This window comes from Christensenella hongkongensis (genome assembly GCF_000981035.1).
GTDB classification, from domain to species: Bacteria; Bacillota; Clostridia; order Christensenellales; family Christensenellaceae; genus Christensenella; species Christensenella hongkongensis.
The window spans coordinates 57672-115342 of sequence record NZ_LAYJ01000101.1; the positions used below are offsets into that span (position 1 = coordinate 57672).

The following is a 57671-nucleotide window of genomic DNA, read 5'->3' on the forward strand; positions in this document are numbered from 1 at the left end:
ATCGCGACCACCTTTCCGTTTGCTTGCCATGCTTTTACAATACGTATTTTATCCTCCGGGCTTACACGCGCGTATACGGAATATTCCTGCACATGGGCAATCAGGTACTCCTGAGACATCTCGTCCAGGTCCTCGCCGGTGATCGCCTTGTCGTTTTCTCCCAAAATGCCGATTTCCCGCGCAATCGCAGAAGCTGTCACCACATGGTCGCCGGTGATCATAACGGTGCGGATACCGGCCTTTTTCGCTTCTTCCACTGCAATTTTGCTTTCTTCGCGGGGCGGATCGATCATGCCGATGAGTCCCGCGAATTTCAGGTTACACTCGAGCTCTGCCGCGCTCATATCCTCCGGGAGCTTATCATAATATTTATAGGCTGCCGCCATAACGCGAAGCGCTTTTCTGGCAAATTCGTCATGCACAGCCTGCGCGGAATCGCAGTCTGTGAAGCTGTCTACGGGGATTGTGTCAAAAGCGCCCTTTGTAATGACTACATACCTGCCGTCCGGCATTTTGTTTACGGTTGTCATCAGCTTGCGCTCCGAATCAAACGGAAGCTCATATACGCGCGGATATTTTTCCTCAAGATCGTCGGTTGTGATACCTTTATCCTGCAACAGGCGGATGATGGAGGACTCGGTAGGATCACCGATTATTTTTTCGCCGTCCTCGGTCTGCTCGATTACCGCGTTATTTGCAAGGCTGAACAACCGCAAAAGCTTCATTTCCTCGTCTGAAAACTCGTCTTGTGCATCTACGGGAACGCCATCTGCCATCCAAAGCTTTTTAACGGTCATTTGATTTTGCGTGAGCGTGCCTGTTTTATCCGAGCAAATAACAGAAGCGCTGCCCAGCGTCTCCACAGCGGGAATCCTGCGGATAATTGCGTGCTTTTTGACCATTTGCTGGACGCCGAATGCAAGGGTAATTGTAACGATTACAGGAAGGGTTTCGGGTACGGCTGCCACTGCAAGTGATACTCCCGTAAGCAGCATTTCCATAATGGAATCGCCGTGCAGCAAAATTCCTGTCAGGAATACGAATATGCCTGCTGCGATTGCAATGAGGCTCATATTTTTTCCAAGCTTGTTGAGCCTTAGCTGAAGAGGCGTGCGCTGCTGCTTGGTATCGTTTAGCAGGGCGGCAATCTTGCCCATTTCAGTTTGCATTCCGGTTGCAACCACAACAGCCGTAGCGCGCCCGTTTGTCACAAGGCAACCGGAAAAGACCATATTGGTACGGTCGCCAATCTGCGCGTTATCCTTTACCTGTGCGTTTTCATCCTTCTCAACAGGCGTGCTTTCTCCTGTCAGTACGGATTCATCCGTTTTCAGTCCGCTGCTTTCAATGATACGCGCGTCGGCGGATATCATATCGCCGGCTTCCAGTACAATAATGTCGCCGGGCACAAGGCCCCGAGCATCAATGGGCTGCTTTACACCGCCGCGAATCACGATACAGGTTTGCGTGTTCATGCTTTTGAGGGCTTCAAGCGAACGTTCCGCGCTTGATTCCTGCCTGATCCCAATGACAATATTGATGATGATGATCGCAATAATAACGATCGGTTCCGCAAAATCGCCGCTTGCCTCCGTGAAGGCAAGAAACATGGATACGCCGGCGGCAATCAAAAGGATAAGCGTGGTTACGTCGCGCATCTGCCGCCAGATTTTCGACCATATGGATTCTTTTTTCTTTTCTTCGAACTCGTTTGGGCCAAAGGCCGTAAGCTGCGCGCTGGCCTGGCTTTCGGTGAGCCCGTCCTGCGCGTTGGTATGAAATTCGTTTATTATTTCCCGGATAGGTGGTTTTGTCCAATTCGCCATAATCGTTTCCTTTTCTGTAATAATGATGTTTTATAGCAATTTGTCAAAAGGTTGGTTACAAGCTTTTGGAATAAATTGCAAATACAAGCGATTTATCGTAAGGCCTGTATAACCTGCATTCAGTGAAATCGCTGTAAATATTGTAAACATCCCTTAACCAAAGGAAACAGAGAAGCGGGCAAATGGGGCGATAGTTTATTTTTATTTTAGAAACAGGCAAAACCGTGCAATGACAGGAGGTCAGAACCACTTTTGCTTTTTAAAGAAAACAATACAGAAAACGGCGACAAAAACACTGAAAAGGATGACAAGCGGATAGGCGATCAGCGAATTGTATTCAGGCATCCGAAGGTTCATGCCGTACCAGCCGACGATCAGTGTCAGCGGCATGAAAATCATCGTGACGATGGTGAGTATTTTCATAATGTTGTTCATGCGGATATCGACCTCCGCCTGGTAAGCCTCCCTGATTTCAGACACATACTCGCGCAAACCCTTGACCTTGTCGTAAAGCCGGTCTGTTTTACCGTGAAGGATTGTTACGTAATGGACGCTTCGGCTTCCAAGGGCGTGCTTTTGGTTCATACCGACGTATTCGAGGATATCCAAAAGCTGCTCGTAATAATTCATGATGCCCATCAGGTGCTTGCGCTGCCCGATGATTTCCTTGGTAAAGTTTTCCTGCTTATCGGTCAGTACGCGGTCCTCGAGGCCGGAAATACGAAGCTCGATTCCGTCGAGCTCCGAAAGGTCGTCCTTGAGTATAAATTCAAAAAATGCACAAATCAGCTTGCCGATGGTGATGTCATTTTGATTTGTTTTGATAAAATCCTCGATCAGGCGTTCGACATTTCCTGTTTTTTCGCATACAAAGCAAAGATTGTTTTTTTGAAGGAAGATGGTCACATAGGGACTGTTTTTGAGCTGATGCGAAAAATGAAAAAAAGGAACGCATAACAGGTCAAAGTCCTCATAGCTTTCATAGCGCATGGACGTATTTTCGAAAATGCGCGTAAGTGTGCCGGCAGAAATATATTTCGATAAAACGCCCGGCGCTTCTTCAAGGCTCAGCACCGATACCACGGAACCGGCGTCTTCGGGATCGATTGTTTCCACAGGCTTCATTTCGCCTTTTTTCAACTGATACAGCATCGCGATTTCCCTCGTTTCGCGTATCATTATAGCACCACGTAAAATGAAATGCAAAATCATACGCCGCTATGCTATAATAAAAGAAAAAACCACCGGTTAGGAGTAACACAGGATGTCGAAATTATGGGGCGGAAGATTTGAAGGGAATACGGACGAGTTTGCAGAGGGGTTTCAGTCCTCGATCAGCTTTGACAGCCGTATGTATCGTGAAGATATATTGGGGAGCATCGCGCATGCGCATATGCTTGGCGAACAGCGGATTATTCCCAAAGAAGACGCAGAAAAGATCGTCGAGGGGCTGAAATCGATCCTTACGGATATCGAGGAGGGAAATGTGGAATTTTCCGTGCATGACGAGGATATCCATATGAATATTGAGCGCCTTCTCACAGAGCGTATTGGCGATACGGGCAAACGCCTGCATACGGGAAGGAGCAGGAATGACCAGGTCGCGACCGATTTTCGCCTGTATATGAAACAGGCGGGGCAGGAGACGATCGAAAACATCACTGCGCTGTGCACAGTACTCATAGACATCGCGGAGGAGAATACGGACACCATTATGACGGCCTATACGCATCTTCAAAAAGCGCAGCCTACGACGCTTGCACACTATATGATGGCGTATTTTGAAATGTTTTACAGGGATATCGAGAGGATGAAGGATTGCATCAGGCATACCGACGTACTGCCGCTTGGCGCGGGCGCGCTGTGCGCCACAACCTACCCAATCGACAGGGAAATGGTTGCAAAAGAGCTTGGTATGTCGGGTATTACGCGTAATAGCCTTGATTCCGTATCGGACAGGGATTTTGCCCTGGAATATCTTTCAGCAGCTTCAATCTGCATGATGCACCTTTCGCGGCTGTGCGAGGAAATCATCCTTTTTTCCACCAACGAATTTGGAACGCTGAGGCTTTCTGATGCGTATTCCACAGGCTCGAGCATTATGCCGCAAAAGAAGAATCCTGATATGGCGGAGCTGATCCGCGGGAAAACAGGGCGCGTATATGGCGATCTCCAGGCCTTGCTTGTGGTAATGAAAGGGCTTCCGCTTGCTTATAATAAAGATATGCAGGAGGACAAGGAGTGTACCTTTGACGCGGTGGATACGCTCAACGCATGCCTGCGTGTGATGGGTGGCATGCTCAAAACGGCGGAATGGAAAAAGGACAAGCTTCTGAAAAGCGCAGGCCTTGGCTTCACAAACGCCACGGACGCAGCGGATTATTTTGTAAAGCAGGGAATCCCGTTCCGCGACGCGCACGCGATCATTGGGCATCTGGTGCTTTACTGTGAGCAGAACGGCAAGGCGCTTGACGAGATGACGCTCGATGAAATCAGGAAGTTTGCACCGGATGCGAAAGAAGATATTTTTGATGCAATCCGTCTTGAAACGTGCGTCAATACACGCAACGTACCGGGCGGTCCGGCGCCGGATATGGTAGAAAACCACATCAGGCAGGCAAAGCTGCTGCTTGGGGAGCTGTAAGCGCTAAGGGGATTAAGGGGATATTGAAAATGAAATTATGCTGGAAAAGGCTTGCGGCGTTTACATTGACGCTTTTGTTGTGCGCTGCAGTGGCGGCAGGCTGTTCCCGGGATGCAAAGGAGGCGGAGGCCACAGCGTCGCCGTCTGAATCCGCATCCGCCACTCCATCCAAAATGCCGGAGCCTACGGCGTCTGTCACGCCCACCGCAACGCCTCCTGCGGAGCTGCATGAGGGAATGCAGGGTGTAGAGGTGGCGGCGCTGCAGCAGCGTTTGATAGAGCTTGGATATCTTACGGGAGAAGCGACAGATTATTTTGGATCGGAGACAAAATCCGCCCTTGCGGCGTTCCAGAATCAAAATGGGTTGCAGGGAGACGGAATTGCGGGAGAAAAAACACTTGTACTTCTGAATTCGGACAAGGCGAAAAAGTGCGATCCTTTTTCGCTGCTTGCACCCACGGTGAATATGAGCTTTGAAGAGCTTGTGATGAGCGACGACGGCACGAGGGACGAATACCCGAAGGGTTACCCGGCGCTTGGTACTTACAAGATCGTCGTAGACCTCGAGCATCAGGTCACAATGGTGTACACAAAGGACGATAATGGCGACTATACAGTCCCGGTGCGTTACATGCTGTGTTCTACGGGCAAGGACGACTGCACGCCGAAGGGAACGTTCCGGATGGATAAATACCATGTGCGATTCAGCCAGTTTGTGCGAGATAAAACCTATGGCCAATACTGGACGCAGATCGAAGGGGCGATTTACTTCCATACGATATTATATTCTGAATTTGACACGTCCACTTATATTGAAGAGGTGTGGGATAAACTTGGAACGGCGGATTCGCATGGGTGTATCCGGTTGACGGTTCCGGATGCAAAATGGATGTGGTTCCATATTGCGCCGGGCACGACCTGTATAATACGCGATGGAGACAGCGACGACGAGCAGACGGCTGCCATCAGGGAGCAGCTTGTTCTTGCTCCCACGCCGCAGGAACGCCTGGACACTGAGCCTTCGGCGATCCCGAATACGGATAACTGGCGGATAGGCGATGTGCCGTGCGACGTGCCGTTTGAACAGGGCTCGCAGAATTAAACGCTATTTAACGGCTGTAAAGAAAAAACGGGGAAAACGGTAAATGATTTTACCGTTTTTTTGTTTGGGGTAAGCCGCTTCGTATTGTGCGAGGATGTCCGCTTCAAATGAAGGGATATCCTTTGCATCGAGCTGGCCGAGGTAAGGCCGCAGGCCCGTGCCGCGATACCAGTCCAAAAGATCAAGGGCAGAATCCATCATATAGTAGTATACGACCTGCCACATCGTAAAGTCGGACGATATGCCGGAAAGCAGCTCCTGATATTCTTCAGGACGCAAAGTATAAAAAACACGGGGATGCGGAAAATAAGAATTCCATTTTTCGCTGCGCACCGTTTTTTCAATGATTTGCTGCACCGGTTCGTTGAGGTTCATAGGCATCTGCACGGCCAGCGTCCCGCCCGGCACGAGAAGCTTGAGCAACGCGGGGATGAGAGTAGGGTGGTCTGGAATCCACTGGATACAGGCATTGGAAAAAACCAGATCAAAATTGTGGGGCAGGGCGTCAAGCCCGTCAGGCGCAAGGCATACCTGCCAGTTAAGCTGCGGATATTCGCTGCGCGCGCAATCGATCATGTTTTCGGAGCCGTCCACACCGAGGATATCGGCCCTGGGATAGACCTCTGCCAAAACAGCCGTGCTGTTTCCGGGCCCGCATCCAAGGTCAAGGATACGGTTGATCCCATTGCGCGGAAGCCTTGCCGCAAGATCGTAGGACGGCTGCGTCCGTTCGGTTTTATATTTTAAGTATAACGCGGAATCCCAGTCAGACATCTTTGCCTCCAAATCGGTCTTTTTATTTATCATACCACAGCTTTGGGATGTTGCTTTATTTTTTTGAAAAAGACGAGCACGCAGGCAATTCCAACCAGGAAGGTGAGGGCTTCCGTAAACGGCCCGGAAAGCCATACGCCGTTTAGTCCAAGCGCCTGCGGCAATAAAAGCACGAGCGGGACAATCAGGATAAAACCGCGCAGCGCAGAAATCACGAATGACGGTTTGGGGCGGGCAATCGAAGCAAAAAATGAGGTTGTCACAATGTTAATGCCCGCAAAGAGGAAGCCGAGGAAATAAAGGCGCAATCCGCCCTGCGTCAGCTCGGAAAGCTCGGCGTTTCCCTCGCTGTTAAAGATAGAGGCAATTTGCTCCGGGATGAGCAATGCGATCAGATAGAAGGCAATGCCGAGGGCAAGGGCAAGGAAAGCTCCCATCAAAAAGGTTTTCCTGACATTTTGAATGTTGCCTGCACCGTAATTCACGCTGATCACAGGCTGAACGCCCTGCCCGACGCCTGTAAAGATAGCGATACACACAAGCGAAAGGTTTGCGACGATCCCGTACGCCGCAACCCCCAGGTCGCCGGCGATGCGCATGATCACCATATTAAAAACAAAGATAATGATACCGGAAGAAAATTCCATAATAAAAGAGGGAAGCCCGGTAAAAACGGAGGAGCGCAGCTCATGCCCGTTCAGCTTCGTTTTTTCCAGCTGAAAGCTGTTTTTGCGGCGGATAAAGTGAGTAGACAGGATCGCCATACTGAGCACCGGAGCGATACCCGTTGCAAGCGCCGCGCCAAATAGCCCGAGCTGCATCGGAAAGACAAAGATATAATCGAACACGATATTAAACAGGCAGCCCGCCAGCATGCCTATCATCGCAAGACGTGGATTCTTGTCGTTACGCACAAAAGCAACAAGCAGGTTGTTTAAAATAAAAGCGCAGGAAAAGCTCATCAGTATTTTCAGGTAGGTGGCTGTCATTTCAATGATGTGTTCGCCTTTCGCGCCGAGCATGACGGCGATGGGACGATTAAAAATAAGCCCTACGCACATCAGGATTGTTCCGCACACAAGGCAAAGTATAAAAGCCTGTGTAAAAATGCGGTTCCCGGATTTACGGTCTCCCTTGCCGGTGGCAATGGAAAAAAGCGTCGCCGCGCCAATGCCGATCATCAGTCCTGCGCCGTTTACGAGACTGTAAGTGGGGATTGCAAGGTTCAATGCCACAAGGCCGTCAGGCCCCACGCCGTTCGCCACAAAAAAGGTATCGGCAAGGACATACAAAGAAAGACCGAACATACTTAGCACGTTCAGCGACACATAACGGAAAAAGGTCCGGTAGATGCTTTTTGAAGCAAGGGTTTCCATAGTATCCTCCTATGACGCAGCTGCTTTTGGCAGCTGGATTTCAAGTATAAAACCGGATGCGATTGCAAAAAAAAAGGTCTGTGCGTATCCACAGGCCTGACAATACGAGATAAATTCTGCATCCATGCTTTGCATCGGCCCGGCGGCCCCGCAAAGCTGCTTTTTCAATTCGCTTGCATTATAGCAAATGGGGAAGTGATTGTCAAGCAAAGCGAAAAACCGGATGCCAGCATCCGGTTTTCCAAAAGGTATGGTATGTATTAAGAATGGGGGGAGTGTTAACTAGTTTGATTTGTGGCAGTCATGCGAACAAGAATCGCATCCGCCGCAGCATCCGCCCTTTTTATGCCGGCGGACTATCGCAAATATCGAAAGCGCGAGCAGCGCTCCCACAATGGCAATTACTAAAATCGTACCGGGTGTCATAAAAAACGCCTCTTTCCTGTTTGATTTTCTCACAATTTGTGCCGCCGTCCAACGGTTTTATGGAGGTCGCCCATTGGCGGCGGCAAAGCTTGTGAATGGATGCGTACCGATCTGTATTTCCGGTTGTCAGGCCCGGGAAACAAAACATTTTTTGAATGATGCACGACAGTTACCGGCCCGGCACTTATAGGCTTTCACTGTTGCCTCTCATCAAAGGAGTACGCTTTCGATTAGCATTCGCTAACCTGCTGCTAAACCAACATGTGTTTGCAAGGAAGTTTCCTTCTGTAAGATGGAAAGCTCACACGATGTAAGTTAGCAATAACTAACTACAAGCTTATTCTATCATTCCACATGCACTGTGTCAAGGGTTTTGTTAAAACTTATTGAGAAGATTTTTCAGGTATGTTACAATGTAACGAAAAGTATGAGGAATTTCATTCTATTCTCATTTTAACGACAGCCTGGCTGGTTATATATATAAAATAAAAGGAATTTAGAAACGGGAGAATTTTACCATGCGTGAATCTGGAGAAAATTATCTGGAAACAATTTTGATGCTGCAAAAGAGACTGGGAAGCGTGCGTTCCATTGACATTGCAAACGAGCTGGAATATTCCAAGCCCAGCATCAGCAGGGCAATGGGTATATTAAAAGACGATGGATATATTGCGATTGATAAGGGCGGCTATATCGAGCTTACGGACAAAGGCCACGAAAAAGCGGAGGAAGTATATGAACGCCATGTGCTGATTCAGAAGTTCCTGATGGAAACGCTGCAGGTTGAGGCGGACGTTGCAGAGCAGGACGCCTGCCGGATCGAGCATATCATCAGCCAGCACACGTTCGACCGCATCAAGGCTTACGTAGAGGATGAACGGTAAGCCCCTGTATTAATTGAGGCCTGCCTTGTGCGAAAAAGGCACTTTCAGTGCAAATAAAACCGCTGTGCGTTCAGAGCGCAGCGGTTTTTCTGTACAGAATAACGTAAGAACGGTTTCCTGAAAGATACCGATACGGAAATGGGCAGCCCGGCTAAGGCTGCCCATTTCAATATTAAGTATAAGGTGAGAATTTTACCGTAATGGTTAAATCAATAGTTGGCTTCCACAGCAGAAAGCGTACGGCCTTTTTTCGCAGGATCGTAGCCTTTGCGCGCCATCAGCCATACGATTAAGGCTATGAGCACTATGGCTATGACCGCACCCACTCCAAATGGTGCTCCGAGAACAAGTACGTTTCCAAGCTGGAAAATGATGAAGGCGACTACATATGCAAGCAATGTCTGATAGCCGATTGCCGCCCATGTCCATTTCGCGCTGCCCATTTCACGTTTGATTGCGCCGATTGCTGCAAAGCAGGGTGCGCACAGCAGGTTAAACGCCATGAAGGAGAATGCGCTGACCACCGTGAAGGAAGCTGCAACGCTCGAGAGCAGCGCCACGCTTTCCTCTGTTGCGTCTGCGATACCATGTAAAACGCCCATCGTTGCAACAACATTCTCCTTGGCTACAAGCCCGGTGATGGTTGCGACGGAGGACTGCCAGTCCCCAAAGCCAAGCGGTGCGAATACCGGGGCGATAAAGCTGCCGATTGCCGCAAGCATACTGTCTTCAATGTCCACCATCTGGAACTGTGCGTTGAAGTTGCTCAGCAGCCAGATCACAACTGTGGAGGCAAAGATGATCGTACCGGCTTTGATGATAAAGGATTTTCCACGTTCCCACATATGGATCAGTACGCCCTTTACGCCGGGCACACGGTATTGCGGAAGCTCCATAACAAACGGGGCAGGTTCGCCTGCGAAGGGTTTCATCTTCTTTAGGATAATACCGGAAATGATGATCATGCCGATTCCAAGGAAGTACGCGCAGGGCGCAAGCCACCAGGAGTTCTCCGGGAACATCGCACCCGCGATCAGCGCGATGATCGGCAGCTTTGCGCCGCAGGGCACAAAGGTGGTCGTCATGATTGTCATACGCCGGTCGGGTTCATTCTCAATCGTACGGCTTGCCATGATGCCAGGAACGCCGCAGCCGGATGCAACCATCATAGGAATGAAGGATTTTCCGGAAAGCCCGAATTTGCGGAAGATACGGTCCATGATGAACGCAACACGCGCCATATAACCGCAATCCTCAAGCAGCGCCAGCAGTACAAACAGGATGAGCATCTGTGGTACGAAGCCGATAATCGCTCCCACACCGCCTATAATTCCGTCAACCACAAGGCTTTGCGTCCAGTCCGCAGCTCCGATTGCCGCGAGGCCGTCGGAGGCCCAGCCGGAGATATATTCGCCGAACAGCACGTCGTTGGTCCAGTCTGTTACGATTGTTCCAAGCCAACTGACGGAGATGAAGTACACCAGAAACATAACGCCGATGAAGATCGGAATCGCTGCCGCACGGTTTGTTACCACACGGTCAATCTTATCTGAGATTGTCATTTGCTGGCTGCGTTTTTTTACTGTTTTGTGCATCAGGTGCTGGATGAAAGTATAACGTTCGTTGGTGATAATGCTTTCGCTGTCGTCGTCATACTGGTTTTCACACTGCCGCGTGAGCGCCTCGATTTTTTCCCTGGTGTCTGCTTTGAATTTGAATTGCTCCCACACCTTCTCGTCGCGCTCAAACAGCTTGATCGCGTACCAGCGAAGGTTCGCTGGCTCTACGACGCCGCTAATGAGGGCTTCGATTCCTTCGAGGGTTTGCTCCACATCGCCGGAAAATTTGTGGACGATAGGCTGGACCTTAACCGTTTGGGTAACGTTGCTTGCCGTCCTGATCACTTCGTCAAGGCCGGTGCCTTTGAGGGCCGAGGTCTCGATAATCGGGCATCCCAGCTCTTCGCTTAACTTCTTAACGTCGATTTTGTCGCCGCTCTTTTTCACAACGTCCATCATATTGAGCGCTATTACAACCGGGATTCCGGTTTCCAGAAGCTGCGTTGTGAGGTAAAGGTTCCGTTCGATATTGGTGCCGTCTACGATATCGATAATGACGTCCGGGTGCTCTTTGAGTAAATAATTGCGCGCTACCACTTCTTCAAGCGTATACGGAGATAATGAATAAATACCCGGAAGGTCGGTCACGGTGATGTCCTTGATACTTTTTAATTTACCCTCTTTTTTTTCAACCGTTACGCCCGGCCAGTTGCCCACATATTGAGATGCGCCGGTCAGGTCGTTGAACATGGTTGTTTTGCCGCAGTTTGGGTTTCCTGCGAGTGCAAATTTCATTGACATGATATCCTCCTTCGTACAAAAATCGTTAGCTTGAGCTAACCAATTTGCTGAAAAAATGCAGAGAAAAACTCTGCCAAATAAAGTAAAGAGCGCGTTATAGCAATTTGTCAAAAGGTTGGTTACAAGCTTTTGGTATAAATTGCAAATCCAGGCGGTTTACCGTGCGTCCTGCACAACCTGCATTCAGTTAAACCGCTGTAAAATTCCGCTCAGCCCACTTGTATGATTTCCGCATCCGCCTTGCGGATCGAAAGCTCATAACCTCTTACGGTCACCTCGACAGGATCGCCCAGGGGCGCAACCTTGCGCACATAGACCGGCGTTCCCTTTGTGATGCCCATATCCATAATCCTGCGCTTCACAGGCCCTGAACCGCAAAGCTTGGTGACGGTAACCGTCTCGCCACATTTTACGCCGCGGAGCGTTTTACCGCCGGATACATCGTGTTGATTCTTCATGTAATCTTCTCCTTTCCGTTTGATCTCACTAAATTTATAATGCAGGCGCAAAAGGGCCGCATTGTCCAAAAAATCAGGAGTCTGCAACCATGATGCGGTTTGCCATGCTCTTGCTGATTGCGATACGTGAATCCTTGACGTTGACAATCATATTGCCACCCATTTCAGTAATCACAGTTACGTTTTCACCTTCCACAAAGCCAAGGCTTCCCAGAAAGTGACGAACGTCGTCCTTCCCGTTGATCTTGCAGATAAAAGCTTTTCTGCCTGCCGGCGCCATCGTAAGAGGCATAATAGAGATCACTCCTTCCAAAATTAGCGATTGCTAACATAAAAACCAAAGATTGGGGTTAGCTCTTACTAACCCTCTTCTAAAATAAAGTTTACCATTGCTAACCAAAATAGTCAATCAGAAACCAAAAATTTTTTGAAACATTTTTCAAAAAAGCGGCTGAAATAAAAAACGGCACGGATCATCCGTGCCGTTCGTGTGACAGTAATCAGATTTTATCCTTCAGTGCAAGGGCGCGCACCTTCAGCGGCAGGCCGAACAGGTTGATAAATCCTTCGGCGTCCTTGTGGTTGTAAACTTCATCTTCGCCAAAGGTTGCGAATTCTTCGCTGTACAGCGAGTAAGGCGACTTCAGGCCAACGTGTTTACAGTTGCCCTTATAAAGCTTCATGCGAACGGTGCCCGTAACGGTCTTCTGTGTTTCCGCAACGAATGCGCTGAGCGCCTCGCGCAGCGGGCAGAACCATTTTCCATCATAGACGAGCTCCGCAAATTTTGTGGCAACGCCTTCCTTATAGTGCATGGTATCTTTATCGAGCGTCAGCGTTTCAAGCGCCGCATGCGCCGTGTAAAGGATGCGTCCGCCCGGATTTTCGTAAACGCCGCGGCTCTTCATACCCACAAGACGGTTTTCTACGAGGTCGTCAATGCCCACGCCGTTTTCAGCGCCAAGCTCGTTTAGCTTTGTAACAAGCTCAACAGGGGAATACTTCTGTCCGTCGATCGATACGGGGATTCCCTGCTCAAATTCAATCGTAAAATAGCACGGCTTGTCCGGAGCCTCTTCCGGCGTTTTGCAGATCATATACAGGTCGTCCTTCGGCTCGTTCCACGGATCCTCAAGATCCGCGCCCTCGTGGGAAAGGTGCCATATGTTGGCGTCCATGCTGTAGTTGTGCTCCTTATCCACCGGCACGGGGATGTTCCTTGCCTGTGCATATTCAATTTCTTCCTCACGGGATTTGATATCCCAGATACGCCACGGGGCAATGATATCGAGCTCGGGAGCAAGCGCTTTCACAGTCAGCTCAAAACGAACCTGGTCGTTTCCTTTTCCGGTAGCGCCGTGGCAGATCGCATCCGCGCCGACTTCCTTTGCAATCTCCACAAGGCGTTTCGCGATGATCGGGCGCGCAAACGACGTACCCAGAAGGTATTTGCCCTCGTACATCGCATCTGCCTGCATCGTCGGATATACATAATCGGTAATGAATTCTTCTGTCAAATCCTCGATATACGCGTCGGACGCGCCGGTACCCAATGCTTTTTCGTAAAGGCCGTCAAGCTCTTTGCCCTGGCCTACGTCTCCGCATACCGCGATTACGTCCTTTACGCCGTAGGTTTCCTTCAGCCACGGAATGATGATCGATGTATCAAGACCGCCCGAATATGCCAGAACTACTTTGTTGTACTGTTTTTTAGTTTCCATTTTTAAACCCCTTTTTCGCGCCGGGGGCGCGTAATATTCATTTGATGTTTATAATTATACATAAAAATGAATAATTATGCAATAGTAAATTTGAAAATAATAAAACTATTTTAACGAAGCCGCAAATTGCACAAAAATAGAAAATCAGGTATACTGGGGTTAGCAATCAAATCAGGAAACAGGAGAAAAGTATTTGATCGTTTTGGGAATTGATCCGGGGCTTGCCACCGTCGGCTACGGCGTGGTAAGCTGCGATGAAAAAACAAGGCTGCAGCTCATCGATTATGGCACCATACTGACGGAAGCGAGGGAACAATTTCCCATTCGCCTCAAGCAGATATCGCATGGCATCACGCAGCTTATTGAGATGTATTCGCCGGATTGCGTGGCCTTTGAAGAGCTGTTTTTCAATAAAAATGTAAAGACGGCGATCAATGTGGCGCAGGCAAGGGGGGCGGCGCTTGTTGCAGCTTCCGAAAAAACAGAGGAACTTTATGAATATACGCCCCTGCAAATCAAACAGGCTGTGGTAGGCTATGGACGTGCGGACAAAAACCAGGTGCAGATCATGGTTAAGACGCTCCTGTCCTTAAAAGAGATACCAAAGCCGGACGATGCGGCAGACGCGGTCGCTGTGGCAATCTGTCATGCGCACAGCGCCCATACGGCGGGAATACTCAATACAAAGATCAAATAAGGAGAAACGAATGTACGCATATATCTCGGGCGAGGTGGCTCAAAAGGCGGCGAATTACGCGGTGATTGATGTAAACGGCGTGGGGTACCGGATTTTTACGGATACGTTTTCGCTTAATATGCTCAAAACAGGAGAGAAAGGCAAGCTGTATACCTATTTAAAGGTTGCCGAGGACGATATGACACTTTACGGCTTTGCTACGGTAGAGCAGAAGGCAATGTTTGAAAAGCTTCTTTCAATCAGCGGGGTTGGCCCCAAGGCTGCGGCTTCTGTGCTTTCCACCATGCGTGTCAACGATATCGCCGCGGCGGTGATTTCCAGTGACGACAAGGCGTTCACCGGCGTACCGGGTATCGGCAAAAAAACAGCGCAGCGCCTTGTGCTGGAGCTGAAGGAAAAGGTGGACTTTGAAGACGCGATAGGGGATGGCGGCGTCGATATGAGCGTAATCACGCAGGATGCGGGGCAGGAAGCGGTCGCCGCACTGGTGGGCCTTGGTTACAACAGGCAGGAAGCTGTCCAGGCAATTTCAGCGGTAAAAAGTTTGGGAGACAGCGCGGAAGAGCTCGTTTCCCTGGCGTTAAAAAGAATGGGAAGATAAAAGGAGTATCATAAAATGAAACGGATATTGATCGTAATCATGACGGCGCTGCTCATAACGGTTTTTGCCGCGTGCGCCAAACAGGAAACGCCTTCGGCGCAAACGGAGTCGCCGCAGGCTTCGCAGGGGGCACAGATCGCAAACCCATGGGAGGATGCAAAGGACGCGGCAGAGGTCAAAGAAATGACCGGGCTTGAAATGGGTTCTTTGCCGGAAGGAGCGACAGACGTTACTTATTCTGTGCTCGAAAGCCAGAAGCTCGCGCAGGCTGTGTTCACATGGAAGGGCGATACCTATACGCTTCGTATGGTGAAGGGCTCGCCTGAAGAGGATCTCTCGGGCATGTTTGTTGAATTTGATGAGACGCAGGAACTGAGGTTTGAGGATTACCCGTATACCATCCGCTATAATGAAGGAGCGGAAGGTGTGGCCGAGTGGCATGACGAGCTTACGGATGTGGAATATTCCGTTACAATGCAGACAGGCGCCACAAAGGATAAGCTTTCCGATGTTTCGGTGGCTCTTATCCCCGCAGGTTGATTGGAAGCAAATGTCAAAGCCCTGGGAAATCTGCTGATTTTCCCGGGGCTTTCCATATTTCGCCGAAAAACAACGTATTTCTTTCGGCAGGAGGATAGTGTATAATAGGAAGCAATCAGGAATTTGACAGGAGAAGGCAATGGAAGAAGAATCTCGAATCGTTTCGGGAATGAAAATGAACGAAGATATGACTGCGGATGCGTCCCTGCGCCCGCAGTCCCTTGGCGAATATATCGGGCAGGAAAAGGTCAAGGAGAAGATGGCGATCTTTATTGAGGCGGCAAAGCTGCGGGGTGAAGCGCTCGACCATGTTTTGCTCTATGGCCCGCCCGGCCTTGGAAAAACGACGCTCGCGCATATTATCGCCCAGGAGCTGAACGTCAATATCCGTATCACTTCCGGCCCGGCGATCGAGCGTCCGGGAGACCTTGCAGCGCTGCTGACAAACCTTTCGGATAAGGACGTTTTATTTATCGATGAAATACACCGCCTCAATACGAGCGTAGAGGAGGTGCTTTATCCTGCCATGGAAGATTATGCGCTGGATATTATTCTCGGCAAAGGGCCGTCCGCGCGCTCGATGCGTATCGATCTGCCAAGGTTCACGCTCGTTGGGGCCACGACGCGCGCCGGGATGCTGACTTCACCGCTGAGGGACCGTTTCGGCGTGATCAACCGCCTGCAAATGTATGACGCGGATCAGTTGAAAACGATTGTTAAGCGCTCCGCAAAGATACTCGATATCCACGTGGATGAAGAGGGGGCGGCAGAGATCGCGCGCCGCTCGCGTGGGACTCCGCGTATCGCCAACAGGCTTTTGCGCCGCGTAAGGGATTTTGCCGATGTGCGCGCGGAGGGGATCATTACGAGGGAAGCTGCGGATGAAGGCCTAAAGCTGCTCGAGGTGGACGGGCTTGGGCTCGATCATTCAGACCGGCTGGTGCTCGATGCGATCATTACAAAGTTTGGAGGCGGGCCGGTAGGGCTTGATACGCTGGCGGCGACGACAGGCGAGGAATCCGGCACAATCGAGGACGTTATTGAACCATTTTTGCTGCAGCTTGGGTTCCTGCAACGCACGCCGAGAGGACGCTGCGCGACAGAGCACGCATACCGGCACATGGGGATTCCACTCCCGCAAAAGACTGATAATAAGGGGCAAACCAGACTGTTCTAGTCTGTATAATACACGATGAAAACATCAGATTTTGACTATGAATTACCTGAAGAGCTGATCGCGCAGACTCCGGTCAGTCCAAGGGATCATTCCCGCCTGCTTGTTTACGACAGGCAGACAAAAGAAACATTTGACAGGCACTTTTACGACGTAACGGATTACCTGAAAAAGGGCGATGTACTTGTTGTAAACGAAACAAAGGTCATTCCGGCCCGTTTGTATGGCAAAAAGCGAGGCACGGAAACGGACTTTGAATTTTTGCTGCTCAAAAGGCTGCAGCTCGACATATGGGAAGTGATTATGCGTCCGGGGAAAAAATTAAAACCGGGCGGTTTTGTTGATTTTGGCGACGACCTGTGCGCCGAGCTTTTGTGTAAAAAAGAAGACGGCGTATGCGAGGTACGGTTTCATTACGACGGCGTTTTTGAGGAGCTTTTGGACCGGTACGGAAATATGCCGCTGCCACCCTATATCACAGAAAAACTGGAGGAAAAGGAACGGTACCAGACGGTTTACGCAAAAGAGGACGGCAGCGCCGCAGCGCCAACGGCCGGCCTGCATTTTACGCCTGAGCTGATGCGGAAAATCGAAGAGATGGGAGTTACCATCGTAAAAATTCTCCTGCATGTAGGGCTTGGAACATTCCGCCCGATGAAGGAAGATACGGTAGAAGAGCACATTATGCACTCCGAGTATTACAGCGTGAGCGAGCAGGCCGCGCGCATGATCAACGATGCGAAAAAAGAGGGCAGGCGCGTGATCGCTGTGGGCACAACAAGCGTGCGCACGCTTGAAAGCGCAGCGTGCGGCGGACGTGTGCAGGCGGGAAGCGCGGATACGGATATTTTTATTTATCCGGGCTATGACTACCAGATCGTTGACGCGCTCATTACGAATTTCCATTTGCCTAAATCCACGCTGATCATGCTTGTGAGCGCTTTTTGCGGCAGGGAGGAAACGCTTCGTATTTATCGCAGGGCAGTGGAAGAGCGGTACCGTTTTTTCAGCTTTGGCGACGCAATGCTGATCATATAAAAGGGATATGTGGATATGAAGATAAAGGCTGTATGCGCGGCGTTTTTCAGCGCGACGGGAACGACGAAAAAAATCGTATGGGAAATTGCAAAGGAAATTGCGGTTGAGCTGAAAATAAGCCTGCGGGAATTTGACTTTACCCTTCCTCAGGCACGTAGAAATCCGCCGGTTTTTTCAGAAAACGAAATCGTGGTATTTGGCACGCCCGTATACGCAGGGCGTGTGCCCAATGTTTTGCTCCCATACCTTGCTGCGATAGAGGGAAACGGCGCGGTTGCCGTGCCTGTCGTTGTTTATGGGAACCGTGATTTTGACGACGCGCTGATCGAACTGCGGGATATCCTGCTAAAAGGCGGCCTTAAGCCCATTGCCGCAGCCGCTTTCGTGGGGGAGCATTCTTTTTCGGATCGTCTTGCAAAAGGCAGGCCGGACGCGGAAGACCTGCGTTTTGCTCGTGGGTTTGCAGAGCAGGCTGTGCAGAAATTACGTCACGGCCGGCAGGCAGAGGAGCTTTTTGTCAAAGGCGTGCCGCAGCCATACAGGGGTTATTACCAGCCGCGGGACAGGAAAGGAAGCCCTGTCGATATCAGGAAGGTGAAACCATTGACGGGCAAGGAGTGCGACGCGTGCGGGTTGTGTGTTAAGCTTTGCCCGATGGGCTCGATCAGCAGTGGGGATGTGAGCGGCTTTACCGGTATTTGTATCAAGTGCGGGGCGTGTATCAAAGGCTGTCCGCGGCACGCAAAGTATTACGATGACGAAGGATATCTTTACCACCGCCATGAACTGGAAGAAGGGCTGAAAAGGCGGGCGCAGCCGGAACTGTTTTTATAGGGGAAAATTATGCCGATTATTGACGCAAATGATATCAGCGATTTATTGCAACGCACCTTAAACAGTGTGGATGAAAGGATTGTGGGGCACGGAAAACGCGTATCTTTTATTGTGTCGCGTATGCTTGAGGCGCAGGGCGTATACACGCAAAAGGAAAAGCAGGAAATATGTTTTTTGGCATTGCTGCATGATGTGGGGGCATATAAAACAGAAGAGATCGATCAAATGCTGCGGTTTGAAACGGAAAATATCTGGGAACATTCCATTTATGGATATTTATTCCTTTTGTACCTTTCGCCGCTTACGAAATTTGCCCAGGCAGTGTTGTTTCATCATTTAAGCTACGACAAACTCAGGGAGACCAAAACGGACTGTAAAGATATCGCTCAGATATTGCATTTGGCAGACAGGGTGGATATTTTTAACGAGCATGAGCCAAAGAGAAAAGAACTTTTAAAGGAACACCTGGAACGTTCAAGCGGGAGCAGGTTTTCTCCGGAAGTACTCAGTTTATTTTGGAAAGCGGATGAAAAATACCATATTTGGGATGGCCTGGAAGACGATATCGATTTCCACAGCATGATCGGTGAAGTGGCGTTTTCACAAAAAACGATCAGGATGTATCTTAATATGATCGTGTTTACGATAGACTTCCGCAGCCACCACACGGTTACGCATACGGTAACAACAACACAGATCGCCTTTCGTACGGCGCAGCTGATGGGGGTTGACCAGGACACCTTAAGGAAGATTTATTATGGCGCGATGCTGCACGATCTTGGGAAAGTTGGCGTTCCGGTCGAGATACTCGAATTTCCCGGAAAACTGAGCGCACAGGCGATGCGTGTTATGCGTACCCATGTGGATATCACTGGGGCGATTCTTGCGGACAGCTTTGATCCGGTGATTACACAGATCGCGCTGCGCCACCACGAGAAGCTGGACGGCTCTGGGTACCAGCGCGGACTTATGGCGAGGGACCTGACAATACCGGAACGGATTGTCGCGGTATCGGATATTGTAAGCGCTCTTTACGGTACGCGCAGCTATAAGGAATCCTTTCCAAAAGAAAAGACGCTTCACATAATCCAAAAGCAAAGCGGCGAAGGCCTGATCGATAAGACCGTTGTCGCAGTAATCTCTGATAATTTTGATTCCATCATGGAGACGGTAAAAGAACGGTGCAAGCCGGTATGGGAGCTCTATCATAAAATGCAGGACGAGTACAGGCGCCTTATGGAGCAATATGCAGGCACAGCCCTGTCCACAAGCGCCGGAAAAACGGATTTTGCTTGACGCACAGTTGCGGCAATGTTATGATAGCGGTAACCAAAAATAAAGGAGACAGGCGGATGCGTAATATTTCTTGCTAAATCATGAATATGAATAGGGTGATCCAAAAACGAAGGAAACCGTTTGTTGTGATGCCCATGCAAGAAAGTTACGAAAATCTGTAAAACTGTTCTGGCTCCGGGGAAAAGCTGCCCGGAGCAAATCGCGGCATTTTTTAAAGCCTGCGGGAAAGTTAACTTTCTTGCAGGTTTTTTTATACTCTTTTACAAACAGGAGGAATATTTTATGTCGTTAATTCATATATCAAACCTTACATTTTCCTACGGCGGAAGTTACGATACAATTTTTGACGATGTATCCTTTCAAATGGATACAAACTGGAAGCTGGGCTTTACGGGGAGAAACGGATGCGGAAAAACCACATTTCTCAGGCTGCTTTCAGGAAAGCTGGAATACCGCGGGAGCATATCGGCGCCGGTGTCGTTTGATTACTTTCCGTTTCCCATAGCAGATAAAACGCTGACTACGCTTGAAGTAGCGCAGGGTATTGCAGAATTTGAACCGTGGCAGCTGGAACGTGAACTATCACTTTTGCAGGTGGCGGAGGATGTGCTTTCAAGGCCTTTTGAAACGCTGAGCAACGGCGAGCAGACAAAGGTTCTGCTTGCAGTGCTGTTTTTGCAGCAAGATCATTTTTTGCTGATTGACGAGCCAACAAACCATCTCGATCAGGCGGCGCGCGAAATCGTAGGCAATTATCTGCGGAGCAAACGGGGATTCATACTGGTGTCGCATGACAGGGCATTTTTGGATTCCTGTATCGATCATATTCTATCGATCAATAAAACAAATATCGAAATACAAAACGGGAATTTTTCTTCATGGATGGAAAACAAAGAGCGGCAGGACAGCTATGAGTTAAACCAGAATGAACGGCTCAAAAAAGAAATCAAGCGCCTTACGGAGACTGCCCGTCAAAAGGCAAACTGGGCGGACAAAGTGGAAAAAACAAAAAAAGGAACAAGGATTGCCGGCCTCAGGCCGGACAGGGGCGCAATCGGGCATAAGGCCGCTAAGATGATGAAACGCGCCAAAAGCACGGAAGACCGGTCACAACGGGCGGTAGAGGAAAAATCAAAGTTACTTAAAAATTTGGAGCGGGCAGACGATTTAAAACTGATCCCGCTGGCGCATCACACGCAAAGGCTTGCAGAGCTTAAAGATGTTTCGGTTTCTTATGGTGATAAAACAGTATGCAAAAATGTGAGCTTCACGTTAAATCAGGGAGACCGTATTGCGCTTTCCGGAAAAAACGGGTGTGGAAAAACAAGCATACTGAAGTTTTTTTGCGGGCAGCCGGCCCTGCATGGCGGTACATTTTTCCTTGCATCAAACCTTGTGATTTCTTATGTCCCGCAGGATGCTGCGTTTTTATCGGGAAGCCTCGAAGCATTTGCACGGGAGACAGAGAACGAAACGCTGTTTATGACGATGCTGCGTAAAATGGGTTTTCCGAGGGTACAGTTCGACAAAAATATGGAAGAACTGAGCGAGGGGCAGCGAAAGAAAGTACTTCTTGCAAAAAGCCTGTGTGAGAGGGCGCATCTTTATGTGTGGGATGAACCATTAAATTTTATCGATGCGATCTCAAGAATACAGATCGAACAAATGATCAAAAAGTCCGGAGCAACAATGCTTTTTGTAGAACACGACCGCAGCTTTGAAGAAACGGTCGCAACGAAAACAATAAAATTATAATGTATACTTTTGACAGGGAGTTTGATAAAATAATATAGTACTAAAAAAGTAATATATCATAGACTGGTCTGGTTCCACAACGGGCCGAGGGATTGTAATATGTATGGCATAAAACCAAATTGCGCTATCCCTGCAAAAGGAGAAATGGTGTGAATGCGTTGGAACAAAGAGCAGTCGATTTTATGAATCGCCTGCAAAAGGCTTATTATGAAGAGCGGGACCTTGCTGCGACCATAGGCATGCTGGACAGGGATGTCCAGTGGATAGGTACGGGCGAAGGAGAAGAATGCAACGGGATTGAAGAAGCAAGGCTCTTTTTGGAAAATGAATGGAAGGAATTCAAAGGCTCGTTTACAATATTAAACAGCAGGTATTGGGCGTCGGCCCTCGGGGAAGGGCTTTGTGCCTTGCAGGGACTCGTATGCGTCAAAGAAAATGCCAGCGACTGCGACGTCATGGAGCTGCCTGTACGTATATCGGCGGTGTGCATAGAGCGTAACGGCGAGATAAAGCTGCGCCAGCTTCATATTTCGCTTGCCAGCAGCGACCAGGCGGCGGAGGAATTTTTTCCCCGTATCTTTACGAAAGAGCAGACGGAATTTCTCAAAAATATGCTGGACGAGCAGACAACGAAGCTCAAGGAACGAAGCCTTGACCTCGAGGCGCTTACCAACAACATTCCGGGCGGCGTAATTTGTTGTGACTATACGCCGGAGCTGGATCTTTTGCAATTCAGCGAAGGGTTTCTTTCGATGTTTGGGTATACGAGGGAAGAGATCATGGATCGGTTCCACGGCAGGTTCGCGCCCATGATTTATGAAAAGGACCTCAAAAAGGCATGGGCAGACGCAAAAGAACAACTCGAACGGCAAAATACCAAAGAAATTGAATACAGGGTAGTATGTAAGGATGGCAGCCTTATGTGGGTGCTTGACCGGGGGCAGCTTGTGGAACGTAACAACGGGAAACGGGTGTTTTATTGTATTCTGATGGATATTACCGAAAATAAGAAGGCGCGGGAAGAACGCCGGCTTTCTGTTGAACGCCACCAGATCATCCTGGACCAGTCCACTGATATTATCTTTGAGTGGGATATCAAAAACGACGACCTTTTTTATTCTTCAAACTGGGAGAAGAAGTTTGGCTACAAACCAATTAAGGAACGGGTAAGCGAGGACTTGCTGCTGCGTTCCCACGTGCATCCCAAGGACGTCGTTTTACTGGATAAGATCATCAGGGAAATGAAACAAGGCGTCGTATATTCGAAAACGGAAATCCGTATCGCGAAGCAGGATGGAAATTATCTGTGGTGCCGCGTGCGGGCGACGCTGCAAACTGATGAAAATGGCGCGCCGGCAAAAGTAGTAGGCGTAATCATTGATATCGATCAGGAAAAACGGTATGCAAAGATGATGCAGGAGCGTGCGGAACGCGACGTGCTCACCGGGCTTTATAACAAAGGTGCGGTGCAGGCAATGGTTGAAAAAAAACTGGAGGAACTCGGCAAGAATGCGCGCGCCGCCTTTATGATTATCGATGTGGATAATTTCAAGATGATCAATGACGTCTACGGACACCTGAGCGGCGATGCAATGCTTGCTGATGTTGCCGGTATCCTCCAGAATATGTTTCGCGAGGGAGACGTTGTTGGACGCGTCGGCGGGGATGAGTTTACTGTTTTCCTCGGGAATATACAGGAACGCGAAAATGCAGGACAGCGGGCGAGAGACATTTTGAGCGCATTTGAAGGATTGCTTGGCGCAGGGAGCGGGCGACATCATCTCTCGTGCAGTATTGGTATAGCAATGGCGCCTGAGGACGGCACTGATTTTTATACATTGTATAAAAATGCGGATGTCGCGCTGTACAATGCCAAAACAGAGGGGAAATGCACCTTCTCGTTTTATTCTCCAATACTTCCTGATTTTGATGAGAAGGAACAGGTCGGACGAGCAAGCTATCTTGGGGCGGCCATTGATTCCAATCACAGCGGCAGGGGAATGAATCAGGAACTTGCGGAATATGTATTCCATACTTTGTACCAGACGGAGGATATAGAAAAGGCCATTCCGCTTATTTTGGAGATTGTCGGCAAGAAGTTTGACGTTAGCAGGGCTTATATTTTTGAGAATTCAGAGGACGGCGCCACCTGTAGCAATACCTTTGAATGGTGCGACGATGGTATCCTGCCGCAAATAGATGTGCTGCAAAATATAGATTATGTTCAGCTCGATTATTTTGAAGAAAATTTCAACGAGGATGGGATTTTCTATTGTAAAGATGTGGATAAGCTGTCCCCAAAACAACAGGAATTGTTAAAAAGCCAGGGCATCAAATCCATGCTGCAGTGCGCGATCAGGGACGACGGGAAGATAAAAGGCTTCGTCGGCTTTGACGAGTGCAGTGAAAACCGGTTTTGGACGAAGGAGCAGGTGAATACGCTTTCGCTTGTGGCTGCGGTTCTAAGCGTGTTCCTGCTCAAGGAACGGGCGCATGTCCGCACGGAAGAAGTGCTCAGGGCGTTGGAAACGATACTCGATTATCAGGATTCATGGATTTATGTGGTAGAAAAAGATACGCATAAAATTTTATATGCAAACAAGCGCACCAAGGAAAACGTACCGGGTATCGGGGTGGGGGAAAAATGCTGCAAGGTGTTTTTCCAGACGGACAAGCACTGTGATAACTGCCCGGGCGGAAAGCTTACGCAAGACGATAAAAAAGCGGAAGCGGAAATATTCAGTGAAATACTGGATAGAAAGGTTATGGCGAAGGCAAGGAGCATTCCGTGGGTTGGCGGCAAGGAAGTGTTTTTGATGATTTGCGACGACGTCAGCCAAGAATCGTGATTGACGATACAGTCCTTTTTCCATTACAATAGGACGTATGGGATACAATAGAAATTTTGATTTTAAAGTAGAAGCAGTGGACGGCTTTTCAAGGGCAAGGACAGGCGTATTGAAAACGCCGCACGGCGAGATCAAGACACCGGTTTTTATGCCTGTCGGTACGCAGGCAACGGTCAAGGCCATGACAAACGACCAGGTGCTCGAATGCGGCGCGCAGATCATTCTTGGCAATACCTATCATCTGTACATGCGCCCGGGGCACGAACTGATACGCGAGGCAGGGGGCCTGCACCAGTTTATGAACTGGAAAAAGCCGATCCTGACGGACAGCGGCGGATTTCAGGTGTTCAGTCTTGGAGACCTGCGTAAACTGACGGAGGAGGGGGCTGCGTTTCAGTCCCACCTTGACGGTTCGCGCCATATGTTTACGCCGGAAAAGGTAGTGGCCATACAGGAAGCGCTTGGTTCCGACATCATGATGGTGCTTGACGAATGTACGCCGTATCCTGCGGATTTTGCATATACAAAGCATTCTATGGAGCGTACACACCGCTGGGCAAAGCGTTGCAGGGACGCGCAGCAAAACGATAAGCAGGCGTTATTTGGTATCGTGCAGGGCGGGATGTATCCGGAACTGCGCAAAATCAGCGCTGAGGAAATCGCGCGGCTTGATTTTATCGGTAATGCGATAGGCGGGCTTTCCGTGGGAGAGCCTAAGCCGATGATGTACGAAATGCTGGATGCGGTGACTGAAATCCTTCCTGAGGATAAGCCCCGTTACCTCATGGGCGTTGGCAGTGCGGATTGCCTTGTGGAGGGTGTTGCACGCGGGGTAGATATGTTCGACTGTGTTTTGCAAACGCGCATAGCGCGCAATGGCACTGCGCTTGTGCGCAATGGCAAGCTTGTGATACGCAACGCGGAATATGCAAAGGACTTTCGTCCGATTGATGAATCGTGCGATTGTTATGCGTGCAGGAACCATACGCGGGCGTATATCAGGCATCTTGTCAAGACAAACGAAATATTGGGAGCCATTCTCCTGTCCATCCATAATACGCGTTTCACCATCAGGCTGATGGAGGAAATACGAGGACATATCCAAACAGGGACGTTTGAAGAGTTCAGGCGCGAATTTATGGCTGATTTCCAGATATAATGGGAAAAAATTATTGACTATTAGGCGCGCAAACGATATTATAGTCTATAGTACTTTTTTGAAAAATGAAAGGCGGTAATTAAGGTATGCCAACAGGATGTGTAAGTGGAACGGCGGATGCTGCAGGAACGGCGGCAAGCGGCGGAAACAGTATGCTGATGATGCTCTTCCCGATCTTGCTGATCGTGGTGTTCATCGTTTTGATCATTGTTCCGAACAAAAGGAAAGAAAAACAGTTTAAGAATATGCTCGGCAACTTGCGTATCGGCGACATGATTAAGACAATCGGCGGTTTTTACGGCAAGGTTGTTGCGATTAAGGAAGACCTCATTACGATTGAATGCGGTCCGGATAAAACAAAGCTGGTTCTCGCAAAAGGCGCAATCGCTTCTGTAGAAAGTTTTGAAGAGGGTAAAGAAATCCCGGACAAAACGGACGAAAAGAAAGATAAATCAGACGATAGCGATAAAAAGGACGATAAAGCGGACGAAAAGAAAGAAAATTCCAAGAGCGCGAAAAAGGGAAAATAAGCCGGATCAAGCAAAACTTGAAATTTTTGTAAACTTATGGTAAAATACAAAAGTCGAAAATTTCCAAGGAGGAATTTCTTAGATGAAGCATATTAAGACGATTACAAAGAGTAATCTGAAGGATACTTTACGCACAGGCGGTTGCGGCGAATGCCAGACATCCTGCCAGTCTGCTTGCAAAACGTCCTGTACGCTTGCAAACCAGAAATGCGAGAAGAAAGACTGAGTTATTTGTATCAAAGTGGTGGCGGCATTGTAAAATATGCCGTCATTTTTTTCGCCAAACGAAGGGCACACGGGTAAGCAGTATGTTCCGCCCGTGAAGCGACGAAGGAGCGCGGAAGTGGAGGAAGGAAAGCTTGAAACAAAGTAAAACCTCCGTAGGCCGTCAGGAAGAAATCGGTTTTACGAGACGGGATATTCGTCGAAGTAAAACAACCCAGAACAAAGGGGGCACACGGGGGAACAGTATGTTCCGCCCGTGAAGCGACGAAGGAGCGCTGGTAAGGTATGGTTCACTTAATCGAATTTTGCGGGCATTATGCGGCGCTGGATGTGGAATCCGGCTCGGTGCACGCAATCGATCGCACCGCAATGAGTGTATTGACATTCAAGAATGCGGGGAAAACAAACGAGCAAATAGTAAATGATCTTGGCGAGGAAGCGCGCGAGGTGCTTGAAGAAATCGACGAGCTGACCAGGCAGGGATTGTTATATTCACAATGCGAAATAGACGCAAAGAATGCAAAGTTTAACACGCCCGTTGTTAAGGCGCTGTGTCTGTTGGTGGCGCAGGATTGTAACCTGCGTTGCTCCTATTGCTTTGCAGATACAGGGGAATATCACGGTAAACGGGCGCTGATGGATATTGAGACTGCAAAGGCTTCCATTGATTTTCTGATCAGCCACAGTGAAAACAGGAAGAACCTGGAGGTGGACTTTTTCGGCGGGGAGCCGCTGATGAATTTTGACGTGGTGAAAAAGACGGTGGAATACGGCAGGGAGCAGGAAAAGCTGCATGGCAAAAATATCCGCTTCACACTTACGACAAACGCCTACCATGTGACGGACGAAATGGCGGAGTTTATCAACCGTGAGATGAAAAATGTTGTGATCAGTATGGACGGCAGGAAAGAAGTTCACGACAAAATGCGTAAAAACGTGGCCGGCGAAGGCAGCTACGATAGAGTGCTCAAAAACGCCCACAAAATCATTGACGGGCGCGGCGGCAGGGAATATTATGTGCGGGGAACCTATACGGCTGAAAATATGGACTTTTCAAACGACGTATGCGCAATCGCGGACGCCGGATTTGACCAGATTTCCGTCGAGCCTGTAGTGACGGGGGAAAGCTATGCAATCCGTGCGGAGGATATCCCGCAGTTAAAGCATGAATATGAAATACTTGCACGTGAATACATCAAACGTGATAAGGCGGGGAACGGATTCAACTTCTTCCATTTTATGATCGACCTCAACAGCGGGCCGTGTCTTAATAAGAGGCTGCGAGGCTGTGGGGCGGGCAGCGAATATCTTGCCGTTGCGGCGGATGGAAAGCTGTATCCGTGCCATCAGTTTGCCGGAATGGAAGATTTTTATATGGGAAGCGTTTTTGACGATGAAGTAAATCAGGATATCAAAAAAGAATTTATTGATACGCATGTTTTTACAAAAGAGGGCTGTAGCGAATGCTGGGCAAAGTACTATTGCTCGGGCGGCTGCGCGGCAAACTCCTACCATGCGACAGGGGATATCCGCAAACCGTATAAAATCGGCTGCGAGACCGAGAAAAAACGAATCGAGACGGCAATCGCGATCAAAACATTTGAGGAGGACTTATTATGATCTGTAAGGTAAAGGGACATACACCCAAGATTGATCAAACAGCGTTTGTACATAAGAGTGCCGTAGTAACAGGCGATGTGGTACTGGGAGAAAACGTCGGAGTCTGGCCCTGCGCGGTGCTGAGAGGGGATATGGACCGCATTACGATCGGCAACTGCAGCAACGTTCAGGATAATTGCGTGCTGCATACGGATACCGGACTGCCGCTTGTGATTGGCGAGAGCGTGGTAATCGGGCATAACGTGAACCTGCATTCGTGCACGATTGGCGATCACAGTCTGATAGGGATCGGCGCAGTGGTTCTCAACGGCGCAAAGATCGGCAAAGGCTGCCTTGTGGGCGCGGGTTCGCTCGTAACGCCGAATAAAGAATTTCCGGATGGAAGCGTAATCATGGGCTCGCCCGCGAAGGTGGTTCGGCAGATAAACCAGGACGACATTGACAACCAGCAGGAGCTTGTGGACTATTACATGGCTGAAGCAAAGGAATACAAAGAGACGGAAGAAGAATTATAAAGGCAATCGGTAAGGGCGGATATCCCACGGGATATCCGTTTTTTTATGCAAACTTGTCTTTGAGCGGTTTTTTCGATATAATAATAACGTTAATTGTTTGGGAATCATCATAAAAAAGGGGAGTATGTATGGAGTTTAGTTGGGGAGTTGTTTTTTCTTTTATTGGCTATTTTATTTTTGTTTTATTAATTGGTTTTTATTTCTACAAAAAGTCGTCCAACCTGTCCGATTATATGCTTGGAGGCAGGGGACTCAATCCTGCGGTGGCGGCGCTTTCCGCACAGGCGTCAGACATGAGCGGATGGCTGCTGATGGGCCTGCCGGGCGCGCTCTACCTGTCCGGCATGAGCGAAGTTTGGCTGGGAATCGGCCTTGCAATCGGCTCGTATTGTTCGTGGCTTGTGGTGGCAAAACGCCTGCGCCAGTATTCGTTTGTGGCAGGGGATTCCATCACGGTCCCGCAGTTTTTCGAAAACCGCTTCAAGGACGATAAGGGCGTGCTTCGCTTCATCAGCTCCGCGGTTATTTTGGTGTTTTTTACATTTTATGTCGTATCCGGCTTTGTTTCAGGCGGAACGGTGTTTACCGCTGTTTTCCCGGGTATGGATTATACGGTTGCAATGGTGATTTGCGCGGCGGTCATTATCGCGTATACGTTTATGGGCGGTTTTAAGGCGGTCTGCTGGACAGACTTTTTCCAGGGAATGCTGATGCTCGTGGCGATTTTTGTGGTGCCGCTGGCTGCAATGGGCAAGCTTGGCGGCCCGCAGGAAGCGATCAATGCAGCAAACAACATCGCTCCCGGGTTCCTGGATCCGTTCACCAATACGGACGGAACGCCGCTTAATCCCATGTCGCTCATTTCAAACCTTGCATGGGGGCTTGGCTATTTCGGTATGCCGCATATCATTATCCGCTATATGGCAATCAAGGAACCGCGCATGATCAAAACGTCAAGAAGGATCGCGACAAGCTGGAATGTACTTGCGCTTGCGGGGGCAATCATGGTTGGTATTGTCGGCAGGCTGTACCTTGGAGATATGTTTACGGACGCCGCGGGCGCGCAAACCGTGTTCCTCGTGATGGCGGGCAACCTTTTTGTACCGGTCATTGCCGGAATCCTGCTTTCCGCGATCCTTGCGGCGGTAATGAGCACAGCGGATTCGCAGCTATTGGTTGCGTCGTCGGCGATTACAGCGGATATTTATGAAAAGGTGGCAAAGAAAAAGCCAACCGAGAAAAAGCTGATGTGGATCGGAAGGATCGGCGTAATCGTAATCGCGGTTATCGCGGCGGTTCTGGCGCGGGATCCGCAGACCTCCATTATGTCGGTTGTGTCCTTTGCATGGGCAGGCTTTGGCAGCGCCTTCGGGCCGGTTGTCCTGCTCGCGTTGTTCTGGAAGCGCACTACGAAAAATGGAGCGCTGGCAGGTATGGCGACAGGGTTTGCAATCGCAATCATATGGAATAATTTCCTCGCGGGCCCAACAGGGCTGTATGAGCTCGTTCCAGGCTTCTTCTTAGGGCTGCTTGCCTGCGTGATCGTAAGCCTGCTCGATAAAAAGCCTTCGGCAGAAATCGAACGGGAATTTGAAGCTGCAAAGGTGAGCCAGAGTTAAAGTAAAGGCAGGAAGAGGGCGGAGTAATCTGCTCCTTTTTTTGAAGAGAATTTTTCATGATGAATCGATGTACGGTATGGTATACTAAACACAGGTGATTGAATTTGGATAAAACAGAGTTTTCCATCGAAAAAAGCAGACAGCTCATTGAGAATGCCCTTGGAATCGATTGCTTCATAGTGGATACGAAGACAGAGTGGACTCCGGATAATGGACTGTGCAGCGAATGCCTTGAATTGCAAAAGAAATACGGCATTGAGAAGGAATGCGCGGGACTTCATGCGGCAAGCGCCTTCCAGTCTGAAAAGTGGGGCGGAAAGTACGAGTATCTCTGCCCGCTTGGATTGTGCTTCATTGCGAGCGGCGTACCGGTTGAAATCGAACTGCGCTATGCTATTATGGTCGGCCCTTTTTTGATGGTAAATATGGAAGAATTTAAAGGGGAAGACCTTCCCAATATGTACCATGACAAGGACGCTTCAAGTTTGGTAAAGCTGGCGCGTCAGGTGCCATATATTCCCTGCCACCGGGTGGCGTATCTGGCGGACATGATCAACATTGTCGCAAAAAGCACAGCATCGTCTATCCGTTCGGGAAACCAGATCAGGATGGAAACAGAGGATACCGAGTTCATGATGCACAGCCTGATATACGAGCACAAGGATTTGAAGGGGATCATGGAGACTCAAATGGAGCTCGAAAAAAAGCTCCTGAACCAGATCAAGCTCAAAAACCGCGAGAAATCGCAAAAGCTTTTGAACGAGATACTGGGCAGCATCTATTTTCACTCGTTTGGGAATCTTACGATTATCAAAGCGCGCGTCACAGAGCTTGTCGTTGGGCTTTTGCGCGAGGCGATTTCGACCGGAATCGGCATTGAGAACGTATTTGCGCTTTCGGGCGATTATATTGGCGAGATACAGAAATTTGACAATATCAGGGAGCTGAACGAGTGGCTTACCAAGGTATTGAACAGTATCATGTTCTCCGTTTTTCCAACGGGGCATGTACGCCTTGCCGGGATTGTGGAAAAGGTAAAAGCGTATATCGGCGAAAACTACATGAAGAAAATATCACTGAATGAGCTTGCGGCACTGGCTGGTTTTTCCGTCTCTTATCTCAGTAAAATATTCAAAGAGGAAACGCAGAAAAGCATCAGCGCCTACATCAATTATGTGCGGATTGAGAATGCGAAGAAGCTTCTTACCACCACGGATATTTCCCTTGTAGACCTTGCGTATATCGTCGGGTTTGAGGAACAGAGTTATTTTACCAAGGTATTTAAAAAATTGGAAGGCATTGCGCCCGGAAAGTACCGGGACAGCACGGCAAGGCTTATCCCGTAAAAGAGAAAAACGCGGCGCAGGAATGCGCCGCGTTTTTTGATGGAATGGTTAACTTTGCTTGATAAAAGTTCCCTCATTGAGTTCGTCAAAGGCCGCGTCAAGTTCCTCCGGCGTATTCATGACGATTGGGCCGCCCCATGCCACAGGCTCTTGCAGCGGTTTTCCGGCAAAGAACGCAAAGCGCACGCCCGTTTCTCCCGCGCGCACTGAAAAACCGGAATCGTGTGAGAACAGCGCTGCGGTTTTGGCGGGTATAAGCGTATCCTTGTTGCCTCCAAAACAGGCGCTGCCTTCAAACAGGTAGACAAACACATTTTTTTCAATATCGGTTTCAAATGAAAGCGTTTGCCCGACGTCAACGGAAATATCGAGCACATCCGCCTTTACATATTCTCCCTGTGCCTGACCGTGCGTACCCTCAAAATCGCCGCCGATGATGCGGATGGTGGCGTGTTCCTTTTCAATCGTTGTAGTGATATCGCTGGTGATATCGAAATATTTGGGAGTAGTCATTTTATGCGCTCTGGGAAGATTGATCCACAGCTGGAAGCCCAGCATACGCTCGCATGCCTGGGGCATTTCCTGATGCAAAACGCCGCTGCCTGCCGTCATCCACTGGCAGCCTCCGTCACAGATACTGCCCTTGTTTCCCATACTGTCGCTGTGTTCAATATCTCCTTCGATCAGATAGGTGAGCGTTTCGATCCCGCGGTGGGGATGCCACGGAAACCCTTTGATGTAATCTGCCGGGTTATCGGAATCGAACGCGTCCAGCATGAGAAAAGGATCAAAATCCTCCACGTCCCGGTTACTGATTACACGAACAAGATTCACACCCGCGCCGTCCTGCGTATGAATGCCTTTCACTGTTTTGATTATATTTCTGTTTGCCATAGCGAATACTCCTTTTCTTATTACTATATTGATAAACAGGATGCAGGCAATTTATCGAATTAATGATCAAAATATGGATATCCTTGCGCCGTGGGGTATAATAAAGAAAATGAGATGTGGAGGGAACAGGATGAAAAAGATCATTATCGACTGCGATCCCGGACACGACGACGCGGTTGCGCTTCTTTTGGCAACGCGCTTAAGGGAACTGGATATCCTTGGCGTAAGCGTTGTGGCTGGCAACAGCAGCCTGAGGAATACGCTTCAAAATGCGCGGGACATTCTGGCGTTTGCAGACGCGTCGGATATTCCCGTCTATGCGGGATGCGGGCGCCCGTTAAAACGTGACCTTATGAACCAGTCGGGCCGGAAAATTCACGGGGAAAACGGCCTTGGCGGGAAACTGCTTGAGGTGGACGCGCCTGCGGCGCAGGAAAAACATGCGGTGGACTTTCTGGCGGATACTTTATGTGCGGCGCACGAAAAGATAACGCTCGTGTGCCTTGGCCCGCTCACTAATATTGCGCAGGCGTTCCTTCGTGAGCCGCGTTGCATGGCTGGAATCGACAGGCTTGTTATTATGGGAGGCGCGGTACGCGCACCGGGAAATATTAATTCCGCGGCAGAATTCAACTTTTATATCGATCCTGAAGCTGCAAAAATCGTGGTTGAAAGCGGCTGCAGGATTACGCTTGTTCCGCTTGACGTAACGATGAAGGCAATGTTTTTTGAAGAGGAGATCAACGAACTGAAAACAAGCGCGAACAAGCTTGCCGCGCTTGTGGGCGAGCTGCTTGGATTTTATGCGGGGACTTACGAGGAAGAATTGGGATTTTATGCCTGTCCTGTCCACGACGCGCTGTGCATAGCCGTGCTTGCTGATCCGTCGCTGGTTGCATACGAGCAGGCTGCGGTGAAGGTCAGCATCGAAGGGATTACGGCAGGAGAAAGTGTGGCGGACCTGTACCGGACATGGCCGGAAAAGCCCGGCGTGGAGTTTGGAACGGAGATTGACAGGGAGCGCTTTGTAGAACTGGTCAAGGAGTCTCTCGTTTTGCCGCGGGGTTGTAAAAAGCACGAATAGGATTCAGAAAGCTTACGAAAAATCATGTTTGGGGCATAGAAATCGTATTATATATATAGCATCAAGCAAATGAAAGGATGGTCCGAAACATGACGGAGAAATATTATTTGGGATATAAGGAAGTGCCTTATGACGATTTCCAGAGGGCACGGAACGCAGCGGAGCAGGAGGGTAACACGATTGCAAAGAGGCTGCAAACAGGAGAATATGAACTAAGCAATGGAATTATTGTTAAGGGAAACAAAAATGGGGGATTCAACCGCATCGAAGACGGCGAAGCCCGCGAAGCATGGCAGGTTGGAACCATCAACGATTTCGTCGAGGGAGAGCCTACAGGCAATGGCGAAGGTTTGTTTTTCTTCAAGGAATAGCAACAAAAAGCGTGGGGAACTCCGGCGGAATCGCCGGAGTTTTTTGTATTGCCGTGTCAAAAAGATTCGTAAGGATTGGTGCAGCCGGTAATATCAAAAAAATAAATTGTATGATATAATATTAAAGTTATGAATATACCACAGGCATTGGAATTCAACTCCATATTGGAACGGCTTGCCGGGAAGGCGGTATCGCCTGCGGGAGCGCAGGCTGCAAGGCAGTTGCAGCCGGAAGGCACACTGCAGGCTGCCCGGTTTTTGATGAAAAAAACGATGGAGGCGGAGACGCTGCTGATCAAGCGGCCGAATTATCCATTGTGTTCGTTCAGCAATATCGAAGCGGAGCTGAAACGTATGAGAACGGGCGCGAGTCTTTCGTGCGCCGAAATATTACGAGTCACGAGCGTTTTTCGTGCGGCGAAAATGGCAGCCCCGCTTGCTAAGGACGAGGGGGCGGAGATCATACCCGGCATAGCGCGCGGACTCTATTATGACGACGCGATTATAAAGCGTGTGGACGATTGTATTTTATCTGAAGAGGAACTTGCTGACGGGGCCTCCCCGGAGCTTGGGCGTATCCGCCGGGCAATCCGCAGGGAAAATGAGACGATCAAAGAAAAACTGCAGTCCATGATCCGTTCACAGGGCGAATCGAAGTATTTACAGGACGCAATCATTACGCAGCGCAACGGCAGGTATGTCGTGCCGGTCAAAGCGGAATATAAAGGCAATGTATCTGGTATTGTGCATGAAAAAAGCGCGTCAGGCGCCACGCTATTCATCGAGCCTGCGGGCGTGGTGGAGGCGAACAACCGTATCCGCGAGCTGGAGGCGGAGGAAATGCGTGAAACAGCGCGTATCCTGGCGGAGCTCACGGCAATGGTCAGTGCATTTTCCGAAGAGTTAGAAACAGATGTGGAGCTTCTGACAGAGCTTGACGTTATCTTTGCAAAAGCATCGCTTGGGCTTGAGATGGATGCGGTTCCGGTGACCTTTAACGACCAGAAACGGCTTGAGATTAATGCGGGAAGACATCCGCTGATCGATCCGAAAGTTGTCGTTCCGGTAACGCTGCATATGAAGGACGGGGTGCGCGCGCTCATTGTAACAGGCCCGAATACGGGTGGAAAAACGGTTACGCTCAAGCTTGTGGGACTGTTTGCGGTTATGGCGCAGTCAGGGCTGTTTCTGCCTGCAAAGTCGCCTGTAAAAATGCCGGTGTTTGACGGAGTATTTGCGGATATCGGAGATGAACAAAGTATAGAGCAGTCGCTGTCCACCTTTTCCGCACATATGAAAAATATTATTTATGCGCTGCACCATGCGCATGGAGATTCCCTTGTGCTGCTCGACGAGCTCGGTGCGGGTACAGATCCGCAGGAGGGCAGCGCAATCGCTCAGGCAGTTCTCGCAGAGCTTGATGACAAAGGCTGCCAGGTGATTGCAACGACGCATATTGGAGAGCTCAAAGCGTTCGCGGGAGAGCGCGAGGGCTTTGAAAACGCAAGTATGGAGTTTAACGCAGCCACCCTCACACCGACTTATCATCTGCTTATGGGCGTGGCAGGACGGTCAAACGCAATTATGATTTCGCAAAAGCTGGGGCTTCCAACGCACGTGATCGAACGCGCAAGGGGATATATGGACAGGGAGCATGTCGAATACAGCAGGCTGATCGAGAATGCGGAGAAAGCACAGTCGCGTGCGGATCGGATGATGAGCGAGGCGCGTGAAGCCCTTGCACAGGCAAAGGAGCAGCGCCGGCGCGCGGACGAGGAAGCGAAGAAAGCCGCGGAAAGACGTAAAAAGGTTCTTGAAAAAGCGAATGAAAAGGCAATCGAGATACTCAACGACGCAAAGGAAACTGCTGAGGATGTGATCGAGGAAACCAAAAAGCTCAAAAAGCAAAATGAAGCGGATCGCACGAAGACAGTGAAAAAGGTCAGGGACCGGATCACAGACAAAAAACAGTCGATTGAAAAACATAAAAAAGTACAGAAAAGGGTAAAAACAGTGCGCCCGGAGGATATCCACACGGGCGATACGGTAACGATCCTTTCCATGGACGCGCCGGCAACCGTATTGGAGCCGCCCAATGCAAAAGGCATGGTCCGGTTGCAGGCGGGCATCATGAAGGTGGAGCTGCACTATTCGGAGCTTGCGCCCTCACAGCAGGAAAAAGGCGGCAAAAACGCTGTAAAAACATCGCATATCAGCCTGAATGCAAACAGGAGCGTACCAATGGAGCTCGACCTGCACGGACAGGCGGTGGATAATGCGCTCATTGTGCTTGATAAATATCTGGACGATGCGTTTTTGGCAGGCTACCATGAGGTAACGATTATTCATGGGCGCGGTACGGGAACGCTCAGGAACGGCGTGCAGGATTACCTGAGAACGCATCCGCATGTTGCAAGGCATCGCCTTGGAGAGTACGGGGAAGGCGGGATCGGCGTTACGATTGTTACGCTTAAATAGCGGAGGATAGGATGAAGAAAATTCTGGTCAGCGCCTGTCTTGCAGGAAAATGCTGCCGTTATGACGGCACTGCGAAGCCGGACGAACAAGTAATACGCATGGTGCAGGAAAAAAGAGCGGTGTGTGCGTGCCCGGAAACCATGGCGGGCCTGCGCATTCCACGCCCTCCGGCTGAAATACGCGGCGGCGACGGGGATGACGTTTTACAAAAACGGGCTTGTGTTTATAATAAAGAAGGTAAGAATATTACAAAAGAATTTTTGGACGGAGCCGAAAAATTTCTGGACTTTACGCTTCGCGGAGGCTTTGAAGAGGTATGGCTGAAAGCGAAAAGCCCAAGCTGCGGCGTGACGAAAATCTATGACGGAAGCTTCAGCGGAAGACTCAGGGATGGTTGCGGCGTGACGTGCGCAATGCTCAGAAAAAACGGCGTAAGGGTGGTCGAAGTTCCATAAAGGAGAAAAATAATGAAACAGAATATCTTGGTCATTGACGATGACAAAAACATCAGGGAGGTCGTAAAGCTCTACCTTCGCAAGGAGGGCTATGAGATTACGGAAGCTGCGGACGGCAAGCTGGGAGCGGATTTGTTTTTTGGAAAGCAATACGATCTTGTGCTGCTTGATATCATGATGCCGGTGCAGGACGGAATCGAGACGATGAAGCAGATCAGGGCAAAATCCAATGTTCCCGTCATTATGCTGACGGCAAAGGGCGAAACGTTCGACAAGGTGCTTGCGCTTGAGCTTGGCGCGGACGACTATATTGTAAAGCCGTTTGATCCCAAGGAGCTTGTGGCGCGTGTCAAGGCGGTCATACGCCGCAGCACGCAGGAGGATAAGTCGGACATCCTGGAATATCCAAATCTTAAGATCGACATGCAAAATTACCAGGTGATTTACGAAGGCAAGGAAGTACAGATGCCTCCCAAGGAGATCGAGCTGCTTTATTTCCTCGCGTCAAGGCCCAACAAGGTGTTTACGCGGGATCAGCTTTTGGAGCAGGTATGGGGATTTGAATATTTTGGGGATTCCCGTACGGTGGACGTACATATCAAACGTTTACGCGAGAAATTCAAAGACGACGAACCGTGGCAGATCAAAACGGTATGGGGCGTCGGATATAAATTCGAGGTATAAGGATATTACCGCCCGCCGCTGTTTCGGCGGGCGTAAGTGTATATGATACCGTTCGAGAGACTCGAAGGCGGGCACATAAAACGCCGCGCTTCGGAGACGCGCCGTACAGTTCAAAAACCAAAACGATGTACGGCGCTCTGCACCCGCCTGTTAAAGCACAAACGTTACAACGTAGTCACGGCTACTGAAGCTCCTCAGTGCGGCGGTATTTTATGCGCTCGCCGAAAGCGTCTGCAAAATTTATACACATTATTGGCAAAAGCGTATGCCGGCGCCGAGTCAGTCTGTTGCATGAAAATGCCTTTGTGCACGTAAGTAAACAGGCTTTGAATGCAAGGACTGATGCGGCGTGAAATCAAGCGGCACAGCTTAAACATATCCCGAACGGTATCATGTGATAGTATAAGACGCACGGCGCTTATGTAAAAGTGGGGAATTATTTTAAAGGTTTATTTACACTTTGGTCATAAAAGGACTTTATAATCAAAAGCAGAAGAGAAAAACGCAAAACCGGGGGAACGGATGATTAAAAGCATTTTTGGTAAGATTATGCTGCTGTTTATGGTAATCATCATGGTTGCGCTTGTGATCTCAGGACTCATGATGAGCCAGGTGATCAGGAGCGCGTATCTTGACGACAGCGAGCAGCAAATGCTTGCCACGGCGGAGGATGTGCAGTCGTGGGTTTCTTTTTATGTCAATAATTCCCTTTCCATGGATCAGATTACAGGACAGATATTTGTTAAGGCAAGCACCAATCAGTATGCGATCTGGATTGTAAACAGCGATGGTACGCCATGGCTCACCATCGATATGAGCGGTGGAAAAGCAACGATAGAGCAGGAAGAAATTCAAAAATATTACGACAACATGATTACTGAGCTCAATAAGGGAAATTCGGTCAAAATGGTGACCGAGGAAGCTAATGTTTTCAATACGCCCGTCATTACGGTAGCCTCGCCCGTCATTACAAACGACAGGGTGATTGGCTACGTTTTTGTGCATAAGCAGATCTATGGCATGGAACAATCGCTGATGGCTTTGTACCGCCAGATTATTTTGGCCGCGTGCCTGTCTGCGGCGCTTGGAATTGTGCTGACCTATATTTTCTCGCGCAGTATGCTTCGGCCGCTTGGGGTGGTGACGGTTGGAGCCCGCCAGCTGGCCAAGGGGGATTTCGATATACGCCTGAGAGTCAGCTCCAGGGATGAGATCGGACAGCTTGCCGATACGTTTAACAGCGTGGCAAAGGACCTCAAAAAATATGAAATGACGCGCGAAAGCCTTGTGGCAAACGTATCGCATGAGCTGCGAAGCCCTCTTACGTCGATCCAGGGGCTCGTACAGGGCGTTACAGACGGAACAATCCCACAGGAGGACGCAAAGCATTACCTTGACGTCGTGCTGGATGAAACGCGAAGGCTCAGCCTGCTGATCAACGAAATGCTCGATCTGTCCAAAATTGAGTCGGGCCAGTTCCCCATGGAAATGGAGAGGCTGGACCTCAATGAACAAATTTTACGCACACTGCTTTCCTTTGAGAGCAAGATTACGGCAAAAAATGTAGACGTGCAGCTCGGGCTTACGCAGGACAGGGTGTACGTGCTTGCCGACGAGAACAGGCTGATTCAGGTGTTGCACAATATCATTGAGAATGCGATCAAATTTGTAAACGAAGGCGGAATACTGGGAATATCAACGGAAATAGAAGGGGATAATGTGCTTGTGCATATTATGAATTCAGGGGATGTGATACCAAGCGAGGATATCCCGTATCTGTTCGACCGTTTTTATAAGATCGATAAATCGCATTCCCGCGAAAAAGAAGGGACAGGGCTTGGCCTTTCTATTGTGAAAAACATATTGAAAGCGCACGGGCAAAAGATATGGGTAACATCGGATGAGAAGAATGGCACGGTCTTTACGTTTACACTGAAGAAAGTATAAAATTCTTTTAAAATTTATTCACAATTTCTTCACATTGCACAGGTAAGATGAAAGATATGAAATAATTGATACGGTATTGTATAAAAGCAACCCGAGGAGGAGAAGACAAGATGAACGAAAACGATTTTAATAACGGCATGAACGGGCAGAACCAGCCGCCCATCCAGCCGAATGTGCCACCGGTTCAGGACGCAGGAACCGCCCAAAACAGCGTCCCGCCGGTGCAGGGCAACGCCCAGGCCGCGGAGAACGCAAATCCATATGGCGCCCAGCCGGTGACGAATGCACCGGGGCAGCAAAATATTCCGCCGCAGCAGGATGTTCCTCCGGGAATGGGTGGACAAAAGCCGCCGAAACAAAAGAAAAAAAGAGGAATTGGCGTAATAATAACTGCAGTCGCGGTGGCTGCGGCGCTGGTGGGCAGCCTTTTTACGGCTTTTGTGGTTATGCCGCTTGTATATGGCGGTTCCCTTGCGCCCAAGCTTCCGACCAAGCAGGAGGCAGCCCAGCAACAGGAGACGACAGGAGAGAGCCCGGAGCTCGGCGGCGACGCGAAGGCAATCGAAAATTCGCAGAATCCGGCGGTTGAGATCGCAGAGAATATTTCAGGCAGCGTTGTGGGCATTACAGCATACACAAAGCAGCTCGTTTCAGGACAGGAACCGGTTGAGCAGGCGCTTGACGCGGGTACGGGTTTTGTGATTTCGGACGACGGATATATCCTGACCAATAACCACGTAGTTGCGGACGGAAACCTCATTAAGGTTACGACGCCGGATGGACAGGAGCACGTTGCGGAAAAGGTCGGTGGCGATTCCAACACGGATATCGCGGTACTTAAAGTGGATAACCTTGGGCTCAGCGCGGTTCCGATTGGCGACAGTGATTCCGTTAAGGCGGGAGAGCTTGCAGTGGCAATCGGCAATATCCGCGGCGAAAAGTTCAATAATTCCGTTACGGTTGGGCACGTAAGCATCGTGGATAAGGAGGTCTCGCTTGACGGGATCACAATGAATATGATCCAGACGGACGCTGCGATCAACCCAGGAAATTCAGGTGGGCCGCTCGTTGGCGAGGACGGCAAGGTGGTCGGAGTAACGACAGCGAAGAAATTTTACTCCGGCATTGACGGCGACGGAAACCTTTTGAATTCCGAAGGCGTTGGATATGCGATACCGATTAATAAGGCAATCGATATTGCGCAGCAGCTTATCCAGAACGGAAGCATCCCGCGCGCGGGTATCGGTATCAGCTACAGCCCGATTTCCGAGGTGGATGCAAAGCTGTGGGGAACGCCACGCGGCGCGTTGATTGTAGATATAACGGCAGGAGGCCCTGCGGATAAGGCGGGCCTGCAGCCGAACGATGTCGTTGTGGAAATGGATGGCGTAGACCTTACGACCGGCGCAGACATGCCCGTACTTTCTGAAAAGGCGGTGGGAGATACCGTGACGGCAAAGGTGTGGCGAGAAGGAAAAGAATACGAAGTTAATTTTGTCCTGGAGGACATGAACAATCTGGGATAACCAGTATCAAAAACGCCCGCACGTTTTGTGCAGGCGTTTTGATATACAGCGCCGGAGCCTTTATGGGAGCAGGCGCAAGCCGCATATGGCAAAAAAAGCTGCAAGAGAATATGCAAACAAAAAACGCGCAAGCCGCGTTTTTTGTTTTTGAATGTGATATAATAAAAAACGATCCATCATTGCCCGGCAGGGGTTGTTTGGTAAAATGCGGGATTTGGAAGGTTATTTGGAATGCAGGAGATTTACCTTGATAATGCGGCGACGACACAGCCGCTTGCAGAGTGTAATAAAATATATGCGGAATACGCGCAGGACGGATGGCAGAACCCTTCGGCGCTCTATGCGGGTGCGACGCGCGTGCAAAATAAAATAAACGAGGCAAAAGAAATATTGCTGCGCGCATTCGGCGGGGCGGGGCATAAATGCGTCTTTACAAGCTGTGGAACAGAAAGCGCAAACACGGTGATTCTGCGCGGAGCGCGCAAAAAAAAGGAAATGAACTACGTATGCGGCGGCGCGGAGCATCCATGCGTGGAGGAAAGCTTTAAACTCCTGCAGGAGCAGGGATTCGAAGTGCGTTTTGTAAAGCCGGACAAAAGCGGCCTGATCGCTCCTGATGACGTTGCAGGGGCTGTGGATGAAAATACTGCGCTGGTAAGCGTGATGCACGTGAACAATGAAACAGGCGCGAAAAATGATGTGGAAAAAATTGCCGCGCTCATCAAGGCAAAAAACGCACAAACTTTGTTCCATGTGGATGGTGTGCAGGCGTACTGCAAGGAAAAGCTGAAAAACACAGCAAATATCGATTATTATACGGTGAGCGCCCATAAGCTTCACGCCCACAAAGGGACGGGCGCAATATTTTACCGCGAGGGGGCGCCGCTCAAGGCGTATCTGCTTGGCGGCGGACAGGAGGCGGGGCTGCGTTCCGGTACGCAGAATACGCTTGGGATATTATCCTTCGCCGCCGCTGTGGAGTATTTTGAAAAAAACGTAGAACACAGGCACTTTGAATCGCTGAGGGAAACTTTTCTGAACGCTTGTTCAAATATACCGGACCTTGTAGTGCTTTCTCCCCGGGATAAGGAGAGGGCATGCGGGCATATTGTCAATCTGGCGGTGCTGGGCGTAAATGGAGAAACGTTGTTGCACACGCTGGAGGCAGCGGGGATTTATATTTCCACTGGCTCGGCGTGCTCGTCAAAAAAAGGGAAAAACAGGATCAGGTCAGCACTTTCGCTGACGGAAGAGGAAGCCGCGGGAGCCGTACGAATCAGCTTCTCGCCCTTTACGACAGGGGAAGAGGTTTGCCGCGCCGCGCAGGAAATTGAAAGAAATGCCGGTATACTGCGCCGGTTTACAAGAAAGTAAAGGTGTTTTTGGATTGGGAGAAAACGATATGATATTGCTGGTTAGATACGGAGAAATTCATTTAAAGGGCCTCAACAGGCCGCACTTTGAATCGCTGCAGCGGCAGGCGATCAAGCGCGCGTTGGCAGAGTTTCCAGACGCAAAGGTAGAAAAAGGCTACGGACGGTTTTATGTGACCGGAATTTCTGACGGGGAATTGCCGCGTGCGGTGGAGGCGATCACAAAGGTATTTGGGCTGCATTCGCTTTCGCCCGCTGAAGAGACCGAAAAGGATATGGATTCCATCAATGAAATGCTGATCCGTATGGTGAAGGACTACATGGCGGGAAAAGGCCTTGCAAAGGCGACCTTCAAGGTGCAGGCAAAGCGTGCGGACAAGCGTTTCCCTCTTTCCTCCATGCAGCTTGCCGCGACTTTGGGCGGGAATATTCTGGAGGCTGTAGAAGGGCTTAGCGTGGATGTGCATCATCCAGATTTTACGGTTTATGTGGAAGTGCGGGAAAAATGCTATGGTTATATCGATGTGATTCCGTGCGCGGGCGGAATGCCGCAGCGTTCCAATGGACGCGCGATGCTGCTTTTATCCGGAGGGATCGACAGCCCGGTTGCGGGATACATGATCGCCAAACGTGGCGTTGAACTCAACGCGGTGCATTACCACAGTTTTCCATACACCAGCGAGGCGGCGAAACAGAAGGTAATCGACCTTGCTAAAATCGTATCGGAATACTCCGGAAGGATCAGGCTGAATGTTGTAAGCTTTACGGATATCCAGATGCAGATTTACGAAAAATGTCCGCACGAGATGCTTGTGATCATCATGCGCAGGTTTATGATGCGTATCGCGCAAAGGCTCGCTGAAAATTGCGGGGCGCAGGCGATTGTGACGGGCGAAAGCATCGGGCAGGTGGCGAGCCAGACGATGGAGAGCATCTATGTGACGAACAGCGTGGTTTCCATGCCCGTATTCCGTCCCCTGATCGGAATGGACAAAATCGATATTATCGATATCGCAAATAAAATCAATACATATGAAACATCGATTCTTCCATACGAGGACTGTTGTACGGTATTTGTGCCCAAGCATCCCACCACAAGGCCAAAGCTTGAGCGCATTGTTGAAGCGGAAAGCGTTCTTGATATTGAGGCGCTGGTTGCGCAGGCGGTCGAAACGGCGGAATACATACGGATCGACTGAAAAAGGTATAAAAAAGGGAGGGATGCGGTTATGAAGTATTTTGAGAACAGGTTTTTAGGCAAGGTCATCATCATTACAGGTGCGGCACGCGGGATTGGCGCAGCAACGGCAAGGCGGGCCGCTAAGGAAGGCGCAAAGGTCGTATTGGTGGATAAACGCGCCAAAGAAGGAGAGAAAGTTCTAAAAGAGATCAGGGATGCAGGCGGGGACGCGATTTTTCTGCCCTTCGATATTTCCATTGAGGAAAATGCAGCCAAAATGATTGAAGAAACGGTCAAGACATTTGGAAAACTCGATATTTCTATTAACAATGCAGGCGTGATGGGGAATCCAAGTCCTGTCCATGAAATTGGGAAGGAAGCGATGGATTTTACGTTTGCCAATAATTTCTATAGCGTATTATTCTGTGCCAAGCATGAGATCCTGCAATTTTTGAAGCAGGGAAACGGTGGTGTGATTGTCAACAACGCTTCTATTGCAGGTATGACGGGGCTCCCGGGTAATCCGGCTTATGTGGCCTCCAAGCATGCCGTGAACGGGCTGACAAAAAACCTGGCCCTCGATTACGCGCGTTACAATATCCGCGTGAATTCGGTCAATCCGGCGGGAACGGCTACGCCGATGGTTGAGGAGGCTTATGCTTTTGTCATGGAAAAGCATAAGGAAGCGATGAAACAGGGGCTGGATGCCGCGCAAGCGCAGTCCATGGCAGGGCAGAAAACAAAAACGATGCAGGAACGCGAAGCCACGGCGGAGGAGCAGGCAGCGTCTATATTATTCCTCGCATCGGACGATGCAACACATATGACAGGCGCTACGCTGCAAACGGACGGCGGCTGGACTTCGTTTTAAAAGTAATCCGCAAAAAAAGGGCGGCTCCCAAAAGGGAACCGCTCTTTTTGCATTAAAGCACCTAATTCATCAGCTCAAGCTTGAGGTCCTGTGGACGAATCCAGCCGGCCTTTCGCATGATTGCGGCAAAGATCAGCGTGATTACAGCCGGCAGGATAAAATGCACGATCGCAATCTCAAAGATCAGCATAGGAGCCGGCGTAGTCGCGCTCATAGCCGCCCATGCGCCGAATTGCCCCACAAGGCCGGACGTACCCATGCCCGCGCCGGTTGCGGTATTGGACATCTGGAAAACCATTGTGGAGATTGGCCCCACAACAGCCGAAGCTATAATAGGAGGCAACCATATTTGCGGTCTCCGCAGAATGTTTGGAACCTGCAGCATCGAAGTGCCAAGGCCCTGCGCCAGAAAACCGCCCCAGCCGTTTTCCTTGAAGCTCATCACTGCGAAGCCAATCATGTTGGCGCAGCAGCCGGCAACTGCGGCGCCCGCCGCAAGCCCGCTGATACCCATCATAATGCACAACGCAGCAGAGCTGATCGGCAGGGTAAGCACCATGCCTACGATGACAGATACGATAATTCCCATTGGGAGCGGTGCGAGTACCGTCGCGGAATTTACGAAATCTCCCAGCCATGTCATGAAATTATTAAGGGGCGGTCCTACGAGCAGGCCGATAAAGCCGCCTGCGAGAATCGTCACGATAGGCGATACAATGATGTCCACCGGTGTTTTTCCTGCAACAAGCCTGCCGATTTCCGCGCCGACGAGCGCTGCTACATAAGCGCCTACAGGTCCGCCCATCGCATAGCCGAACGCACCTGTCGCGGCTGACGAAAAAATAACGAGGGGTTTGTTTTTAAGGCCAAAGGCAATGGCAACGCCGATTGCCGCACCCACCACAGGAGATTTTGCACTCAACACCTCCGTGAACTGGCTGAGCACGGAAAGCCCCGGAATTGTAGCGAGCTGCGAGATGATCAGCCCAATAATCAGGCTGGAGAAAAGTCCAAGCGCCATTGCACCCATGCCGTCGATGAACCACCGCTTGGCATATTTTTTGATTGTTGCTTTTGCATTTTTTTGCATAAAAAAACGACCTCCTAAAAAGTAAAGATTTGTTGCTGTAACAGCAATAACTGGTTACTTCTTAAGCGGTACGTATACCGGGAAACAAATGTTTCACAACTTAGAAACCATGTGGCTTTAAGTACACATGACACCATATGATAGTTTTTATTATACAAAAAAGAAAACATGATTTCAATGAAAAATCATGTTTTTGTGAAAAAATATTCAAATTAGATTCTATGGCAGATCAATCGGGCAGCGTTACGATGAAGGTTGTGCCTATACCTTCCTCGCTTGTAAATGTGATATCGCCGCCGCAGCTTTCCAAAATCTGCTTCACGATAGCAAGCCCAAGCCCGTTGCCCTGCCGGGCACGGGAAGGATCGCCCTGATAGAACTTTTCAAAGATACGCGGCTGCGCTGCCGCCGGAATACCTACTCCATTGTCTGTGATTTCAGCACGGACGCATGCGTCTTCTTTTTTGAGGCGGATGGTAAGGATTCCGTCGTCATGGGAAAACTTGATGGCGTTGGAAAGCAGGTTGATCCACACTTGCTGGAGCATCTCTTCATTTCCCGTATATTTTACGGATTCCATATCGATATCAAGTTCAAGGTTTTTTGCAGTCCACTCGTTTTCAAGGAGCAAAAGGGTGTTCCTGATTTGCTCGTCGAGCGAAAATTCGGTGCTTGCCTCGGGGATTGTCTGGTTCTCAAGCCGCGAGAGACGGAGCATATTCGAGGAAAGGCGCTCAAGCCGCATACTCTCGTTGATGATTACATCTGTATATTCGTCAAATTCCTCGGGCGTCAGGTTCTTGGTTTTGAGCAGGCGGGCAAAGCCCTGGATGGAGGCGATTGGAGTTTTGAATTCATGTGAAACGCTGCTGATAAAATCCTTGCGAAGATATTCCATGCCCTTGAGCTCGCGCGCCATTGCGTTAAAACTCTGCGTGAGCTGACCGATCTCGTCTGGCGAATCGTATTCAATGCTGATGTCAAAGTTGCCTTTTCCGATTTCCTTTGCCGCGCGCGTCAGGCGTTTTACAGGCTTGGTAATTTGCGTGATGCCTACGAGCATCAGCATTGCTCCGATTACAGCGCAAAACAACAATGCAATCAGGGCGCTGTTTTGGAAACTGACAAGCTCGTTGCGGTCCGTATGCGAGGTAATCATGATATAAGAGGATCTCGTCTTTAAAACAGCCACGGGGACAGTGGCGTTGTCCTGCGGCGCAAGATAAATCTGGTTTGTTTTCAAAGAAGAAAGATCGACGCCTTCCAGGGCTTCAGGCGTCTGCCCGGAGTCCGGATCGAAAACCGTGATCGAATAGAAGGGGTTATTGACCGCCTCGATAATTTCCTCCACATCCATATCTGTCGAGGTGGAGAGGTTGGCTACGCTTTCCGCGGTGAGCCGCAGTTGTCCCTCCATGTCTTCGAGGATGGAATTGCGCATAAAACCGGAAGCAAGCAAAAGGGAACTGATGCAGGAAATTAATAAAATTCCCACAAACACCAAAATAAATTTGATTTGGATGGAATGACCATGCCTCATACATATTTCTCCGCTTTATAGCCAAGACCGCGAATTGTGACGATCTTGAATTCGGAAAGATCGTCAAATTTTTCGCGCAGGCGCTTGATATGCACGTCAACCGTGCGTTCGTCTGTCTCCGCGTCCATGCCCCAGATTTCATCCATCAGCTGTTGACGCGTGAATATTTTTTTGGGATAGGACAGCAGCTTGAAAAGCAAATAAAATTCCTTCTTCGGAAGCTCGTAAATTTTATCATGCGCGTTTACAGTCAGGGTGTCGTAATCGAGGGTAACGTCCCCCAAAACAAGCTTGTGCTCGTTGGCGATATTTGCGCGCCGCAAAAGCGCGGCAACACGCAGCAGCATTTCTTCCATATCGATGGGCTTTACCATGTAATCATCCGTGCCCACCAGAAAACCCTTTCGTTTATCCTCAAAGGTTTCCTTGGCGGTCACCATCAAAATCGGCAGGGTATAACCCGCCGCGCGCAGCTCTTCCGTAAGCTCGTAACCATCCATATTCGGCATCATAATGTCGCTGATAATCAGATCGATATGTGTAGAATCAAGAATAGAGAGCGCGGCCTCGCCATCGTCCGCATGATAGACTTCATAGCCTTCCTGCATGAGGTATGTTGCCATCAGCCTTCTTAAATTTTTATCGTCTTCCACGACCAATATATGAAACATTTGCATACTCCTGCGGCAAAACGAATTGTTATTCGCGCCGTATAAAAATTTTTTTTCTTCTATAGTATATCATTTTTGTGAACCGAAAATGAAGTAGCCAAAAGGAAAAAGCCGATTACAAAGCGAAAACTCGAGACCAAGAGGATAAAAAAGGAATATTAAAATTGACAATGTATTGTTTAGCTCTTAGAAACCAGAGTTAAATATAGCATAGTTGTTCATGAGCAGTTCACAATTCGAAAAAAGTCTTGGAAAATGTAAGGAGTGAAGAAAATGTTACACGTAAACACACCGTTAAAGAAAGAAAAGATAGTATCTCCCAATCTCGCTGTTTTTGAGGCAGATGAAGGAATGCCGAAAAATTCGCTCAATCAGAAGTCGGTACCGGCTGATGTGGCATACCGCCTGATCAAAGACGAGTTGATCGACGAGGGCAACGCCCGCCAGAACCTCGCAACGTTCTGCCAGACCTACATGGAGCCCCAGGCTACAAAGCTGATGGCTGAAACCCTTGCGGTAAATGCGATTGATAAATCCGAATATCCGCAGATGACAGAGGTTGAAAACCGTTGCGTCAATATTATCGCAAATATCTGGAACGCGCCGGAAGGCGAGGCAATGGGGACTTCCACAGTTGGTTCCTCGGAAGCCTGCATGCTGGGCGGCATGGCAATGAAATTCCGTTGGCGCGACCTTGCTGAAAAAGCGGGCATCGACATCAAAGCCAAAAAACCGAATCTGGTTATTTCATCAGGATATCAGGTATGCTGGGAAAAATTCTGCGTATACTGGGATATCGAAATGCGCCTTGTGCCGCTCGACGAACAGCACATGAGCATGAATATGGATACGGTAATGGATTATGTTGACGATTATACAATCGGTATTGTCGGGATCCTCGGTATCACATATACAGGTAAATTTGACGACATCAAAAAACTCGACCAGCTCGTAGAAGAACATAATAAAACGGCAAAAGTGCCGATCGGTATCCACGTGGACGGCGCTTCAGGCGGATTATTCGTACCGTTCGTACATCCGAACCTCGAATGGGATTTCAGACTCAAAAACGTACATTCCATCAATACATCCGGTCATAAATACGGCCTTGTATATCCGGGTATCGGCTGGGTTCTGTGGAAAAACAAGGAATACCTGCCGGAAAGGCTGATTTTCTACGTAAATTACCTGGGCGGCGAACAACCCACGATGGCAATCAACTTCTCGCGTTCAGGAAGCCAGATCATTGGACAGTATTACATCTTCCTGCGTTACGGCCTTGAAGGACTTAAGCTTGTCCAGGGCCACACAAGAGAGGTTGGCCTGCACCTCACACAGGCAATCAAAGATTTTGGCATCTTTGAAATCTATAACGACGGAAGTAACATTCCGGTTATCTGCTATAAGCTTTCAGATCCGAGCAAGCACAAATGGACGCTTTACGAACTGGCGGACAGGCTTGCGATGAAGGGCTGGCAGGTGCCTGCATACACGCTGCCTGAAAACATGACGAATGTGCTGATCCAGCGTTATGTAGTCCGTGCGGACCTTTCCTATAACATGGCTGATTCCCTCATACAGGATATGAAGATGGCAATCGAATATCTGGAGAAGAACACCAAGGAAGAAGCGCCCGGCAAGCAGAAGACAGGCGCTCAGGGCTTTACGCACTAACACCTGAAAAACAGGAACGGCAACTAAAAAAACTCTTGTTTATTCTTAAATTAATTTTGATGGCGCGGCGGGCGCACTGATCCCGCCGCGTGGTCAATCTCTTGCAGAAAGAGGAGGTAATGAAATGAAAACAGTTGCGAATGCTGCTTCAAATAATAAGCATTTGACATTGTTCGGATTCTTTGCGATCACAGCCTCGATGGTTATGACCGTATATGAATATCCAACATTTGCATCCTCCGGTTTTTCACTTGTATTCTTCCTGATCCTGGGCGGCGTCCTATGGTTCCTGCCAGTCGCGCTTTCGGCAGCGGAAATGGCGACGGTAAAGGGTTGGGATACCGGCGGCGTTTACACATGGTCAGGTAATATGCTGGGTGAAAAATGGGGCTTTGCAAACATCTTTTTCCAATGGTTCCAGATTACGGTTGGATTTGTCACGATGATCTACTTCATCCTGGGCGCGCTGTCTTACGTATTACACTGGGATGCGCTCAACAATAATCCGGCGATTAAATTTATCGGTGTTCTGGTCATTTTCTGGGCGCTGACATTCTCGCAGTTCAAAGGCACTAAGTTTACGGCAAAGATTTCAAAGATCGGTTTTGTATTTGGTATTATGATCCCTGCCATTGTGCTGTTTGCCCTTGCGATCGGCTTCTTTACAACAGGCGGCAAGAGTCTTGTGCCGCTCGATGCAAAGGCGCTGATACCGGACTTCACCAAGCTCGATACGCTGGTCGTGTTCGTATCCTTTATTCTTGCGTACGCGGGCATCGAGGCTTCTGCTACGCATGCCAACGAGATGAAAAATGTAAAGAAGGATTATCCGCTGGCGATCATTATTCTGGTTATTTTGGCGATCGTGCTGAATACGATTGGCGGCACGTCAATCGCAGCGGTGGTACCGGAAAGCCAGCTTGGCCTTTCGACAGGCGTTATCCAGGGATTTGAAGGCCTGGTGCACCACTTCGGAAGCGGTATGGACTGGATTGTAAGCGTAATCGCAATACTGATTGCGGTCGGCGTAATCGCAGAAGTATCCGCCTGGGTGGTCGGCCCCTCCTGGGGTATGCTCGAAGCCGGTAAAAACGGGCTTCTGCCAAAGAAGCTGTCTGAGACGAACAAACACGGCGTTCCGACAAAGTTCCTGTTGCTGCAGGGCGTGATCGTAACGATCTGGGCGGCAGTGCTGACCTTTGGCGGCGGCGGAAGCAATGTTTCGTTCTTTACCGCAATATCGCTGACGGTTATCATTTACATTGTGGGTTATATCATCTTCTTCCTTGCCTATATCAAGCTGGTGAGGAAGCATGGAGACCTGCCGAGGGCGTTTGAGATATCCAAGAAAAAAGGTATCAAAATGGTTATGGCTATCGTTGGCCTGATCGTTTCGATCTTCGCACTTGTGATCTCGTTTGTCCCGCCGTCTCAGCTCACAGGCCCGGGTGCGTCGACACAATACCTGACGATCCTGATCATCAGCTTTGTGGTGGTGGTGTTCGTACCGTTTATTATCTACCACTTTATGAGGAAAAAGAATCCTCTCCCGCCAGGCGTTAAAATGCCTCCGGTGACGGATGACGCTACGGCGGCAGGAACCGCTGCGGCTGGCGCGGCTGCACAAACAACCGCAGGAACTTCGGCTCCGACCGGTAGTGCAGGCCAAAGCGCAAATGCGACGGCAGATGCGGCACGATCCGCAAAAGGGCCGCAGAATCCGCAAAATAAATAGAGTCATTCAGGAAAACCTGAAATAAAACAACCGTGGAAATTTCCACGGTTGTTTTTTCAGTTGCAGCACGTACATTGCACGTAATTTTACTGAATTTGTAATACTACGCCATACAAACGTTGCAAGCTCTCATTTTGTTGCTTCTTGCGTCGTGTTCCATGTCAAACGTTACCTTTTGGCCTTCGTCAAGAGATTTGTAACCCTCTGCCGCAATACCTGAGAAATGTACGAATACGTCCTCGCCGCTTTCGTCGTTTGTGATAAAGCCAAAGCCTTTTTCTGCGTTAAACCATTTTACTGTACCATTATTCATAATTGGTACCTCCTAAAAATTATTTGATATCCGATGTAACAAAAAAACCTCATATTTCTATAAATCATCAAGAACAACGATTTACACAAATACGAGGTCTATCAATACATAAAATACTTTTTAAGTATAACATGGTCGCGTAGAAAAGTCAAATAAATATTAAAACTGGTTTTATTTTTCGAAATAGGGAGTTATTGGACAGAATACGTGCTAAAATGAAGAAAACGGACAGTTAGGGGAAAAAATGGAATATAATCAAAAAACAGACAGAAAAGAAAAAAATTTGAGGGATATGCTCCATCACGCAGGGCATGTTTATAAGGGCAGGGATATGCTGCGGATCAGGACTGAGGGCAGGCAAATTCGCGGAATCGGGCATCAAACATTCATGGATGATATGAACGCTCTTGGAAACGCTTTGTTGGGTTTGGGGCTGGCAGATAAAAATATTGCGATTATTGGACCAACCAGCTATGAATGGCTGGTTTCTTATTTCGCAGTGCTTTGCGGCGTGGGAGCCGCGGTGCCGATCGATAAGGAGCTACAGGATGATGAGATTGCCAATATTATCGCAGACAGTGAGGCCGCCTGCGTCATTTTTGCAGGCGAATACCAGGACACGATGCAAAGCATAGCCGCAAGCCTGCCGGAAGCGATTTGTTATATCGATATGGATCTGCCGGAAGCGGAGGACGATTATTTGGGGCTTTACGGACTGATCGAACAGGGGAAGCAGGAAAGCCGTGGATATGAGCAGCGGGAAATCGACGAAACCAGGATGGCGTCGCTTTTGTATACGTCCGGAACGACCGGGAAAAGCAAGGGGGTTATGCTTTCCCAAAAAAGCATCCTGGCGGCTTCTGAAGGCGGATTAAGCCTGCTTGAGATCGGAAAGGTATGCTTGTCTGTGCTGCCGGTGCATCATTCGTTTGAATGCACACATGGCATTGTGATGATGATTCAAAATGGTACAACGATTTGTATTAACAACAGTTTGCGCTATTTTGCAGATAATCTCAAATTGTTTCAGCCTGATGCTGTATTCCTTGTTCCGTTGTTTATCGAACGTCTCGAATACATGATCTGGAAAGACGCAAGGGAAAAGAACGGGGAAGAAGAGCTTAGAACACTGATTGCAAAGAGCAACGATGAAATGAAACGTGGAATTGACAACAGGGATGAATATTTCAGGGATATCAAAGAATTGTTTGGCGGGAACCTGAAACTTTTGCTCTGCGGGGGAGCGCCGCTTCCGGCAAGACTGATGCGCTCGTTCCGTGAGATGGGAATTATGCTTGTGGTCGGCTATGGGATCACGGAATGCTCCCCCTTGGTGTCTGTAAACGGAAACCGCTGTTATCGGGATGGTTCGGCAGGAGTACCCATTCCATGCTGCGAAGTGAAGATTGTGGATGCCGACGGGAATGGAGAAGGCGAAATTTGGGTAAAAGGCGATAATGTGATGCTTGGTTATTATAAAAACGAACAGGCGACACGGCAGGCGATGAAAGATGGATGGTTCGATACCGGCGATATCGGACATTTTGACGAAGAGGGTTTTTTGTTTGTAACCGGGCGAAAAAAGAACCTGATCGTTTTATCGAACGGAAAGAACGTTTATCCGGAGGAGATTGAAGATTTTATTAAGCAGCGGATTCCTTACATCAGTGAAATCGTTGTCTATGCGCCGCTTGTGAATGGTATGAATGAAAAGAGGCTGTGCGCCGAGGTGTATCTCCAGGAGGAATATACGGCGGGAAAGGAGGCTGAAGAAATCAGGGCAAAGCTTGAACAGGATATTCAGAAGGTAAACCGCCAGCTGCCTGCGTTTAAAAGCATACAACAGCTTAAGATCCGTGACAGTGAATTTGCGAAAACAACAAAGAAATCAATCAAACGGTTTTCAATCTGAGAAAAATAGCAGGCAACGGAAATGGTTCCCGTTGCCTTTTTTGTATACTTTTTCTGCTTGACATATATCACAATGTGATATATGATTATATCATAAAGTGATATATCGCAATGAGATATAAGGGGAGTGATTGCTTTGGATTTCAAAAAAGCGGAAAAACGGTATATTCCGATGAGCGAGACGATGTTTTACATCCTGTTGTCCCTGCGGGAGGAACGGCATGGGTATGGCATTATGCAGCATGTGGAAGAGATTACAAATGGCAGGATCAGGCTTGGCGCGGGCACGATTTACCAGAGCATATCAAAGCTGCTTGGCGACGGTTTGATTTGCGCGACCGGCGAGGACGATCGCCGGAAGAGTTACGTGATCACAGAGCTTGGAATGCGGATTTTGACCGGCGAAGCGCGCCGGATCAGGGAGCTTTATGAGGCGGTGGAGGGGTTGTTATGAAAAGCAAGGATACAAAGGCGGTATGGTGGTCGACATATAAATATGCCGCGCCCGCAGACTGGGAACGCTTTATGGAGAACATGGCGGCAGAGGGCTGGAATATAGACAGGATCAGGCAATCGGATTCTTTCCGGATGGTGTTTCACAAAACACAGCCAAAAAAATATCGATATGTGATGGATCTCAACGCTTTTCCCAAAAAGGGTTATCGAGAGCTTTACGAGGATTTTGGCTGGAAGTTTATGGGCAGGATGGCGAGCATTTACGTATGGCGCAGGGAATATACGGGCGAACGCCCGGAAGCGTTTACGGACAAAGCAAGCCTGGAAAAAAGAAATGCAAACGTTATGAATGTGCTGCGTGCGCTTATCATCCTGATGCTTGCGGGGATTGCCGTAACGACGATTGCATACGCGGCGTTTCCGCAAAGCTTTACTGACTGGATCGATTATGTGGCGCCGGTTGCGATCTTTGCTGTGATGGCGGTTGTGCTGGGGGTATTCCTGCGAAAAATATATAAAAAGAGGGACGAATAAAAAATACCGGCGGACATCCGCCGGTATTTCTTATTACGGTCAGGGATTCTGTTTCAGCCATTTTTTAAACTTGCGGTCCTCAAGAGCAAGGTAACCGCTCTTCAAAAATGGAAGGAAGTTCCACAACCAGTTGAAAAAACCATAGCTTGCGAAGGGATAGATAGACCGCTTTTCTTTACGCACCCCTTTGATGACGGATACCGCCACCTGCTCCGGCGTTTGCGTCGGAAAGGGAAGGGGTGCGGCGTTTGCCGCGCGCTTGAAAAAATTGGTTTTGGTCGATACGGGATAGACGGTGGAAAGGATTACGTTATCCGGTTTTTCAAACGCATAAGCGTTCACAAAGCCGTCAATCGCGTATTTGGTTGCGGAATAGAAGGCAAACCCGGGAATTGCGACCTTTGCAAGCGCGGAATCCGTAATCACGTAATGCAAGCGTTTTGAGCCTTGCAGCTCCAACAGCTTTTGGAGCGTATAAACGGGCGCAAAAGTATTTGTCGCGTAAATCGCTTCCATTTTTGCCCAGTCTGCCGGACCGATTTTTCCATAATAGGCATAGCCCGCATTCGCAAAAAAAACGTCGATCCCGCCGAGCCGTTCCATACAGTCCGTTAGCATGGAGTCAATCGCTTCGGGCTTTGACATATCGTAGGAAAGGGCCGTTACATTCGCAAGGCCAAGCGCGGTAATACTGTCCGTATGCCGCGCCACGCCGATAATCTGCGCCCCCGGAACCGCCGCAAGATGCTCAAGGAGCGTAAGGCCAATGCCGGAGGAAGCGCCTGTGATCACGATTTTTTTATTGTTAAATTCCATTCAGAACAACCTTCTTTCAAAAAAAACGTTCGATGTCCACACCGTTTTCGCTGAGCCGCAGGAGAAATTCCTCACGGTAAATAATGTTTGCGTTAAAACGATAATTCTTGATTGTCGTCTCCATAAAAAAAGTGTTTTTTGTGACGACAACCCGTTTGATATCTTTATAATAAACCTGTTTTTTGACACCAAACATGGAGGCAGTAATGATAAATTCGTCGTAGACCTTGATGCGCCAGACAAGCGCCAAAAGCAGGACGGGTACGCCGCATGCGGCAAGCACCGACAACAGGACGATTTTCAGCGCGTCAAATGCCTGCCAGATCAAAAATAGCAGGAGCAGGCAGCCGAGCACCGAAAAAAAGACGACGCCAAGCCAAAGAAAGATGCGCGGATAACGCACGGTAAAATCCTTATGCGGATCAATCACGCGCACAAGGGGATGCTTGTTTGCATAAATGATGAAGTTGATTCCGAGCGCGACGAGTACAATCAGGAGCGCGCCCTGCCAAATCTGCATCATGAGGCAAGTTCACCCGTTCCTTTCTTTTTGCGGGAAGTGAGTTTTGGAATGATGAGCGCAAGCACAAAGGTGCCGACAACGAGAGCCCATCCGCCGATCATAATATACTGCAGGTCATAGCCGCCGTAAGGCGTCATGATGTTGGACACAAGGAAGCTTGACGCAAGGAAAATAAACACAATCGGGCACAGGTATTTCAAAAATACGTTCCACCATTTTCCAATTTTGATTTTAGTGGAGCTGTTGATGTACTCGCGCACCTTGTTGATCCCAAAAATCCATGCTACGGCTATCGTCTCAAAGATACCCATAAACAGCAGGTTGCCCTCGTTTACAAAGTGGTCGATGATATCAAGCCAATACATACCCGCGTTGGTCGCGAACAGCAGCGCAAGGATAAAGCACGCAAGACAGGTTCCATAGAGCGCCTTGCGGGGCTTGATTTTAAATTTATCGGAGACCGCTGTAGAAACCGCCTGAACAATCGAAAACAGGGAATCGATTGCAAGGGCAAACAGCATGATAAAGAACAGGAGCGAGAAAATGACACCGACCACATGCCCGCCCGGGAATACGGAAAGCGCCTGCGGATAGGTCACAAACGCAAGCATCACGCCCTGGTAGTTCATATCCGCGATGGGCGTACCGCTCTGGAAGGAAAGGTATCCAAGCGTGGAAAACACCACAAAACCAGCAAGCAGGCTGATTCCCATGTCGGCAAGGCCTATGACAATGCTGTCTTTGGGGATGTCGCTGTCCTTTTGCAGAAAGCTGCCGTAGGTGATCATCAGCGCGAATAAAATACTCATACTGTAGGCGACCTGCCCAAATGCAGCGCGCCATACGTCAAGGTTGCCAAGCGCAGACCAGTCCGGCGTAATGTAATACCTGATTCCTTCGGAAGCGCCCGGCATACTCACTGCCTGCACACACATGATAATCAGGATCACAACAGGAATAATGACGATCCATTTTACAATTTTTGCCATCTTTTCCACACCCTTGCGCATGGCGACGATGACAACGATCCATGTAATCAAAAGGCCGATCAGCACCGGAAGGGAAAAGCCCTGCAACTGTCCCGGATTCTGTGAAATCTGCAATACGGTATCGTTGAAAAAGCCTGCGGGATCGCCGCCCCATGCCATTGTGAAGGAAGCAAAGATATAGTTTACAACCCATGCAACCAACGCGGAATAATATGCCGCAACCACAAAGGCGATGATAATTCCCGCCCAGCCGATCCACTCAAAATTTTTGTTCATCTTGGCGAACGCGGACGGCGCGCCCAGCTGGTACTTTTTACCGATTGCCAGCTCCATCATCAAAACTGGAATGCCGATTGCAAAGATAGCGATGATATAAGGCAGCAAAAATGCGCCGCCGCCGTTTTGGTAAACCTGCCCTGCAAAGCGCCATGCGTTTCCAAGACCAACGGCAGAACCGATTGCCGCAAAAATAAAATTCGAGCGAGAACCCCAGGTTTCACGTTTCATAAATAGTACTCCCCATTGAATAATATATAAGTGCAAATATGATTCATTATAGCATAAATACAAGTGGGAAATAAAGCTCATACTGCTTGTCAATTCCAACGCGTTATAACAGCACAAAGCGATTGAATGGAAAAGCTTTACGGATACAGCGTTTGCGCTTCTTCTGTTTCAGGAGGCGGACGCACGGCCGGCGCTGAAAAAACAGGAATATCGATTTGGCCTGGATAGTAAAATCATCCGGCGAATGGTATAATTTTCCCATGGAAGAGTATTTGAAACATTGCCATCTGTGCCCGCGGGAATGCGGGGCGGACAGGGCGAACGGGGAAAAAGGAATGTGCGGGGCAGGAGGAGGCGTGAAGGTCGCGCGGGCGGCGCTGCATTTTTGGGAGGAACCGTGTATCTCCGGCGAAAAAGGTTCGGGAACGGTGTTTTTTTCCTGTTGCCCGCTGCATTGCGTATACTGCCAAAACGCGCAGATCAGCAGCGGCGCAGCGGGTAAGGAGATTACGACCGAACGCCTCGCGGAAATTTTTCTTGAGCTGCAGGAACAGGGCGCGCACAATGTCAACCTGGTAACGCCTACGCAATACGCGTTGCAGATCATAAGCGCGGCAAAGCTCGCGCGGCGCGCAGGACTGCGGGTTCCGTTCGTTTACAACTGCGGGGGATATGAAAG

Annotated in this window: 54 protein-coding genes (2 of these 54 cut by a window edge); 36 read left to right on the plus strand and 18 right to left on the minus strand. The window is 49.3% G+C overall.

All coding sequences use genetic code 11. From position 1 onward, the window contains the following. Nucleotides 1-1826: the 5' portion of a cation-translocating P-type ATPase gene (locus CHK_RS08330; RefSeq protein WP_046443586.1), read on the minus strand. Its footprint begins 799 nt before the window's first position; the window shows 1826 of its 2625 coding nt (coding positions 1-1826); it begins with the start codon at nt 1824-1826; the stop codon falls past the left edge of the window. Nucleotides 1827-2066: 240 nt separating this feature from the next. Continuing rightward, nucleotides 2067-3005, minus strand: a complete 939-nt coding sequence (locus tag CHK_RS08335) for a magnesium transporter CorA family protein (RefSeq protein WP_052740461.1) — start codon at nt 3003-3005, stop codon at nt 2067-2069. A gap of 85 nt (nt 3006-3090) precedes the next feature. Here CHK_RS08335 and argH point away from each other — a divergent pair, with 85 nt between their 5' ends. Both argH and CHK_RS15700 read left to right on the plus strand, forming a co-directional pair. Then, on the plus strand, nt 3091-4470 hold the full coding sequence (gene argH, locus CHK_RS08340) for an argininosuccinate lyase (protein ID WP_046443587.1): 1380 nt from the start codon (nt 3091-3093) through the stop codon (nt 4468-4470). A 29-nt stretch (nt 4471-4499) separates the two neighbouring features. Beyond that, a complete protein-coding gene (locus tag CHK_RS15700) occupies nt 4500-5573 on the plus strand; it encodes a L,D-transpeptidase family protein (protein ID WP_052740462.1) in 1074 nt (357 codons plus the stop codon). Nucleotides 5574-5576: 3 nt separating this feature from the next. On the opposite strand, the gene CHK_RS08350 is transcribed toward CHK_RS15700, so the two are convergent. The 4 genes from CHK_RS08350 to CHK_RS16090 all read right to left on the minus strand — a co-directional run bounded on the left by CHK_RS08350 (nt 5577) and on the right by CHK_RS16090 (nt 8182). After that, the gene (locus CHK_RS08350; protein ID WP_242844868.1) at nt 5577-6380 is read right to left on the minus strand and encodes a methyltransferase domain-containing protein; all 804 of its coding nucleotides are present in this window, start codon (nt 6378-6380) and stop codon (nt 5577-5579) included. Further along, nucleotides 6377-7723 carry an MATE family efflux transporter gene (locus tag CHK_RS08355; RefSeq protein ID WP_046443589.1) on the minus strand — a complete coding sequence of 449 codons (1347 nt, stop codon included), beginning with the start codon at nt 7721-7723 and terminating at the stop codon, nt 6377-6379. The genes CHK_RS08350 and CHK_RS08355 overlap by 4 nt, the downstream gene beginning before the upstream one ends. A 9-nt stretch (nt 7724-7732) precedes the next feature. Further along, the gene (locus CHK_RS16620; RefSeq protein ID WP_046443590.1) at nt 7733-7933 is read right to left on the minus strand and encodes a hypothetical protein; all 201 of its coding nucleotides are present in this window, start codon (nt 7931-7933) and stop codon (nt 7733-7735) included. Between the two features lie 72 nt (nt 7934-8005). Then, the gene (locus tag CHK_RS16090; RefSeq protein ID WP_082674777.1) at nt 8006-8182 is read right to left on the minus strand and encodes a FeoB-associated Cys-rich membrane protein; all 177 of its coding nucleotides are present in this window, start codon (nt 8180-8182) and stop codon (nt 8006-8008) included. A 485-nt stretch (nt 8183-8667) separates the two neighbouring features. On the opposite strand from CHK_RS16090, the gene CHK_RS08365 reads away from it, so the two are divergent. Next, nucleotides 8668-9033, plus strand: coding sequence for a metal-dependent transcriptional regulator (locus CHK_RS08365; protein WP_046443591.1), 366 nt, complete (start codon nt 8668-8670; stop codon nt 9031-9033). Nucleotides 9034-9242: 209 nt separating this feature from the next. Here CHK_RS08365 and feoB read toward each other — a convergent pair whose 3' ends face one another. The 4 genes from feoB to CHK_RS08385 form a co-directional block, all read right to left on the minus strand. Next, a complete protein-coding gene (gene feoB / locus CHK_RS08370; RefSeq protein ID WP_046443592.1) occupies nt 9243-11393 on the minus strand; it encodes a ferrous iron transport protein B in 2151 nt (716 codons plus the stop codon). Between the two features lie 209 nt (nt 11394-11602). Next, entirely contained in the window at nt 11603-11851 is a 249-nt protein-coding gene (locus CHK_RS08375) for a FeoA family protein (RefSeq protein WP_046443593.1), read from the minus strand. 73 nt (nt 11852-11924) lie between these two features. Then, nucleotides 11925-12143, minus strand: a complete 219-nt coding sequence (locus CHK_RS08380) for a FeoA family protein (protein ID WP_046443594.1) — start codon at nt 12141-12143, stop codon at nt 11925-11927. Nucleotides 12144-12351: 208 nt separating this feature from the next. Beyond that, nucleotides 12352-13572: an argininosuccinate synthase gene (locus CHK_RS08385; protein ID WP_046443595.1), complete on the minus strand. Its 1221-nt coding sequence runs from the start codon at nt 13570-13572 to the stop codon at nt 12352-12354. 193 nt (nt 13573-13765) lie between these two features. Between CHK_RS08385 and ruvC the strand changes: the two genes are divergently transcribed. The 16 genes from ruvC (at nt 13766) to CHK_RS08460 (ending at nt 31370) form a co-directional block, all read left to right on the plus strand. Continuing rightward, nucleotides 13766-14269 (plus strand): crossover junction endodeoxyribonuclease RuvC, encoded by a 504-nt coding sequence (ruvC, locus tag CHK_RS08390; protein WP_046443596.1) that lies wholly within the window; start codon nt 13766-13768, stop codon nt 14267-14269. 10 nt (nt 14270-14279) lie between these two features. Continuing rightward, nucleotides 14280-14870, plus strand: a complete 591-nt coding sequence (gene ruvA, locus CHK_RS08395) for a Holliday junction branch migration protein RuvA (RefSeq protein ID WP_046443597.1) — start codon at nt 14280-14282, stop codon at nt 14868-14870. A 15-nt stretch (nt 14871-14885) separates the two neighbouring features. Continuing rightward, the gene (locus tag CHK_RS08400; RefSeq protein ID WP_046443598.1) at nt 14886-15410 is read left to right on the plus strand and encodes a hypothetical protein; all 525 of its coding nucleotides are present in this window, start codon (nt 14886-14888) and stop codon (nt 15408-15410) included. A gap of 139 nt (nt 15411-15549) precedes the next feature. Beyond that, nucleotides 15550-16587 carry a Holliday junction branch migration DNA helicase RuvB gene (gene ruvB / locus CHK_RS08405; RefSeq protein ID WP_046443599.1) on the plus strand — a complete coding sequence of 346 codons (1038 nt, stop codon included), beginning with the start codon at nt 15550-15552 and terminating at the stop codon, nt 16585-16587. A gap of 15 nt (nt 16588-16602) precedes the next feature. Beyond that, the gene (gene queA / locus CHK_RS08410) at nt 16603-17622 is read left to right on the plus strand and encodes a tRNA preQ1(34) S-adenosylmethionine ribosyltransferase-isomerase QueA (protein ID WP_046443600.1); all 1020 of its coding nucleotides are present in this window, start codon (nt 16603-16605) and stop codon (nt 17620-17622) included. A 15-nt stretch (nt 17623-17637) separates the two neighbouring features. Further along, nucleotides 17638-18456, plus strand: coding sequence for an EFR1 family ferrodoxin (locus tag CHK_RS08415; protein WP_046443601.1), 819 nt, complete (start codon nt 17638-17640; stop codon nt 18454-18456). Between the two features lie 9 nt (nt 18457-18465). Beyond that, nucleotides 18466-19752, plus strand: coding sequence for an HD-GYP domain-containing protein (locus CHK_RS08420; RefSeq protein WP_046443602.1), 1287 nt, complete (start codon nt 18466-18468; stop codon nt 19750-19752). A gap of 282 nt (nt 19753-20034) precedes the next feature. Further along, nucleotides 20035-21507 (plus strand): ribosomal protection-like ABC-F family protein, encoded by a 1473-nt coding sequence (gene abc-f / locus CHK_RS08425; protein ID WP_046443603.1) that lies wholly within the window; start codon nt 20035-20037, stop codon nt 21505-21507. Between the two features lie 149 nt (nt 21508-21656). After that, nucleotides 21657-24356 carry a diguanylate cyclase domain-containing protein gene (locus tag CHK_RS08430; RefSeq protein WP_052740463.1) on the plus strand — a complete coding sequence of 900 codons (2700 nt, stop codon included), beginning with the start codon at nt 21657-21659 and terminating at the stop codon, nt 24354-24356. A gap of 37 nt (nt 24357-24393) precedes the next feature. Continuing rightward, nucleotides 24394-25515: a tRNA guanosine(34) transglycosylase Tgt gene (tgt, locus tag CHK_RS08435; protein WP_046443604.1), complete on the plus strand. Its 1122-nt coding sequence runs from the start codon at nt 24394-24396 to the stop codon at nt 25513-25515. Nucleotides 25516-25601: 86 nt separating this feature from the next. Continuing rightward, a complete protein-coding gene (yajC, locus tag CHK_RS08440; RefSeq protein WP_235811556.1) occupies nt 25602-26045 on the plus strand; it encodes a preprotein translocase subunit YajC in 444 nt (147 codons plus the stop codon). Nucleotides 26046-26127: 82 nt separating this feature from the next. Beyond that, entirely contained in the window at nt 26128-26271 is a 144-nt protein-coding gene (gene scfA / locus CHK_RS16095; protein WP_059108746.1) for a six-cysteine ranthipeptide SCIFF, read from the plus strand. A 284-nt stretch (nt 26272-26555) separates the two neighbouring features. Further along, on the plus strand, nt 26556-27890 hold the full coding sequence (gene scfB, locus CHK_RS08445; RefSeq protein WP_046443605.1) for a thioether cross-link-forming SCIFF peptide maturase: 1335 nt from the start codon (nt 26556-26558) through the stop codon (nt 27888-27890). Next, nucleotides 27887-28405 carry a gamma carbonic anhydrase family protein gene (locus CHK_RS08450; protein ID WP_197408885.1) on the plus strand — a complete coding sequence of 173 codons (519 nt, stop codon included), beginning with the start codon at nt 27887-27889 and terminating at the stop codon, nt 28403-28405. The genes scfB and CHK_RS08450 overlap by 4 nt, the downstream gene beginning before the upstream one ends. A gap of 128 nt (nt 28406-28533) precedes the next feature. Next, nucleotides 28534-30024 (plus strand): sodium/proline symporter PutP, encoded by a 1491-nt coding sequence (gene putP, locus CHK_RS08455; protein WP_046443607.1) that lies wholly within the window; start codon nt 28534-28536, stop codon nt 30022-30024. Between the two features lie 104 nt (nt 30025-30128). Then, nucleotides 30129-31370: a helix-turn-helix domain-containing protein gene (locus CHK_RS08460; RefSeq protein ID WP_046443608.1), complete on the plus strand. Its 1242-nt coding sequence runs from the start codon at nt 30129-30131 to the stop codon at nt 31368-31370. A 48-nt stretch (nt 31371-31418) separates the two neighbouring features. On the opposite strand, the gene CHK_RS08465 is transcribed toward CHK_RS08460, so the two are convergent. Further along, nucleotides 31419-32264, minus strand: a complete 846-nt coding sequence (locus tag CHK_RS08465) for a pirin family protein (RefSeq protein ID WP_046443609.1) — start codon at nt 32262-32264, stop codon at nt 31419-31421. Nucleotides 32265-32394: 130 nt separating this feature from the next. Between CHK_RS08465 and CHK_RS08470 the strand changes: the two genes are divergently transcribed. The 11 genes from CHK_RS08470 (at nt 32395) to CHK_RS08520 (ending at nt 44233) form a co-directional block, all read left to right on the plus strand. Further along, entirely contained in the window at nt 32395-33348 is a 954-nt protein-coding gene (locus CHK_RS08470; protein WP_052740464.1) for a nucleoside hydrolase, read from the plus strand. Nucleotides 33349-33437: 89 nt separating this feature from the next. After that, nucleotides 33438-33719, plus strand: a complete 282-nt coding sequence (locus CHK_RS08475) for a hypothetical protein (RefSeq protein WP_046443610.1) — start codon at nt 33438-33440, stop codon at nt 33717-33719. A gap of 129 nt (nt 33720-33848) precedes the next feature. Further along, nucleotides 33849-36197, plus strand: a complete 2349-nt coding sequence (locus tag CHK_RS08480; protein WP_046443611.1) for an endonuclease MutS2 — start codon at nt 33849-33851, stop codon at nt 36195-36197. An 11-nt stretch (nt 36198-36208) separates the two neighbouring features. Next, the gene (locus tag CHK_RS08485; RefSeq protein ID WP_046443612.1) at nt 36209-36652 is read left to right on the plus strand and encodes a 2-thiouracil desulfurase family protein; all 444 of its coding nucleotides are present in this window, start codon (nt 36209-36211) and stop codon (nt 36650-36652) included. Between the two features lie 12 nt (nt 36653-36664). Beyond that, a complete protein-coding gene (locus tag CHK_RS08490; RefSeq protein WP_046443613.1) occupies nt 36665-37336 on the plus strand; it encodes a response regulator transcription factor in 672 nt (223 codons plus the stop codon). 522 nt (nt 37337-37858) lie between these two features. Further along, nucleotides 37859-39283: a sensor histidine kinase gene (locus CHK_RS08495; protein ID WP_046443614.1), complete on the plus strand. Its 1425-nt coding sequence runs from the start codon at nt 37859-37861 to the stop codon at nt 39281-39283. Nucleotides 39284-39393: 110 nt separating this feature from the next. Further along, nucleotides 39394-40809 carry a trypsin-like peptidase domain-containing protein gene (locus CHK_RS08500; protein WP_052740466.1) on the plus strand — a complete coding sequence of 472 codons (1416 nt, stop codon included), beginning with the start codon at nt 39394-39396 and terminating at the stop codon, nt 40807-40809. A 62-nt stretch (nt 40810-40871) separates the two neighbouring features. Next, nucleotides 40872-41060, plus strand: coding sequence for a hypothetical protein (locus CHK_RS08505; RefSeq protein ID WP_046443615.1), 189 nt, complete (start codon nt 40872-40874; stop codon nt 41058-41060). Then, nucleotides 41041-42183, plus strand: a complete 1143-nt coding sequence (locus CHK_RS08510) for a cysteine desulfurase family protein (RefSeq protein WP_046443616.1) — start codon at nt 41041-41043, stop codon at nt 42181-42183. The genes CHK_RS08505 and CHK_RS08510 overlap by 20 nt, the downstream gene beginning before the upstream one ends. Nucleotides 42184-42211: 28 nt before the next feature. After that, nucleotides 42212-43381 carry a tRNA uracil 4-sulfurtransferase ThiI gene (gene thiI, locus CHK_RS08515; protein ID WP_046443646.1) on the plus strand — a complete coding sequence of 390 codons (1170 nt, stop codon included), beginning with the start codon at nt 42212-42214 and terminating at the stop codon, nt 43379-43381. Nucleotides 43382-43411: 30 nt separating this feature from the next. Continuing rightward, nucleotides 43412-44233 carry an SDR family NAD(P)-dependent oxidoreductase gene (locus CHK_RS08520; RefSeq protein ID WP_046443617.1) on the plus strand — a complete coding sequence of 274 codons (822 nt, stop codon included), beginning with the start codon at nt 43412-43414 and terminating at the stop codon, nt 44231-44233. Nucleotides 44234-44294: 61 nt separating this feature from the next. On the opposite strand, the gene CHK_RS08525 is transcribed toward CHK_RS08520, so the two are convergent. The 3 genes from CHK_RS08525 to CHK_RS08535 form a co-directional block, all read right to left on the minus strand. Beyond that, complete coding sequence (locus CHK_RS08525) at nt 44295-45323, minus strand: PTS transporter subunit IIC (RefSeq protein ID WP_046443618.1); 1029 nt, start codon at nt 45321-45323, stop codon at nt 44295-44297. Between the two features lie 229 nt (nt 45324-45552). Then, nucleotides 45553-46764, minus strand: coding sequence for a sensor histidine kinase (locus CHK_RS08530; RefSeq protein WP_160295620.1), 1212 nt, complete (start codon nt 46762-46764; stop codon nt 45553-45555). A 95-nt stretch (nt 46765-46859) separates the two neighbouring features. Next, on the minus strand, nt 46860-47534 hold the full coding sequence (locus CHK_RS08535; RefSeq protein WP_046443620.1) for a response regulator transcription factor: 675 nt from the start codon (nt 47532-47534) through the stop codon (nt 46860-46862). Nucleotides 47535-47807: 273 nt separating this feature from the next. Between CHK_RS08535 and CHK_RS08540 the strand changes: the two genes are divergently transcribed. Both CHK_RS08540 and gadC read left to right on the plus strand, forming a co-directional pair. Continuing rightward, nucleotides 47808-49208 (plus strand): glutamate decarboxylase, encoded by a 1401-nt coding sequence (locus CHK_RS08540; protein WP_052740467.1) that lies wholly within the window; start codon nt 47808-47810, stop codon nt 49206-49208. Between the two features lie 124 nt (nt 49209-49332). Further along, entirely contained in the window at nt 49333-50943 is a 1611-nt protein-coding gene (gene gadC, locus CHK_RS08545; protein WP_082103470.1) for a glutamate:gamma-aminobutyrate antiporter, read from the plus strand. Between the two features lie 103 nt (nt 50944-51046). Here gadC and CHK_RS08550 read toward each other — a convergent pair whose 3' ends face one another. Beyond that, complete coding sequence (locus CHK_RS08550; protein ID WP_046443621.1) at nt 51047-51256, minus strand: cold-shock protein; 210 nt, start codon at nt 51254-51256, stop codon at nt 51047-51049. Between the two features lie 244 nt (nt 51257-51500). Between CHK_RS08550 and CHK_RS08555 the strand changes: the two genes are divergently transcribed. The 3 genes from CHK_RS08555 to CHK_RS08565 all read left to right on the plus strand — a co-directional run bounded on the left by CHK_RS08555 (nt 51501) and on the right by CHK_RS08565 (nt 54157). After that, on the plus strand, nt 51501-53168 hold the full coding sequence (locus CHK_RS08555) for an AMP-binding protein (RefSeq protein WP_046443622.1): 1668 nt from the start codon (nt 51501-51503) through the stop codon (nt 53166-53168). Between the two features lie 171 nt (nt 53169-53339). Then, entirely contained in the window at nt 53340-53621 is a 282-nt protein-coding gene (locus CHK_RS08560) for a PadR family transcriptional regulator (RefSeq protein WP_200896524.1), read from the plus strand. After that, the gene (locus tag CHK_RS08565; RefSeq protein WP_046443624.1) at nt 53618-54157 is read left to right on the plus strand and encodes a DUF2812 domain-containing protein; all 540 of its coding nucleotides are present in this window, start codon (nt 53618-53620) and stop codon (nt 54155-54157) included. Before CHK_RS08560 ends, CHK_RS08565 begins: the two co-directional genes overlap by 4 nt. A gap of 39 nt (nt 54158-54196) precedes the next feature. Here CHK_RS08565 and CHK_RS08570 read toward each other — a convergent pair whose 3' ends face one another. Genes CHK_RS08570 through CHK_RS08580 form a run of 3 tightly spaced genes read right to left on the minus strand, consistent with a single transcriptional unit; the run spans nt 54197 to nt 56992 of the window. Next, nucleotides 54197-54973 carry an SDR family NAD(P)-dependent oxidoreductase gene (locus CHK_RS08570; protein WP_046443625.1) on the minus strand — a complete coding sequence of 259 codons (777 nt, stop codon included), beginning with the start codon at nt 54971-54973 and terminating at the stop codon, nt 54197-54199. Nucleotides 54974-54989: 16 nt separating this feature from the next. Next, nucleotides 54990-55496 carry a DUF6560 family protein gene (locus tag CHK_RS08575; RefSeq protein ID WP_046443626.1) on the minus strand — a complete coding sequence of 169 codons (507 nt, stop codon included), beginning with the start codon at nt 55494-55496 and terminating at the stop codon, nt 54990-54992. Further along, on the minus strand, nt 55493-56992 hold the full coding sequence (locus CHK_RS08580; protein WP_046443627.1) for a sodium-dependent transporter: 1500 nt from the start codon (nt 56990-56992) through the stop codon (nt 55493-55495). The genes CHK_RS08575 and CHK_RS08580 overlap by 4 nt, the downstream gene beginning before the upstream one ends. A gap of 215 nt (nt 56993-57207) precedes the next feature. Here CHK_RS08580 and CHK_RS08585 point away from each other — a divergent pair, with 215 nt between their 5' ends. Next, on the plus strand, nt 57208-57671 hold the 5' portion of the coding sequence (locus CHK_RS08585) for a radical SAM protein (RefSeq protein ID WP_330379229.1). The gene runs 487 nt beyond the window's last position; only the first 464 of its 951 coding nucleotides appear in the window; it begins with the start codon at nt 57208-57210; its stop codon lies off the right edge, out of view.

Coding starts and splice junctions, on each gene's coding strand:
- CHK_RS08335 (WP_052740461.1), bottom strand. CDS start 3,005: ATGATACGCGAAACGAGGGAAATCGCGATGCTGTATCAGTTGAAAAAA.
- argH (WP_046443587.1), top strand. CDS start 3,091: ATGTCGAAATTATGGGGCGGAAGATTTGAAGGGAATACGGACGAGTTT.
- CHK_RS15700 (WP_052740462.1), top strand. CDS start 4,500: ATGAAATTATGCTGGAAAAGGCTTGCGGCGTTTACATTGACGCTTTTG.
- CHK_RS08350 (WP_242844868.1), bottom strand. CDS start 6,380: ATGATAAATAAAAAGACCGATTTGGAGGCAAAGATGTCTGACTGGGAT.
- CHK_RS08355 (WP_046443589.1), bottom strand. CDS start 7,723: ATGGAAACCCTTGCTTCAAAAAGCATCTACCGGACCTTTTTCCGTTAT.
- CHK_RS08365 (WP_046443591.1), top strand. CDS start 8,668: ATGCGTGAATCTGGAGAAAATTATCTGGAAACAATTTTGATGCTGCAA.
- feoB (WP_046443592.1), bottom strand. CDS start 11,393: ATGTCAATGAAATTTGCACTCGCAGGAAACCCAAACTGCGGCAAAACA.
- CHK_RS08375 (WP_046443593.1), bottom strand. CDS start 11,851: ATGAAGAATCAACACGATGTATCCGGCGGTAAAACGCTCCGCGGCGTA.
- CHK_RS08380 (WP_046443594.1), bottom strand. CDS start 12,143: ATGCCTCTTACGATGGCGCCGGCAGGCAGAAAAGCTTTTATCTGCAAG.
- CHK_RS08385 (WP_046443595.1), bottom strand. CDS start 13,572: ATGGAAACTAAAAAACAGTACAACAAAGTAGTTCTGGCATATTCGGGC.
- ruvA (WP_046443597.1), top strand. CDS start 14,280: ATGTACGCATATATCTCGGGCGAGGTGGCTCAAAAGGCGGCGAATTAC.
- CHK_RS08400 (WP_046443598.1), top strand. CDS start 14,886: ATGAAACGGATATTGATCGTAATCATGACGGCGCTGCTCATAACGGTT.
- ruvB (WP_046443599.1), top strand. CDS start 15,550: ATGGAAGAAGAATCTCGAATCGTTTCGGGAATGAAAATGAACGAAGAT.
- queA (WP_046443600.1), top strand. CDS start 16,603: ATGAAAACATCAGATTTTGACTATGAATTACCTGAAGAGCTGATCGCG.
- CHK_RS08415 (WP_046443601.1), top strand. CDS start 17,638: ATGAAGATAAAGGCTGTATGCGCGGCGTTTTTCAGCGCGACGGGAACG.
- CHK_RS08420 (WP_046443602.1), top strand. CDS start 18,466: ATGCCGATTATTGACGCAAATGATATCAGCGATTTATTGCAACGCACC.
- abc-f (WP_046443603.1), top strand. CDS start 20,035: ATGTCGTTAATTCATATATCAAACCTTACATTTTCCTACGGCGGAAGT.
- tgt (WP_046443604.1), top strand. CDS start 24,394: ATGGGATACAATAGAAATTTTGATTTTAAAGTAGAAGCAGTGGACGGC.
- yajC (WP_235811556.1), top strand. CDS start 25,602: ATGCCAACAGGATGTGTAAGTGGAACGGCGGATGCTGCAGGAACGGCG.
- scfA (WP_059108746.1), top strand. CDS start 26,128: ATGAAGCATATTAAGACGATTACAAAGAGTAATCTGAAGGATACTTTA.
- scfB (WP_046443605.1), top strand. CDS start 26,556: ATGGTTCACTTAATCGAATTTTGCGGGCATTATGCGGCGCTGGATGTG.
- CHK_RS08450 (WP_197408885.1), top strand. CDS start 27,887: ATGATCTGTAAGGTAAAGGGACATACACCCAAGATTGATCAAACAGCG.
- putP (WP_046443607.1), top strand. CDS start 28,534: ATGGAGTTTAGTTGGGGAGTTGTTTTTTCTTTTATTGGCTATTTTATT.
- CHK_RS08465 (WP_046443609.1), bottom strand. CDS start 32,264: ATGGCAAACAGAAATATAATCAAAACAGTGAAAGGCATTCATACGCAG.
- CHK_RS08470 (WP_052740464.1), top strand. CDS start 32,395: ATGAAAAAGATCATTATCGACTGCGATCCCGGACACGACGACGCGGTT.
- CHK_RS08475 (WP_046443610.1), top strand. CDS start 33,438: ATGACGGAGAAATATTATTTGGGATATAAGGAAGTGCCTTATGACGAT.
- CHK_RS08480 (WP_046443611.1), top strand. CDS start 33,849: ATGAATATACCACAGGCATTGGAATTCAACTCCATATTGGAACGGCTT.
- CHK_RS08485 (WP_046443612.1), top strand. CDS start 36,209: ATGAAGAAAATTCTGGTCAGCGCCTGTCTTGCAGGAAAATGCTGCCGT.
- CHK_RS08490 (WP_046443613.1), top strand. CDS start 36,665: ATGAAACAGAATATCTTGGTCATTGACGATGACAAAAACATCAGGGAG.
- CHK_RS08495 (WP_046443614.1), top strand. CDS start 37,859: ATGATTAAAAGCATTTTTGGTAAGATTATGCTGCTGTTTATGGTAATC.
- CHK_RS08500 (WP_052740466.1), top strand. CDS start 39,394: ATGAACGAAAACGATTTTAATAACGGCATGAACGGGCAGAACCAGCCG.
- CHK_RS08505 (WP_046443615.1), top strand. CDS start 40,872: ATGGGAGCAGGCGCAAGCCGCATATGGCAAAAAAAGCTGCAAGAGAAT.
- CHK_RS08510 (WP_046443616.1), top strand. CDS start 41,041: ATGCAGGAGATTTACCTTGATAATGCGGCGACGACACAGCCGCTTGCA.
- thiI (WP_046443646.1), top strand. CDS start 42,212: ATGATATTGCTGGTTAGATACGGAGAAATTCATTTAAAGGGCCTCAAC.
- CHK_RS08520 (WP_046443617.1), top strand. CDS start 43,412: ATGAAGTATTTTGAGAACAGGTTTTTAGGCAAGGTCATCATCATTACA.
- CHK_RS08525 (WP_046443618.1), bottom strand. CDS start 45,323: ATGCAAAAAAATGCAAAAGCAACAATCAAAAAATATGCCAAGCGGTGG.
- CHK_RS08530 (WP_160295620.1), bottom strand. CDS start 46,764: ATGCGCAATTCCATCCTCGAAGACATGGAGGGACAACTGCGGCTCACC.
- CHK_RS08535 (WP_046443620.1), bottom strand. CDS start 47,534: ATGTTTCATATATTGGTCGTGGAAGACGATAAAAATTTAAGAAGGCTG.
- CHK_RS08540 (WP_052740467.1), top strand. CDS start 47,808: ATGTTACACGTAAACACACCGTTAAAGAAAGAAAAGATAGTATCTCCC.
- gadC (WP_082103470.1), top strand. CDS start 49,333: ATGAAAACAGTTGCGAATGCTGCTTCAAATAATAAGCATTTGACATTG.
- CHK_RS08550 (WP_046443621.1), bottom strand. CDS start 51,256: ATGAATAATGGTACAGTAAAATGGTTTAACGCAGAAAAAGGCTTTGGC.
- CHK_RS08555 (WP_046443622.1), top strand. CDS start 51,501: ATGGAATATAATCAAAAAACAGACAGAAAAGAAAAAAATTTGAGGGAT.
- CHK_RS08560 (WP_200896524.1), top strand. CDS start 53,340: ATGAGCGAGACGATGTTTTACATCCTGTTGTCCCTGCGGGAGGAACGG.
- CHK_RS08565 (WP_046443624.1), top strand. CDS start 53,618: ATGAAAAGCAAGGATACAAAGGCGGTATGGTGGTCGACATATAAATAT.
- CHK_RS08570 (WP_046443625.1), bottom strand. CDS start 54,973: ATGGAATTTAACAATAAAAAAATCGTGATCACAGGCGCTTCCTCCGGC.
- CHK_RS08575 (WP_046443626.1), bottom strand. CDS start 55,496: ATGATGCAGATTTGGCAGGGCGCGCTCCTGATTGTACTCGTCGCGCTC.
- CHK_RS08580 (WP_046443627.1), bottom strand. CDS start 56,992: ATGAAACGTGAAACCTGGGGTTCTCGCTCGAATTTTATTTTTGCGGCA.